The organism is Burkholderia sp. Ac-20344 (genome assembly GCF_017104975.1).
GTDB lineage: Bacteria > Pseudomonadota > Gammaproteobacteria > Burkholderiales > Burkholderiaceae > Burkholderia.
On the sequence record NZ_JAAGPP010000023.1, the window covers coordinates 1 to 54,949 of the forward strand.

Genomic DNA, 54,949 nt, shown 5'->3' on the forward strand with positions numbered 1-54,949 from the left:
TTGACGCCGGGGCTCGGCAGGTCCACCCCGCGCTCGATACCGCGCGTGCGGATCGCGTCGAGTTCCGCCTGCGGCACGCCGGCGTCCGGCACGGGCTGCTCGGCGCCCGCGAGCGTGTCACCGGCGCCGGCCTGGCTGGCCGCCATCGCGTCGAGTTGAGCGGGATCGCCGAACGCGCGGAACACGCGGCCGGTGGCGGTCGTGTCGAGCGACACCACCGAGCCGACGTGCAGGTTCACATGCAGCGGATAGCCACCGTGCTCGATGCGCACGATCGTCGGCCCGAGCGCGCCCGGCACCGACAGCGCGACGCTCAGGCCGACCGTTTCCGCGAGCCGCACCGCGTGCGGCAGTGCCGCGCGATAGGCCGGCTGGCGCTCGATCGACATCAGCCCGAGCCGCAGCGACAACGGGCCCGGCTCGTAGTTGCCGGTGATCGCATCGCGCTTCACGAGCGCGAGCCGCGTCAGGCTGACGAGATAGGTGTGCGCCTGCGCGGTCGACAGGTCGGCCGCCGCGGCCAGCTCGGACAGCCCGAGCGGCTTGCGCCGGCGCGCGAGCGCGTCGAGCAGCCGGCCGCCGACCTCGACACTCTGGATCCCGCGCTGCGCCTTGGGCGGCGCGTCGTCTGCGCTGACTTCGTGGTTCTGCACGCGATGATTCTTCCGTTGACGAAACCCCGCATGGTATCCGACGCCATTTATTGCGCCAGCCCGCAGGTTTACCCGTATTAAACAATAGCAAGCGAATTTGTCATTGACAAATAATCGACGTGGGAAGATGATCCGCTCACTCCCCTCAACACATGGCTCGCAGCCACGGAACGCAACATGGCCAAAGCATTCGCCTCCCAAGCCGATCTGGAAGAGAAGAAAGTCACCTGGACGAAGCTGTCCGAGAACGCGTACGCGTACACCGCCGAAGGCGACCCGAACTCGGGCGTGATCATCGGCGACGACAGCGTGCTGATCGTCGACACGACCGCGACGCCCGCGATGGCCCAGGACCTGATCGCGAAGATTCGCAGCGTGACCGACAAGCCGATCAAGCACGTCGTGCTGTCGCACTACCACGCGGTGCGCGTGCTCGGCGCGTCCGCCTATTTCGACGAAGGCGCGCAGCACGTGATCGCGAGCCGCGGCACGTACGAGATGATCGTCGAGCGCGGCGAGGCCGACATGAAGTCGGAGATCGAGCGTTTCCCGCGCCTGTTCGCCGGTGTCGAGACGGTGCCCGGCCTGACCTGGCCGACGCTCGTGTTCGAGCGCGAGATCACGCTGTTCCTCGGCAAGCTCGAAGTGAAGATCATGCACGTCGGCTCGGGCCACACGAAGGGCGACACGATCGTCTGGATCCCGTCGCAGAAGGTGCTGTTCTCGGGCGACCTCGTCGAGTACGACGCCGCGTGCTATTGCGGCGATGCCCAGCTCGAACAGTGGCCGGCCACGCTCGAGGCGCTGCGCGCGCTCGGCGCCGAGAAGCTCGTGCCGGGCCGCGGCCCCGCGCTGCTGAACCCGGCCGACGTGAACAAGGGCCTCGACTACACGAAGGATTTCGTCACGACGCTGCTCGCGCAGGGCCGCAAGGCCGTCGAGCAGAAGCTCGACCTGAAGGCATCGATGGCGCTCACGCGCGAAGCGATGGACCCGAAGTTCGGCCACGTGTTCATCTACGAGCACTGCTTGCCGTTCGACGTGTCGCGTGCGTTCGACGAAGCGAGCGGCATCACGCATCCGCGCATCTGGACCGCGCAGCGCGACAAGGAAATGTGGGCCGCGCTGCAGGACTGAGCGGCTTGCACAGGCGGGGTGTCCGACAGGGCGCTCCGCCTTTTTTCTGAAGCGGCGACCGGCCGCGGCGTTGCGCCGTCTTTCCGTCTGCCGTATCCGACCTCACAAGAAAGCGGGGCGCACGCACGCCCTGGGAGACGGCTGCGCGCTCGAATCGCGCCGCCTGTTTGGAGAGAGACATGCCCCAATCGCTTCCCGCCGAAGCGACGCTCGCGCACGCGAGCGCTTCGGCTTCCGCATCTGCCGCCATGGACGACGCGCTGCTGTTCCGCAAGATCGCGTGGCGGATCGTGCCGTTCCTGTTCCTCTGCTACGTCATCTCGTTCCTCGACCGCATCAACATCGGCTTCGCGCAGTTGCAGATGAAGCACGACCTCGGCTTCAGCGACGCGATGTACGGCCTCGGCGCCGCGGTGTTCTACGTCGGCTACGTGTTCTGCGAAGTGCCGAGCAACCTGCTGCTTGCGCGTTTCGGCGCGCGCCGCACCTTCACGCGGATCATGCTGCTGTGGGGCGTCGCGTCGACCGGGATGATGTTCGTGTCGCAGCCGTCGCATTTCTACGTGCTGCGCTTCCTGCTCGGCGTGTTCGAAGCGGGCTTCTTTCCCGGCATCGTGCTGTACCTGACCTACTGGTTCCCCGCGAACCGGCGGGCGGCCGCGATCTCGGTGTTCTTCGCGGGCGTCGCGGTGGCCGGCGTGCTCGGCGGCCTGATGTCGGGCTGGATCATGCGCGACATGAGCGGCGTGCTCGGTCTGCACGGCTGGCAGTGGATGTTCGCGATCGAAGGCGCACCCGCGATCCTGCTCGCGTTCGCCGCGTTCACGCTGCTGGTCGACCGGCCGCAGGATGCCGCGTGGCTCACGTCCGATGAAAAGGCGCGGGTCGCCATGCTGTGCGCCGACGGCCGCGGGCACGGCAACGCGCACGACGGGCGCAGCCTCGTGGCCGCACTCGCGAACCCGCGCGTGTACCTGTTCGCGTTCATCTATTTCTCGCTGACCTGCGCGTCGTTGACGCTCAACTTCTGGATGCCGCTGATGATCCGCGACTTCGGCGTGACCGACGTCGTGGCCGTGAGCCTGTACACGGTCGTGCCGAATGCGGTCGGCGCGGTGGGGCTGATCCTGATCGCGCGCCGTTCGGACCGGACCGGCGAGCGCCGCAAGCACTTCGCGTGCTGCACGATCGGCGGCGGGCTCGCGCTCGCGGCGCTGACGCTGCACCTGCACAGCTTCGCGGCGATGCTCGCGTGCCTGTCGATCGCGGCGACGCTGATCTTCGCCGCACTGCCGATCTTCTGGGCCGTGCCGACCCGCTACCTGTCGGGCAACGCGGCCGCGGCCGGGATCGCGCTGATCAGCAGCATCGGGATCACGAGCGGCATCGTCAGCCCGTGGGTGATCGGGATGATCCGCACGAAGACGGGCAGCATGGATCTCGCCGTGTATTTGCTGGCCGCGCTGCTGGTGGCGAGCGGGGTCGCGCTGATGCTCGGCGTGAAAGGCGAAGCCGCGCCGCGCGACTGAGCGGGCAACGGCCGGTCGCTGCGCGCGGGCGGCGGCGACCGGCGCCACGTGTGCGCCCCGTACCCGAATCCATCGAGGAGACGATCGATGTCAGCCCCTCTTCAAGCGGATGCCGCGCGCGCCGTCGCGTCCGGCGTCGCTTCACCGGACGACGACGCGCTGTACCGGCGCATTGGCGCGCGGATCGTGCCGTTCCTGTTCATCTGCTACATCGTGTCGATCCTCGATCGCAGCAACATCGGCTTCGCGCAGTTGCAGATGCGGCAGGACCTCGGCCTCACCGATGCGATGTACAGCCTCGGCGCGGTGCTGTTCTTCGTCGGCTACGTGCTGTTCGAGGTGCCGAGCAACGCGCTGCTGCGCCGCTTCGGTGCGCGCCGCACGTTCGCGCGGATCATGGTCCTGTGGGGCGCGGTGTCGGTCGCGATGATCACCGTCGACAGCGCGAAGCATTTCTACGTGCTGCGCTTCCTGCTCGGGCTGTTCGAGGCCGGGTTCTTCCCGGGCGTGGTGTTCTACCTGACGTATTGGTATCCGGCGCGGCGGCGCGCGTCGGTGCTGTCGATCTTCTACGCGGGCGTCGCGGTGGCCGGGATGGTCGGCGGGTTGCTGTCGGGCTGGCTGATGCGCGGAATGTCGGGGGTGCTCGGGCTGCACGGCTGGCAGTGGATGTTCGCGATCGAGGGCGCGCCCGCGATCCTGCTCGGCGTGATCGCGTGGTTCTGGCTGTGCGATCGTCCCGAGCACGCACGCTGGCTGTCCGACGCCGACCGGCAGCGGCTCGCGGCAGACCTGGCCGCCGACCGCGCCGGTGTCGATACGCCGGCGCCGCATTCGCTGCGGCAGGTGCTGGCCGAACCGCGCACGTACCTGTTCGCGTTCATCTATTTCTCGCTGACCACCGCGCTGCTGATGCTGCTGTTCTGGATGCCGCTGATGATCCGCGAATTCGGCATCCACGACGTCGTGCGGATCAGCCTGTTGTCGGTCGTGCCGAATGCGGTCGGCGCGGCCGGCCTGATCGCGATCGCGCGGCGCTCCGATCGCAAGCGCGAACGGCGGCGGCACTTCGCGGCATGCGCGTTCGGCGGCGCGGTGGCGCTCGCGCTGTTGACGCTGCACCTGCCGAGCATCGTCGCGATGATGGCGCTGCTGTCGATCGCGGCGATGCTGATCTTTGCCGCGCATCCGGTGTTCTGGGCGGTGCCGTCCGCGTATTTCTCCGGCGCGGGCGCGGCGGGCGGGATCGCGCTGATCAGCAGCATCGGCGTGTCGAGCGGCATGATCACGCCGTGGCTCGTCGGGCTGATCCGCACGAGAACCGGCAGCATGGATCCGGCGATGCTGATGATCGCGGCGCTGCTGGCCGCATGCGCGGTCGCGATGCTCCTGGGCGTGCGGGCCCCGCCGCGTGAGGGGGCGGCGTGACGCTGGCGTCTACGGTGCGATTCAGTGGAAGTACAGAAACAGCCCGGGCCGAAATCGCACCGGCTACGCCCGATACACCTCGATCCGGTTGCGGCCGCGCTCCTTCGCGAGATAGAGCGCCTTGTCGGCGCGCGACAGCGGCTGGTACGCGCCGAAGTCCGACGCCCGCATCGTGTCGATGCCGATGCTGACGGTCAGCGTGACCTGCTGATCCTCGTGCATGAGCCGCGCCTGCATCGCGCGTTGCTGCACGCGCTGCGCGAATGCCAGCGCGGTGTCGAGATCCGCTCCCGGCAGCACGATCGCGAATTCTTCGCCGCCGACCCGGCCGACGATGTCGTCCGGCCCGGTTTCCGCGAGCAGCAGCCGCGCGAAATGCCGCAGCGCGCGGTCGCCGACCGGGTGGCCCCAGCGGTCGTTCAGCGCCTTGAAGTGATCGAGATCGAGCATCAGCACCGCGGCGGCCCGGCCGGTCGCGCGCACGTTGCGCAGCGCGGCTTCGCTTTGCCGCATGAACGCATGGCGGTTCGACAGTTGCGTCAGGTGGTCGGTCGTGGCCATCCGGTGCAGTTCGGCCTCGATGTGCTTTCGGTCGGTCGCGTCGGTGATGAAGCCGTGCCACACGGTGCCGCCGTCGGCCGTGCGCTGCGGGCGCGCGTCGCCTTCGCGCCAGCGCAGGCCCTGGCCGGGCAGCAGCACGCGATATTCGAGGCGCCACGGCGTCAGTCGCACCGACGAGTCGTGCAGCGACTGCCGATAGGCGAGCAGATCGGCCGGATGGATCCGCGTCTCGACGGCCTCCGCGTTGCCCGCGATCTGCTGGGGCGTCAGTTCGTAGATGTCGCCGACACCCGCGCTCGCGTAGGAAAAGAAGCGGCGCCCGTCGGCCGTCTGCCGCAGCTGGAACACGAGCCCGGGAACCTGGTCGGTGAGATCCGTGACGAGTGCGGCCGAGTCGCGCAACCGCGTGGCGAGCTCGCGCAGCGCGGTGATGTCCGTGGTCGTTCCGACCATCCGGAGCGCACGGCCGTTGCCGTCGCGGGCAATCACCTTGCCGCGGCTGCAGATCCATTTGTACGAGCCGTCCTTGCAGCGGATGCGGTGCTCGACCGCATAGTTGTCGGTGCGGCGCTCGAAGTGCGCGAGCATCGTGGCTTTCACGTCGTCGACATCGTCGGGATGCAGCCGTTCGTACGCATCCTCGATCCGGGTGCTGAGCTCGTGCGGCGCGTAGCCGAGCAGCGCCTTCCAGGCCGGCGAGTAATGGATCTCGCCGGTTTCCACGTTGCGATCCCACACGCCGGTGCCGCTCTCGGTGAGCGCGAGCGTGGTCAGCGTGCTGTGTTCCTCGACGACGCCGAGGTGTTCGCGCAATGCGGCGGCTTCGATCGCGCGGGCAAGTGCGCTTGCGGCGAGCGTGGCGAGGTCGCGCAGCAGCGCGCATTGGGTGGCGTCGAGCGCCACGCGCGTATCGCCGACGACGCACAGCGTGCCGAGTGTCGCGCCATCGGGCGCGGCCAGTTCGCAGGCTGCGGCGATCCGCAGCGCGTGAGGCGGGCCGTTGTCGCGTCGGCCGTTGGCGTTCCCGCCGCGCAGGACGTATCGACCGTCGGCAGCCGGATCCGGTTCGACGAGCGGCGGCCGGACATCGGCGGGTAGCGGATCGGGCAGTGCACCGTCGGCCGCCAGCACGCACGGCGCATCGGCTTCGGCGCCCGCGATGAACGCGCCGGCGGCGCCGAAATGCGCCCGCGCGACACGGCAGACGGTGTCCAGTTCGGGCAGGGGCGGGAGCGCGGGCTGGCGGTCGGCCGAACCGCGCGCGAAGGCCGGCGCATCGCCGGTCTCGGTGATGAACATACGGAACCGCATGGTCGAATTTCGCAACGGACGATTGCCCTCGTGATCGGACGAATACCGGTCGAACGAGGCTGTTTGGGGGACTGCAAGCGCAGAGCTTACTGTTGCGCGGAATGCGTGGCAAGCGGACTGGAATCGTCTGCCGGCATGCGCCATTTGCGACCGCCTGGAATGAATCCGGCGCGTGTTTCCGCAGACGAATCCCGTGCTCGGCACGTACCCGGAAACCTGCCGCCGAACCTCGGATGAATGCGGGCGCATCACCGCGTTCCACCGCAGGTTCCGGGGTTCGACGTGTATGGTGCTTTCGACCTGCGGGATGCCCGGTGGTCAGCGGGCCGTCACGTAGCGCGGCGCGGGCGTATCGGCCGACAGGTGCGGCGCCATCGTGCGGCGCGCGGCCTCGTACGCGGCCCATTCGTCACCCGCGTGCAGCGACGGGATCGTCACGCGTTCGCCGCGATCGAAGCCGACCAGCGCCGCGTCGACCATGTCGGGCGCCGGCATCACGATTTCCTTCGGCAGATGCTCGAGCGGCAGGCCGCCCGTCTGCCAGAAATCGGTGGCGGTCGCGCCGGGCAGCACGGCCTGTACCTGCACGCCCTTGCCGGCGAGCTCGTGATGCAGCGACTGGCTGAACGCGAGCACGAACGCCTTGCTGCCGCCGTACACGCCGTTCAGCGTTTCCGGCGAGATCGCGACGATCGACGAAATGTTGATCACCGCACCGCGGCCGCGGGCGACGAAGCCGGGTACGGCCGCATAGGTGAGGCGCGTGAGCGCGGTCACGTTCAGGTCGATCATCCGCGTCATCGCGTCGACGTCGCTGTCGAGCAGCGGCGTGTGCGTGCCGACGCCCGCGTTGTTCACGAGCAGCGTGATGCTCGCATCCTGCTTCAGCTTCGCCTCGACCGAGGCGAGTGCGGCACGGTCGTTGAGGTCGGCGTCGATGATCTCGACGCTGCGCTGCGTGTCGTTCGTGATGCGGTCGGCGAGGGCGGCCAGCCGTTCACGGCTGCGCGCGACCAGGATCAGGTCGTAGCCGCGGCGGGCGAGGCGGTCCGCGTAGACGGCGCCGATGCCCGACGAGGCGCCGGTAATGAGGGCGGTACCGCGATGTGCTTGCGTCATGATGTGCTCCGTTGCGATGGGAATGGCCGGATGGCGTGAAGCCATTCTGGTCTCGAATCGCTGCGACACAAATGACGTAGATGAGTATGATTCAGGACATCGGGCCGACCCGCTCGCCCGGGACGGGAGAACGCACATGCATCGCATCGGCTTTCTGATCAGCGACGGCTTCCAGATCATGGCGCTCGCCGCGCAGTCGGTGTTCGAGTACGCGAACATGGGCATGGGCGAGCCGTTCTACGTGATGGAGAACTATTCGGTCGACGGTGGCGACGTGCGCTCGTCGCTCGGGCTGCCGGTCGCCACGCGCGCGTTGCGCGGGCGGATCGCCGTCGATACGTGGATCGTCGCGGGCGTCAACGATCCGCTCGTTTCGCCGGCGCCGGCCGGGGTCGTCGCGTTCCTGCGCCGCACCCATGCGCGCGCGCGCCGGATCGCCGGCATCTGCACGGGCGCGTTCGTGCTGGCCGAAGCCGGGCTGCTCGCGCAGCGCCGCGCGACGACGCACTGGGCGTTCGGCCGCGACATGCAGCGGTGCTATCCCGAGATCCGCGTCGAGGACGACCGGATCTACATCGTCGACGGCCCGATCTGGACGTCGGCCGGGATGACGGCCGGCCTCGACCTCGCGCTCGCGATGGTGGAAAAGGATCTGGGCGCCGATGCCGCACGGTCGGTCGCGCACAAGCTCGTGATGCACCAGCGGCGGGCCGGCGGCCAGTCGCAGCATTCGGAAATGCTGGAGCTCGCGCCGAAATCCGACCGGATCCAGAACGCGCTGAACTACGCACGGCAGAATCTCGGCCGCGCGCTGACCGTCGAGGATCTCGCCGAAGCCGTCCACCTGAGCCCGCGCCAGTTCAGCCGCGTGTTCACGCTCGAAACGGGGCAGTCGCCCGCGAAGGCGATCGGGCGGCTGCGGCTGGAGGCGGCGCGCCTGATGATCGAGCAGAGCCGCCATTCGCTCGACGTGATCGCGAAGGAAAACGGCTTTCGCGACCGTCGGCACATGCGCGAGGCGTTCGTGCGCGGGTTCGGTGTCCCGCCGCAGGCGATGCGGCGTGAGGCGCGCGCGGACGAGCGGGAAACGGCCTGAACCGTCACCGGCCTCAGTCGGTTCTGCCTGTCCTCGCGACGATTGCGGTGACGAGCGGCCCGTTCGATCGTCGCTGCCATCCGGCATTCAACGCGTGACGAACGCGACGGCGTCGTCCGGCGCCGTGCGCGCATGCTTGCGCTGGCGCAGCAGCGCGACGCGGCAGTTCTCGCGCGCGGTCTCGCGGCCGTCGTCGTCGAGCAGCACGAGATCGCCGCGCATCACGTTGAGCGTGATCACGTCCTCACCCGGCGCACCGAGCGTTTCCGGTGTGTGCACCGAGCCGGCCGGCTCGAGCACCGTCGAGCCGGCGTGCGCCACCCAGTCGTATTCGCGGTAGCGCCACGCCCCCTGCAACGTATGGACGAACACCTCGCCGTCGTGACGGTGGCGCGGCAGCGTGCCGCCGGCCGGCATCTTCAGCAGCGCGGTCAGCGTGTCCTCGGCCGCATTGATGTGCAGGTACTTGATCGCCAGCCCCGGCAGGTCGGCGCTCATCGGCAGCCACGGCAGCGCGTCGCCGGGCAGGCACGAGATCGGCGGCAGGTCGGTGGAGAGCGGGGCGGACGGCTGCGTCATGGCGGGAGGCGGAGCGGAAGTGGGGAGCCCGCATTATCGCAGAGCCGGCTCGCGCAGCCGAACGGGGTGCGGCGTTGCGACGAAAACGTGCGCGGCGGGTCAATTCTTACGCGACGAAATAAGCAGTTAAACTGTACAGTTTAACTGTTGATGTGCTATCTTGAATTCTTGACGCCCTCCTCTCCCTAAAGGGAGGGGATTCCCACACCTGGCGATGCACGTCCGCATCGGAGAATGTTCAGCGCGGCGTTGATATCACGATCATGCATGACACCACATCCACTGCAGGCCCATTCTCTTATTCGCAGTCCCGCGATACCTTTCGGCCGCGTCGTGCTGTCTTTCGATCCGCACGCCGAACAGGACTGGGTCGAACCGCTTTCGTCGACTTCCTCGAACGTGGCTCCGTGCGCCATCGCTTTGTAACGGAGTTTGTCCCGGAAAGACGACCAGGATGCGTCGTAGACGCTCTTCGCCATCCTGGTTCTGGCGAGCTTTGCGGCCGACACGTTGCCGACCGCGATGTAATCGAAGCGCCGCACCAGATCGAGCGCGAGCTTGTGCTGGAAGTCGGCGCGGGCATTGGCGATCTTTGCGTGCAGCTTCGCGATATGTCGCTTGTGCTTTCGTGCTCGCTGCGCTTTCGCCAGCTTGTCCGCCGCTCGTCGACCGAACGGGTCATTGGGCAGCTTCTCGCCGGTCGAAAGTGTGGCGAAGTCTTTCAGGCCGAGATCGATACCCACACCGGAACGGACCGGGCGAGCCTGAACATCCGGCATCTCGATCGCGATGTTGAGAAACCAGTTGCCGCGCGCATCCTGCGCAAAGTTGGTCCCGTCCTTGATCTTGCCTTCGGGAAGCGGTCGGCTGTTGAACACGCGAAAGGTGTTGCCGGCGAAACGGAACGCGTCACCCTCGCGCTTCAGGTCACGCCCCTTCAGCGGCACCCAGCCCAGCGATTTCCTGCCGCGATAGCGCAAGTAGGGCCGACGGTGCTGACTGCGCGACTTCGCGTATTGCTCGCACGTTGCGTTGACCGTGCCGGAGTGAATACCGAGTTCCTTGCTGCTGCCGGTCGTCAGCACGTTCAGGTCGAATCCTGTAGGCCACTTCTTGCCCCACTTGAGCGCGTGCTTCTGCGTGTCGTTGCAGAAGTTCCAGACGTAGTTCACCGCGCGGCTCTGCTTGTTAAGCAAGCCGTTGAGCGACTTCACCCGGTAGCGATAGACAAGGATCATGCCGGTGATCCTAACCCGTGGAAGAAGCAGCCTGTCAACAGCACGCCTTTCTTCCCCGTCCTGAAGGACGGGGTTTCTCGGAGCAACTGATGAACCCGCCATCATCTCCCTCCGACACGCTCCCACTGGCCGGTCTCGCCGGCGAACTCCGCATCTCGGTCGGCAAGCTGATGCGGCGAATGCGGGAGCAGATCCACCCGAACGACCTCACGTCGTCGCAGAAATCGGTGCTGTTGCGGCTCGACCGCGACGGCCCCGCGACCGTATCGGCGCTCGCGCGCGCCGAAAGCGTGCGTCCGCAGTCGATGCGCGTGACGGTCGCCGCGCTCGAGACGCTGGGTGCCGTCAGCGGCGAACCCGATCCCTCCGACGGCCGGCAGACGCTGATCGCGCTCACGCCCGGTTTCCGCAAGGTGCTGCAGGCCAACCGCGCGGCCAAGGACGACTGGCTGTTCCGCGCGTTGCACGCGCAACTGTCGGACGCGGAGCGGGCCGAGCTCGCGTCGGCCGTGAAGCTGCTGCAGCGGCTCGCCGAATTCCGGGATCCGGCCCGCCCGTAAACCGCATCGACCCGCTTGCCGAAAGGACAACCCGAACATGAATCTCCCGCATCTCGTGTCGTATTTCTTCGGCGGCGCGTTTCTCGCGAACGTCGTGTCGCATCTCGTCAGCGGGTTGCGCGGCGAGCCGTTCCAGACCCCGTTCGCGAATCCGCCCGGGCGCGGGTTGTCGTCGTCCACCGTGAATGTCTTGTGGGGTGTCGCGAACCTCGTGATTGCCTACGTGCTGGTGTGCCGGGTCGGCGACTTCGACCTCCGCGTCACGGCTGACGCGGCGGCGTTCGGCCTCGGCATCCTCGCGCTCGGCCTGTTCCTCGCGCGACACTTCGGCGAGCTGCACGGCGGCAACGAGCCCGACCGGGAGCGGCCATGAGCGTGCCGGCGGCGGGCGTCTTCCGCTCGCTTCGCAGCTTCAACTATCGTGTGTGGGCGATCGGCTCGCTGGTGTCGAACATCGGCACGTGGATCCAGCGCACCGCGCAGGACTGGCTCGTCCTCACGCAGCTCACGCATCACGACGCGTCGGCCGTCGGCATCGTGATGTCGCTGCAGTTCGGCCCGCAGCTTCTGCTGCTGCCGTGGACGGGTTACGCGGCGGATCGCTTCGACCAGCGCAAGCTGCTGATGGCGACCCAGGCGCTGATGGGCGGGCTCGCGCTCCTGCTGGGGCTGCTGACGGTGACGGGCGTCGCGCAGCTGTGGCACGTGTATCTGTTCGCGTTCCTGTTCGGCTGCGCGTCGGCATTCGATGCGCCGGTGCGGCAGACTTTCGTCGCGACGCTGGTCGACGATCGGGAGCTGGCGAATGCCGTTGCGCTCAATTCGACGTCGTTCAATGCGGCTCGGATGATCGGGCCGGCGGCGGCCGGCTTCATCATCGCGTCGGTCGGCACCGGCTGGGCGTTCCTGCTCAACGGGCTCAGCTTCGTCGCGGTGCTGGCGTCGCTGTCGATGCTGCGTGCCGACGAGCTGCGCGCGCACGCACGGGCCGACCGCAAGCGCGGGAGCCTGCTCGACGGGTTCCGTTACGTCTGGCAGCGCCCGGACCTGAAGGCGATCCTCGTGATGCTGTTCCTGATCGGCACGTTCGGGCTCAATTTCCAGCTGTTCATCTCGACGATGGCGGCCAGCGTGTTTCACGTCGACGCGCGCGGCTTCGGCGTGCTGTCGTCGATGATGGCCGTCGGCACGATTACCGGTGCGCTGCTCGCGGCGCGCCGCGACCGGCCGCGCTTCCGGCATCTGTGGATCGGCGCGGCGCTGTTCGGGCTCGGCTGCACGCTGGCCGCGCTGGCGCCGGGCTACTGGCTGTTCGGCGCCGCGCTCGTGCTGACCGGGATCGCCGCGATCACCTTCATGAACTCGACCAACAGCCTCGTGCAGCTATCGACCGAGCCGGCGATGCGCGGGCGGGTGATGGCGCTGCGTCTCGCGGTGGCGCTCGGCGGCACGCCGATCGGTGCGCCGGTGGCCGGCTGGGTCGCGAACCATCTCGGCCCGCGCTGGGCGCTCGGCGTCGGCGCGCTGTCCGGTTTTGCCGCGGCGCTCGTCGCGATGTATTACCTGCGGCGGATGCGCGCGCAGGCGGGCACGGGCGAGGGGGCCTGAGCGGCTGACAAACTGGCGCACGCTGCTCAGCCGTTTAGCCGTTTAGCCGTTTAGCCGTTTAGCCGTTTAGCCGTTTAGCCGTTTAGCCGTTTAGCCGTTCAGCCGTTCAGCCGTTCAGCCACTCAGCCACTCAGCCACTCAGCCACTCAGCCACTCAGCCACTCAGCCGAGTCGGTCGTTACGCCGCCGGCCGCGCCGCAGCATGCGCGGCCTCAAGACACGACTGAAACAGCAGCGCGGCCCGTGACGGCCGCGGCGAGCGCCGCAGCAGGCTCACGAACCGGCACCGGTAATTGAACCGGTGCGGCGCGATCGGCTGCATCAGCCCCTTGTTTTCAAAACTTTCCGCGTAATGGTCGGGCAGGAAGCCGAGATAGCGGCCGGACAGGATCAGCGTCGCGATCGACTCCTGGTCCGACGCGGTCGCGCTGCGCGTGAGCTTCGCGCGGTGGCTCAGCTCCATGTTCGGCGAATGGAAGCCGAGGCCCGCGAATGCATGGTGGCGGATCGTCGTCCACGTGAGCTTGCCGTGCGGCGCATCGTAGAGCGGATGCTGGCGGCCGCAGTAGAGCAGCATCCGTTCGTCGAACAGTTCCGAATACACGAGGCTGCCCGAGTTGCGGTGCGCGGGAATGATCCCGACCTGATAGCTGCCGTCGATGATCCCGCGCTCGACCTCGTTGATCGACGCGACATGCAGGTTCAGCGCGACGTCGGGGGCTTCGTCGGCGAACTGGCGGATCGCGTCGCCGAGCCGTGCGTTCGCGTTGGTGGCCGTCTTGTCGAATACCGCGATGTGCAGTTCGCCGCCCATCCGGTCGTGAATGCCGTCGATCCTGCTGCGAAAGGCTTCCATCGACGCGAGCAGCCGCAACGTTTCCTCGTACACCGTCTGGCCCTCGGGCGTCAGCGTGAAGCCCGCGCGGCCGCGCCGGCACAGCACGAGGCCGAGGCGCGTTTCCAGATCCTTCACGTGGCGGCTGATCGTCGAAATGCCGATATTCAGTTCCAGCTCGGCCGCCGCCATCCCGCCGCACTGCACGACGCCCTTGAAGACCCGCAGCAGGCGGAGATCCATGTCGCTGAGCTGCCCGAGCAGCGCACGACTCTTCGGTTTCTTTGCTTGCATGGATGCGCAAGTGAACATTGATATTGCGATATTCAAAAGACTAATTGGCCTCCCGACAATGCGCAATATCCACATAAGGAGGAGGGGCGCCACGCGCCGACCGACATGACCGACATCACCACCGCCCAGCAGGACGAAACCAACCTCCGCACCGACGCCGCGTGGCTCGACGCGCACTGGATGCCGTTCACGGCCAACCGCCAGTTCAAGGCCGACCCGCGCATGATCGTGTCGGGCCAGGGCGCGTATTACACGGACGGCGAAGGCCGCAAGATCTTCGACGGCCTGTCGGGCCTCTGGTGCACGGGCCTCGGTCACGGCCGCACGGAAATCGTCGAAGCCGTGAGCCGCCAGGTCGCGCAGCTCGACTACGCGCCGGCGTTCCAGTTCGGCCATCCGAAATCGTTCGAGCTCGCCAACAAGATCAAGGACCTGACGCCGGCCGGTCTCGACTACGTGTTCTTCACGGGGTCGGGCTCGGAAGCGGCCGATACGTCGCTGAAGCTGGCCCGTGCGTACTGGCGTGCGAAGGGCAAGGGCACCAAGACGCGCCTGATCGGCCGCGAGAAGGGCTATCACGGCGTGAACTTCGGCGGTATCTCGGTCGGCGGGATCGGACCGAACCGCAAGCTGTTCGGCCAGGGCCTCGACGCCGACTTCCTGCCGCACACGCAACTCGCCGAGAACAAGTTCTCGCGCGGGATGCCCGAACACGGTGCCGAGCTGGCCGACCGCCTGCTCGAGCTGATCGCGCTGCACGACGCGTCGAACATCGCGGCCGTGATCGTCGAGCCGTTCTCCGGTTCGGCGGGCGTGGTCGTGCCGCCGAAGGGCTATCTGAAGCGCCTGCGCGACATCTGTACCGCGCACGACATCCTGCTGATTTTCGACGAAGTCATCACGGGCTTCGGCCGTGCCGGCGCGATGACGGGCGCCGATGCGTTCGGCGTGGTGCCGGACATCATGAACTTCGCGAAGCAGGTGACGAACGGCGTGCAGCCGCTCGGCGGCGTGATCGCGACGAAGGAAATCTACGACACGTTCATGGCCGCGGGCGGCCCCGAGTACATGCTCGAGTTCCCGCACGGCTACACGTATTCGGCGCATCCGGTCGCGTGCGCGGCCGGCGTCGCGGCGCTCGATTTGCTGGTGAAGGAAGACGCGGTGGCCCGCGTGCGCGATCTCGCGCCGCATTTCGAAGCGGCCGTGCACGGGCTGAAGGGCCAGCGCCACATTGCGGACATCCGCAACTACGGGCTGGCAGCCGGCCTGACGATCGCGGCGCTGCCGGGCGAGCCGGCGCGGCGCCCGTACGAGATCGCGATGCGCTGCTGGGCGAAGGGTTTCTACGTGCGCTACGGCGGCGACACGATCCAGCTGGCGCCCCCGTTCATCTCGGAGAAGCGCGAGATCGACAACCTGGTCAACGCGCTGTCCGATGCACTGAACGAAGTGGACTGAGCCGCGGCTTGCCCCGAGCGATAACCGAATTCACGAAAGAGCCTGAACGAGATGAAACACGACAGCAACGTAACTTCCACCGTCGGCCACCTGATCGACGGCAAGCGCGTCGACGGCGGCAGCCGCGTCCAGCCGGTGTTCGACCCGGCCACCGGCGAATCGCACAAGAGCGTCGCGCTCGCCGACAAGCTGACCGTCGAAGCCGCGATCGCGTCCGCGCAGGCCGCGTTCCCGGCGTGGCGCAACACGCCGCCGCTGAAGCGTGCCCGCGTGATGAGCCGCTTCAAGACGCTGCTCGAGGAGCACGCCGACGAGCTGTGCGCGCTGATCACGGCCGAGCACGGCAAGGTGCTTGCCGATGCGATGGGCGAACTGCAGCGCGGGATCGAGAACGTCGAATACGCGACCTACGTGCCCGAGCTGCTGAAGGGCGAGCACAGCAAGAACGTCGGCCCCGCGATCGATTCGTGGAGCGAGTTCCAGGCGTTGGGCGTCGCCGCCGGCATCACGCCGTTCAACTTCCCGGTGATGGTGCCGCTGTGGATGTGGCCGATGGCCGTCGCGTGCGGCAACACGTTCGTGCTGAAGCCGTCCGAGCGCACGCCGTCGTCTACTTTGCGCATGGCCGAGCTCGCGCTCGAGGCCGGCCTGCCGCCGGGCGTGCTGAACGTCGTGAACGGCGACAAGGAAGCGGTCGACACGATCCTGACCGACCCGCGCGTGAAGGCCGTGAGCTTCGTCGGCTCGACGCCGATCGCCGAATACATCTACTCGACCGGCTGCGCGCACGGCAAGCGCGTGCAGGCGCTCGGCGGCGCGAAGAACTTCGCGGTCGTGATGCCGGACGCCGACATCGGCAACGCGGTGAACGCGCTGATGGGCGCCGCGTACGGCTCGTGCGGCGAGCGCTGCATGGCGATTCCGCTGGTCGTCGCGATCGGCGACGAGACGGGCGACCAGGTCGTCGCGGGCCTGAAGGCCGAGATCGAGAAGATGAAGGTCGGCCCGGGCAACGGCGCGGGCATCGACATGGGCCCGCTCGTCACGAAGCAGCATTTCGAGAAGGTGACGGGTTTCGTCGAAGCGGGTGTGGAAGCGGGCGCGACGCTCGTCGTCGACGGCCGCGGCGTGAAGGTCGACGGCCACGACGGCGGCTATTACCTCGGCCCGTGCCTGTTCGACAACGTGAAGCCCGGCATGCCGATCTACCAGCACGAGATCTTCGGGCCCGTGCTCGGCGTGATCCGGCTGAAGTCGCTCGACGAGGCGATGGCGCTGATCGACGCGCACGAATACGGCAACGGCACGTGCCTGTTCACGCGCGACGGCGAGGCCGCACGCTACTTCGGCGACAACATCCAGATCGGCATGGTCGGCATCAACGTGCCGCTGCCGGTGCCGGTTGCGTACCACTCGTTCGGCGGCTGGAAGCGTTCGCTGTTCGGCGACCTGCACGCGTACGGCCCGGACGCCGTGCGCTTCTATACGAAGCGCAAGACGATCACGCAGCGCTGGCCGTCGGCCGGCGTGCGCGAAGGGACGGTGTTCAGCTTCCCGTCGAACCGCTGACGCGCACCACCCGGCTGCGTGTGACGTTCGTCCGCCTGACGGCGGGCAGCGTAATGCAGCCGGCGTGATCGCCGGAAGGCCCGCCCGGATCGGCGATCCGCGCGGGCTTTTTTACGTCTGCGCAGCCTGCGCGGAAGACGGCGGAATGCCGCTTACGGCGCGACCACGTGCCACATGTCCTTGAAGTTGTCGCCGTTGCGGTCGCCCTGTTTCATGTCCTTCGAGAAGAAGTACAGCGGCTTGCCCTTGTACGCCCATTGCGGGCTGCCGTCGTCGCGCTTGACGATCGTGTAGGGGCCGACCGGAACGTCGGTGGCGCTGGCCTTGTAGGGCGGCCAGAAGGATTCGCACTGGCCCGTGCACGCGCTGGTGCCGGCGTTGGCCTTGTCCTTGTCGAACGTATAGACGGTCATCCCGTTCGCGGCGACGAGCGAACCGTTTTCGACTTTCGTGATCGAGCCTTGAGCCGACGCCGAGGCGGACGCAATGGCGAGCAGGGCGGAGCTGACGAGCAGCGCGGCTTTCATGAGGGCCTCCTGTAATCCGGTGGGCGGCCGCGATCGTGCACGGGCGAGCGTGCGCCAGGATCGCGATGAATGGTGCCGGAACGCGGTGCCGTCGCCGCCGGTGCGAGCGACGCAGGTCGAATGGCGGCGAACGGAGCGCTCCATTCACGATAGGCGGTTTTTGGCGGGGCTGCGAGAACATCGGGGGGCGCATCGGCCACGCGTAGGCTTCACGCAACGGCATGGCGATCGCCGTCGTGCTGTGCGCCGGTATTCGACATCCGTCCCCAATCGCACGCCGCGCACGCCCGTGCGTCAGCGCCGCGCGCGATGGGTCAGCGCGACGCCCGCGATCACGAGCGCACCGCCGGCCAGCATCGACGGCGACAACGGCTCGCCGAGCAGCGCGACCGACAGCAGCACGCCGAACACGGGCACCAGGTTGGTGAATACGGCCGCGCGGGCCGGCCCGAGCTCGCGGATTCCCTGCGAATACCAGACGAACGCGACCACCGTGCCGATCGCGCCGAGATAGAGCATCGACGCGACGGCCTGCCACGTCAGCACGACCAGCCGCAGCGCGGCGATCGCGAAGCGGCCGGTGGCCGCGGCGGTCGTGGACATCGTCGCCGCCAGGATCCGGCCCGCGATGAACGTCCCGCCCCAGACCATCGCGACGAGCGTGAGCTTCACGTAGATGGCCGTATGCGGCCGGGTGGCGACGATGGCGGCGGGAGCGGCGGGAGCATTCATGTGACGGGGGGGTCTCGGTGAACGCCTGCGGCAACGCAGGAGCGACCGCGCGCGGCCGACGATACCGAATCGCGCGACGGCAGGCGGGCAGGCTGGATTCAGGGGAATGGGGGCGGACGCTGTGTCGTCAGCGGAAGACGGGCGCCGACGCGAGCGCGGTCAGCACGACGGGCATCGCCAGCGCCGCGGCGATCGTCTGGAATGCGGTGATGCCGGCCATCAGCGGCGCGTCGCCGCCGAGCTGGCGCGCCATGATGTACGACGCGGACGACGTCGGCAGCGCCTGGAACAGCAGCGCGACCGTCAGCGCCGCATCGCCGAGCCCGAACAGGCGGCCGGCGGCGAGCGTGATGAGCGGCATCGCCATGAACTTGAACGCCGACGCGACACACACCGGCTGCAGCCACGCACGCGCCGCATCGAATTTCAGCGCCGCGCCCACGCACAGCAGGCCGAGCGGCATCGACGCGACGCCGAGCGCGCGCACGGCTGGCGCAACGGCCGCCGGGAACGTGACGCCGCCGGCCTGCATCGCGATCCCGAGCGCGCACGCGACGACGAGCGGATTCGACAGGATCTGGCGCGCGAGGGCTGCCGTGCCGAGCCGCGTGTCGCCGTAGCGCGCGAACACGAGCACGCACATCAGGTTGACGGTCGGGACGATCGCCGCGACGCACACGGCCGCGAGCGCGATGCCTTTTGCGCCGAACAGGCCGGCTGCCAGTGCGGTGCCGACATAGTTGTTGAAGCGCACGGCGCCCTGGAACACCGACGTGAAGCCGGCGCCGTCGACCCGTACGAACGGACGGACCAGCAGGAGAAGCACCGCGGCGAGTGCGGTCGAACCGACCAGTGCTGCCGCGAGCGGCAAAACGGGCAGGGCCTGCAGCCGTGCGTTCGCGAGGCCGTCCGCGAATAGCGCGGGCAGCAGCACGTAGTAGCACAGCCGCTCGGCCTGCGGCCAGAACGCGTCGGCGATGAAGCCCGTGCGCCGCAGGCCGTGGCCGAACGCAACCAGCAGCGCGACCGGCGCCAGCGCGAGCAGGATCGGGCCGATCATCGGCACGCCTTCAAGCGAGCCGTGCCGGCGGTGCGGGCAGCACGGCGCGGCTGGCACGCGAAGCGGCGGAACGAGGCGGGAATCCATCCGGCGGGCAACATGGCGACACGCAATCGAAAGAGTGACGATGCCACCAAGTTAACACGCGCAAGCAACAGGAATAATTGTTAATTATCGGGTGTTCAATGAGAAATTCTCATCGATGAAGCGCTGACTTCGGCAGCCAGCGCACGCGCGAAACGCTCGGCCGGACGCGACTGGTGTTCGAGCAGGACGACCGCGCGCCCCATCTGCGGCTGGCCGAACGGCAAGCGCGTGACGGGCGGCAGGCGCGCGAGCGTCGAATCGGGGAGTGCGACGATGGCCGCGCCGAGCCCTCTCGCGACCATGCGCGCGATCGTTTCCGCGCTGTCCAGCACCATCTCCTCGCGTACGCGCACGCCGATGCGGCGCAGCTCGGCGGCGATCATGCGGCCGGCCCAGGCCTGCGCATCGAAGCGGATGAACGGCAGCGCGTCGAGCAGCGTGACCGCGTCGCGTTCCGCATGATCCGGCGGCGCGAGCAGCCAGAAGCGATCCTCGTACAGCGTGGTCCACGTCAGTTCCGCCGGATGCGGGCGCACGGGGCGCGTCGTGATCGCCGCATCGAGTTCGCCGGTCGCGACGCGGTTCGCCAGTTCGGCCGACATCCCGGCCGACACGTGCACGCGCAGCCCTGGATGCGCCGCGCGCAGCGCGAGCAGCGCGTCGGGCAGCGGGCCGGACAGCGCGGTCTGGATCGCGCCGATCCGCAGGCGCCCGACCAGCTTCTTCTCGTCGCTGAGCGCATCGGGAATCCGGTCGACCATCGCGAGCACCTGCTCAGCCTGCGCCAGCAGGATGTTGCCGGCCTCGGTGAGCACCGGCTGCCGGCGCGAGCGGTCGAACAACTGCACGTTGTATTCGCTTTCCAGCGTCTTGATCTGCAGGCTCACCGCCGATTGCGTGAGGCCGATGGCTTCGCCGGCGCGCGCGAACGTCCGGTATCGGGCGATGGCGACCAGCGTTCTGAAGGCGCGTAATGACATGAGCGGACGGAGGTGGGCAGAGGCAGCCGGGTACGAAGCGTCTCCCGGCCGACGTGATTGATGGCGCGTGGCAGCAAACGGATCGCAGGGCCGCCGCCAGGGTTCGCGACATCATGCCCGCGCGTCCCGAATCGGGCAACCGGGCTGCATGGGGTGCACCGCGTGTCGTCGACCGGGCCGCGACGACACGCGTATGCTTTGAAATGAGGGTTCTATTTTGGGAATGTTTGAAGCCGGACAAGCGTGCTGTCTGACGCGCAGGGGTGCCGTACCGGCATGTCGGGCGATCCCGCACGCCGGCGCCATGCGTCGTACGCGCCGCGTCACACCCGCAGCCGATACATCCGGAACGATTCGTCTTCGATGAAACATTGCGAGAGTTTGCTCGGCGAGAAACCCGTGATGCGCATGGATATGAATGCGTGCCGGCCACTACCTTCGGCGCCACTGGCGCGGCATCGCGCAGCACCTATGCTTGAAGGGCCCAGGCCGGGCGGAGCCCAAGGAGGATGGTCATGCGCATGCTTCTCAACATACGAATCCCTCACGAGCCGTTCAACACGCTGGTGCGCGACGGCAGTGTCGGCGACGTGATCTCGCGGATACTCGAAGCGGTCAAGCCGGAGGCCGTGTATTTCACGGAGCAGAACGGCGGGCGCGGCGCGGTCGTGATCGTCAACATGGATGACCCGTCGCAGATCCCGGCGCTCGCTGAGCCGTGGTTCCTGATGCTGAATGCGGACTGCGAGTTCCGCGTGGTGATGTTGCCGGACGATCTCCGGAACGCCGGGCTCGCGCAACTCGGCGCGAAGTGGAAGTAGCGGGACGCTGCACATGACCATGCGCCTGTTCGAGGGCCGGGCAGGCGGCATGGCGCGGCGTTCGCGCGCGCGGCTATCGCGCAGGCTGCGATGGTTCGACGTTCGCCGCGTTCCTGTCTTTCGGTCGCAAGAGCAACAGCAGGCCGCTCAGTGCCGCCGCGGCGACGAACACGAAAAAGAACCGTTCGTTCCATTGGCGCAGGCTGTCGGACGCCGTGCCTCCATGATTCCCGGCCGTGGCGCCGATTTCCAGCAGGAACGTGAAGACCGCCGGCACCGGCGCGGAACCCAGGTAGGCCAGGAACGCGAACTGCAGCCGGCCGTGGGTCAGGATCGACCAGACGTCTTTCCCCACCAGGCAGGCGACCAGCACCACGGGTGGCACGATCACGAGCGATGCGGCGCTGATCGCGCACAGAAACAGCCAGCCAAGTCCCACGATCGGAATGAGTGACATGAAGCGGGATTCCTGTTTTCGGGCAATCTTGTCGTCGACGGCGCATCCGCATCGGCGGTACCGGATGACCGAGACATGCGGCGCTTCCCGGAGTGTGCCCGATTCCGCGCCGGTTGCCATCCGTCCGGATCGACGCGGTCATCCGGCCGCATCTTCCCCCAGCGCCTGGATGAAGCGCGAAAACAGCTCGGGCTGCGACGAAATCCCGAGCTTCGCGTACAGGTGCCGCCGGTGCACCTTCACCGTTTCGGGTGAGATCGCGAGCCGCTCGGCAATCGCCTTCGACGAATTGCCGCGCAGCACCATTCTCGCGATCGACATCTCGCGATCGGTCAGCACGCCCGCGCCGAAGCGGGCGAGCGCCTGCTCGACCCGTGCGCCGAGGTCCGCGTCGGGCGTCGCGCGTGCTGCGTCGCCCACCAGCCGCCAGTGCTGCCGGATCGCTGCGAGCACCCACGGCATCGCGGCCGTCAGCTTGCCGAGCGGCTCGACGTCGAAACGCGTGGCCGCGCCGAGCGACAGCGACAGCAGCATGTCGGCGTTCGGGCGCACGAGGATCTGGATCTCGTCGTCGCCGACCGCATCGCGGAAGTAGCTCAGGAAATATTCGCTCTGGCGGAACAGGTCGGGTGCGACTTCCTCGAGCCGGTAGCAGCCGTCGGCAAGCCCGTCGTGCGCGGCTTGCAGGAACGGGTCGAGCAGATACACGCCGTTCAGGTAGAGCGGCATGGGCGATGCGGCGTCGGTGCCGCCCGTGTCGTATTCGTCGAGCACGAGCGGCACGCCGTCGGGGCCGATCGCGGTCGCGAGCGCGTTGTCGAACGGCACCATTTCATTGAGCAGCAGCACCAGGAACCGCCAGAAACGCGGCTGGCCGAGATGATCGATTGCGCGGCCAAGCGCCTGGTGCATCGCGATTTCGGAGAAGAGACGATCCATACCACCACCGGAAGGGCGTAACACGAAGGGGGAATAGCGGTCCTGAAATTGGCTTCCTAGACTGCCACGCAATCAATCGGGCCCGAGTATGGGCGTTCAAAAAAGAGCAGCAAAGGATTGGCCCAAGCACGGGAGAACGAAATGGCGATGATGTCGGAATCGACGGGCACGCTGCAAGCGGCGCCTGCAACGGAAGACGCGCCGCGTGCGCTGTCGCAGACGCTCAGCGTGCGCGATGCGGTGATGATCACCGTGTCGGGCGTGACGCCTGCGAGCTCGATCTTCGTGATCGCGCCGTTCGCGATCCAGCAGGCCGGCAGCGGTGCCGTGCTGTCGTTCCTGCTCGGCGGCGTGCTCGCGCTGGCGTTCGCGCTCTGCTACGCGGAGCTCAGCGCCGCGCACCGCAGTGCGGGCGGCGAGTACGTGATGGCCAAGCGCGTGTTCGGCACGCTGCCCGGCTACCTGACTTTCATCACGGTGCTGTCCGTCAGCGTGTTCATCCCGGCCGTGCTCGCGAGCGGCGCCGCGCCGTACCTGAACAACGCGCTCGGCACGCACTTCAGCAACCAGTCGGTCGCGCTGACGATCGTGCTGCTCAGCTACCTGCTCGGCATGCTGAACATCAAGACGAACGCGTGGATCACGGGCGCGTTCCTGGTCGTCGAGATCGGCGTGCTGATGCTGATCGCGGGCCTCGGCTTCGGTTCGCCGCATCGCGGCGCCGACGCGCTGATCGCGCCGGTCGTCGCGAGCGGCAACGCGCTCGTGCCGGCGACGCTCGCCGCGATCGTCCCTGCGATCGGCACGGCGATCTTCTGCTACAACGGCTTCGGCTCGGCCGCCTATCTCGCGGAAGACCTGCGCGGCGGCAACCGCGACGTCGCGAAGGCGGTGATTTATTCTCTGCTCGTGATCCTCGTCGTCGAACTGATTCCGCTCACCGCGATCGTGCTCGGCGCGCCGTCGCTGACGGAGCTGACGAAGAGCACCGACCCGATCGGCTACGTCGTGCGTTCGCTGAGCAATCCGGCCGTGTCGCGCGTGGTCAGCGGCGGGATCTTCCTGTCGGTGTTCAACGCGATCATCGCGATCGTGATCACGATGGGCCGGCTGCTGTACAGCAGCGGCCGGCACGCGCTCTGGTCGCGCACGTGCAACCGCGCATTCTCGACGATCCATCCGCGCCTGGAATCGCCGTGGCTTGCGACGATCGCGCTCGCGGTGCCGTCGGCCGGGCTCGTGTTCGTGTCGAGCCTCGACGAGCTGACCGCGTTCACGGTCGACCTGCTGCTGCTGATCTATCTGGTCGTCGGGCTGGCGGCGCTCGCGAGCCGGTTCGTGCGCCGCGACGTCGAGCATCATTACCGGATGCCGTTGTGGCCCGTGACACCGCTCGTCGCGGTGGCCGGTGCCGCGTATACGCTCTACACGACGCTCGCAACGGCCACGAAACCGACCGACCTGATCATCATCGCGGGGCTGCTGATTGCCGCGCTCGTGATGTATGTGGTCTGGGCACGCCACAGCGAAGCATTCCGCGCGCTTTGAGCGCCGGATCGAAGTCTTGCCGTATCGAAACACGGAAACACCGAACCATTGAGACACTGGAGGAATGGCATCATGCGCACGAGGGATCTCGGCATCCGCATCGGACTCGGCACCCCGGGCCGCTTCAACGCGATCACGGACGTTCCGGGCGTGCGGGTCGGACACTGCACGCTGAACGTCGAGAACGGCGACGCATCGATCCGCACCGGCGTCACCGTCATCGAGCCGCGTGCGGGCGCGGTGCACGATTCGCCGTGCTTCGCGGGCGTGCACGTGCTGAACGGCAACGGCGACGCGACGGGGCTCGAATGGATCCGCGAGGCTGGCCTGCTGACCACGCCGATCGCCTATACGAACACGCACAGCGTCGGCGCGGTGCGCGATGCGCTCGTCGCGAACGAGCGCGAAGCAGCAGCCGGCCGCGTGTACTGGTGCATGCCGGTCGTGATGGAAACCTACGACGGGCTGCTGAACGACATCTGGGGGCAGCACGTGAGCGCCGCGCACGTGCAGCGCGCGCTGGCCGCCGCGCAGTCGGGGCCGGTTGCCGAAGGCGGCGTGGGCGGCGGCACGGGCATGATCTGCCACGAGTTCAAGGGCGGCATCGGCACCGCATCGCGCGTGCTCGCGGCCGATGCGGGCGGCTGGACCGTCGGCGCGCTCGTACAGGCGAACTACGGCGTGCGCGAAATGCTGCGGGTCGCCGGCTACCCGGTCGGCGAAGTGCTGCGGCACGTGCCTTCGCCGTTCCGCGCGCCGGACGCGCAAGGCGAGGCCGGGATGGGCTCGATCGTCGTGACGATCACGACCGACGCGCCGTTGCTGCCGCATCAATGCACGCGGCTTGCGCAGCGCGCGAGCGTCGGGCTGGCGCGCGTCGGCGGCGGCACCGAGGATTCGAGCGGCGACATCTTCCTGGCGTTCGCAACGGGCAACGACGGCCTGCAGGCGGCGAACTACGGCAGCAAGGGCGCGCCGACCACTGGCGTCAAGATGGTCAACAACGACCATATTTCCGCGCTGTTCGTCGCGGCGGCGGAAGCGGTGGAGGAAGCGATCGTGAATGCGCTTGTCGCGGGCGGCGACGTCGAGTCGCGCGGTGCGCGGGTCGAAGGGCTGGGGCAGGCGCGCTTGCTGGATGCGTTGCGCGAGGTGGGCTGGCGGCCGGGGCGCGGCGCCTGAAACGGCATGCGCCGCTTCAATCGAAGCGGCGGGGGATGGAGCGGCGATGCGGCGATCGGCCGGGCCGCCGCTTGCCCGTGCGAGCGATGCGGGCGATGCGGGCCTGGCCGTGACGACGCGGCGTCATGCTCAGCTGCCGAAGTAGATGTTGCAGAAGCTGACGGGGCCGACACACGCGTTCGGGTCGTCCTGCTTCGATTGCGAGCGATCGACGCGGCCTGCGGCCTTCACGGCTTCAGCGTGGTTCGCCTGTTGCTGTGCGACGTCTGCCGGTGCCGGCTGTGCGTGAGCAACAGCAGCGGTGAGCGACAGGGCAACGAGGGCGAGGTGCAGCGGCTTCATTTTGGGTTCTCCTGGGTGAGTGCCAGTCGCGCTGGCAGTGAGGAAACTATAGGCTCGCACTGCTTAAAGATTAATCACCGCGGCTGTAGAGCTTATTTCCATCCGGAACAAGGATCCCGTTGCGTGCGCACCGATCGTCAATGACGGTGCCGGTTGAACGGCGCGTCCTTGTCCAGCAGCGCGCTGCGCATGAAGTGCAGGCAGCCGACGATGCGCTGCATGCGGTGCCGCTCGTTGGGCACCGCGTACCACGCCTGCAGCGTGTGCTGCGCCGCGCGGATCGCGAGATTCACCGATTTCAGCGTGCGTGCGTGATGGCCGGGCGTCGGATCGTCGAAGAAGCGCGGCAGCTCGCGCAGCACCGCGTCGATCGAGCCGGTCCAGCGCAGCGTTTGCGGCGGTTTCGATGCGCAGAACGCGTTCAGTTCGTCGCGCAGGTCGATCACCGCGTGGCCGACCTCGAGCGTCGACAGCATCCAGCGCAGCGCATCGCGATGCTGCCGCGTGCGCTTCACGAGCAGCGTGCGCAGTTGCGCCATCAGGTCGTGCGTACTCGACTGGAAGCGCTGCGCGAGGCCGTCCGGTGCGCCTTCGCACGCCAGCGTGACCTGGCGGCGCAGGTCGTGCGCGATGCGGCCCGTGAGCCACGGCATGTGGGTGGGGAACACGACCGCGAACACGAGCGAGCACGCGAGCATCGCGACGACGATCGCCAGCCCGTTGTTGATCAGCACCTCGGGCGTATACGCGATCACGTTGTCGGGCCCCGCGAGCAGACAGAAGAACACCGCGAAGCCGATCCCGTAGCCGGACAATCCCGGCCGCATCGCGAGAAACGCGCCGACGCCGAGCACCGGCGCGAGCGCGGCGCACAGCAGCGGAAAGCCGTCGATGTTCGGATATACGTAGCACAGGAACAGGTAGCCGACGCCGGTCGCGAATGCCGCGCCGACGCTCATCTGCGCGACGAACTTCGGCGCGCGCGGCGACGTCGAGCTGAGCGCGCACGCGATCGCGGTGGCGGTCACGGCGAGCGGGCCGCTCGGCCACTCGGAGGCAATCCAGAACGCGCTCATCGCGCCGACGGCGACCACCGTGCGCAGGAACGCGAACCCGACGAAGAACGAATTGGTCTTCACCGCGTAATACGTGACCGAGCGCTCGAACGCGTGATCGTCCTGGTCGAGCGACGCATAGGTGTCGACATAGCCGAGATATTCGCCGATGAAGCGGTACAGCAGCTCGATCGCGGTATCGAAGTCGAGCAGGCCGCCCGCTGCGTGCGCCTCGATGATTCGACGCGATGCGCGCGCGGCTTTCGGCAACGCGCTGTGGAAGCGGCGCAGTTCGAGCAGTGCGCCGGTGGCCGGCGAGATGCCGCGCTGCCGTTCGTCGCGCAGTGCGGCGAAGCGTTGCGCGAGCGCGTCGACGTGCGGCGCCAGCGCATCGAGCACCGCGTCCGAGCCATTGGCGCGCAGCCGCTTGACGAGCTGGTGCAGCGCATGCAGCCGCGTGCACGCGTTCATGAACTCGCTGTTCAGCCGCGCGAGGCGGCGGCTGCGCGCGCGAATGTGCGGATCCTCGAACGATGCGAATGCGCGGTTGGCCTCGAAGCCGACGATGTCGTCGACGAAATCGGCGAAGCGCCGCTCGAAATCGCCGCGTGCGACGTCGCCCGCGAGCGCGCCGGCCGTGAACGCCGCGAACGTCGCATGGCGCGTACCCAGCGAGCGCATCAGCGCCTTCGCGGAGCTGAGCGGCAGGATCAGCGCGCTGACCGCGCCCGAGCATGCGATGCCGAGCGCGACTTCCGCGGCGCGGGTAAGCGCGGACTGGAACAGCGTCTGCGGGGTCATCACGGCCGGCAGGCCGATCAGCGCGGCCGTGTAGCCGGCGAGCACGAAGCCGTACCAGCGGAAGTGGCGGTTACGCACCGCGAGCGCGATGCAGGTGCCGATCCACAGCGTGATGCCGGCCATGTACAGCTCGGGCTGCTGCGCGAACAGCCCACCGAGCGCGAGCGCGGCGACGAGGCCGGCCGCCGTGCCGAGCACGCGGTAGAAACTCTTCGCGAACACCATCCCCGACAGCGGCTGCATCAGCACGAACACGGTCGTCATTGCCGTGCGCGGCTGCGACATCTCCAGGCGCATCGCGATGCCCATCGCGAGGAGCGCCGCGAACACGGTTTTCGCGAGGTGCAGCCAGATCAGCCCGTCGCTCGCGGCCCAGTCGCGCGCCGCGTCGCCGAGTGGATCGAGCCATGTCCTCCATCGTGCCGGTTCGATGGAAGGTCGCTCGATCGCAGGTTGTGGCTTCATGAGTAGGGCCTGTTCACGCTAATAACGGGGGCCGGGCAGGTTGCCGAGGCGCGTCCGAACGGGTCCGTTCGACTGGTGAGGCGCCGATTGTAGGAGGGCGGCGCCCGTGCATTAACGCAGCTGCGGGGAAACGATAGTTGCAGCCGGGGTAACAATCTGTCGCATCCCGTGGAGGAAAATAGCGGCTCCGCTACAGGTCGCTCACAGGAATGGATACGCTACAAAACATGCGGGTGTTTTCGCGCGTCGTCGAGACGGGCAGTTTCACCGCCGCCGCGCAGTCGCTGAATTCGACGACGGGCGCGATGTCGCGCGCGGTGTCGGAGCTCGAGGCGCGCCTGCGCACCCGTCTGATGAATCGTTCGACGCGCCGTCTTGCGCTCACGTCGGCCGGCGAAAGCTATCTGCGGCGCTGCCGCCAGATCCTCGCCGACGTCGACCGCGCGGAGGAAGAGGCGAGCTGCGCGCACGAACGGCCGGCCGGCGTGCTGCGCATGCACAGCTTCGCGAGCGTCGGTCATCACTATGTATTGCCCGCGCTGACGCGCTATCACGCGCAATACCCGGACGTATCGATCGAACTGTCGCTGTCGCAGCGCATGCCCGACCTGTTCGACGGCACGAGCGACATGGCCGTCGTGACCGCGTCGTCGCTGCCCGATTCGGAACTCGTGTCGCACCTGCTCGGCTCGACCTTCAGCATCCTGTGCGCGTCGCCCGACTATGTAAAACGCCACGGCGCGCCGGCCCGTCCGCAGGATCTCGCCGCGCACGCGTGCCTGACGCTGTGCACGCCGGCGTTCCCGACGCACGAATGGGTACTCGAAGGGCCCGAGGGCGTCGAGCAGATCCACGTCGCGGGGCCGGTGCAGACCAACACGGCCGAGTCGCTCGCCCTCGCGATCCGCGACGGCATCGGGATCGGCATGCTGCCGCTGTACTCGGCGATCGACGCACTGCGCGACGGCACGCTGGTCCGCGTGCTGCCCGCGCATATCCTGCAGAAGATGAACGTGTATGCGCTGTATCCGTCGCGCCGCTTCGTCGATGCGAAGGTACGGACCTGGGTCGAGATGCTGCGTGCCCAGGTGCCGGGGATGATCGCGCGCGACGTCGAGATGCTGAACGCGATCGATCGCGAACCGCAGGCGGCCTGAGCGGCGGCCGCGCATCGGCGCATTGCCGCGCGGCCGGCTTTTTCTCTTCAAGCAAACCAGGCCAGCCAGGCGAACGCAACCTGCGCCGTGCCCGCGGACCATCGTTCACGCGGGCGGGCGCTTCGTCATGCCGTTACAGCGCGGGCTTGGCAGCCGCGCCCGATTCCGTTGCGGGCTCGCCGGCCGGGCCATATGCGGCGTGTGCGGCCTTCTGTTCCGCGAGACGCTTTTCGTGGAGTCGTTCCTGCGCCGCCATGATGTCGTCCGGATAGTTGTTGACTTCGCCGCGCGCCGGGTTGTAGCCGACTGACTCGAGATCGATCAGTTCCTGCAGCACTTGCGCGCGCGTGACGGGCGACTTTGCCGACTGGGCGAACGACAGGGCCGGTGCAGCGAGCAGGACGGCAGCGGCGGCGGTAACGACGAGCGATTTCACGAGGTTCTCCTGGGTACGGGGTGGGTGGCCGGTTCGACGCGTGATGCGTGACCTTGACCGTTGCTGGCAGTCTACGCAGCGCCCGCGCCTGTAAAAACCCCGATTCCAGGCAGGCTGCCTTCCAGATGGAACAACATTGGTGCAAGCCGCACGCGGCCCCCGAACCCGCGTGAGAAAGCAGGTTCGTGGCCGTCGGGCGGCGATGCATTGCGCCCGTCAGAAGCGCGTGCGCATGCCGATCGTGCCGACGATCTGGTTCGCCGTGCTCGATGCGCCGCCCGAGCCGACGATGAACGCCTGGTAGCCGCGGCCCGATGCGTGCTGGTACATCGCTTCTGCATAAACATCCGTGCGGCGCGACAGCTTGTAGACGGCCTGCAGGTCGACCTGGTGCCACTTCGGATCGGTGCCGTGCTTGCTATTCGGGTTCGACACGCTGGCGTCCGTGTACACGTAGGCCGCGCCGAGGCTGACGGCCGGCGTCACCGCATAGCGCACGTTCACGTCGTAGTTGTTGAACGCGATCTGGCCGGTCGAGCCGAACGAGCCCGTGTTGTCGTATTGCGAGCGCGTATAGACGAAGCCGACGGTGGCCGGGCCGAACCCGTAGCTGAGGCCGCCGCCGTACGAACGCATGCGGTCCGAGCCGATCGACCAGCCGCCCTGGTTCAGGCTCTTCGCTTCGGCTGCGTCGGTCGCGCCGGGGCTCGCGCTCGTCGAGCCCTTCGTGCCGTTCATCTGCAGGTACGCGCCGGCCAGCTTCAACGGGCCGTTCGCGTAGCTCGCCGCGACGCTGTACGCGCGGTTCGCGCCGAAGTTGGTCGCGTTCGAGAACGCAACCATCGCGCCGACCTTGAGGCCCGCATAGCTCTCGCTCGTGTACTTGACCGCGTTGTTGATGCGCAGCGAGTGATTCAGGTTGTCGTTGTCGAACGGATGCGCGAAGCTCGTGTCGCCGAAGTCGCCGGCCGTGGCCGACAGCGGTGCGACGAAGTCGACCATCGTGTCGTACTGGCGGCCGAGCGTCAGCGTGCCATAGCCGTTCTGGCTCAGGCCGACGTACGCGTGGCGGCCGAACAGCTTGCCGTCCTGCCCGAGCCCGCCGTTGTTCACGTTGAAGCCGTTCTCGAGCACGAACAGGGCCTTCAGGCCGCCGCCGAGATCCTCGGTGCCGCGAAACCCGACGCGGCTGCCGTTGATGGTGCTGCTGTTCAGGCGCCACAGCGATCCACCGTTGGCGTTGTTGGTGTAGACGATGCCGGCGTCGATCAGGCCGTACAGCGTGACCGAGCTCTGTGCGTGAGCGAGCGGGGCGAACAGCGCGGCGGTGCATGCGCCGGCGATGAGGGTTTTCTTCAAGTCAAGGCTCCTGCGTGTGGGACTGGGAACGAAAGTTCGGCGCAAGTATAGGAACGCGTCGCGCGCGCAAGGCCGCCGGGCGCCGCGAGCGCACCTTTCCGGATCCCGCAAGAGACCTTCATAAAACTGACACGACGCGCCGCGCGCGCCGGACGCCGGTCGTTTTTGCACGATCGCGCGCGGGTGGCATTCGCTCGTCACGGGCCCGCTGTCGCGTCGTTGCAACATGCGCGGAGCGCGGCACGGCGGTTGATCGGCACGCCTGGCGCGCGGAGAATGGGGCGGTCATGCCCACGCTCACGACCGGCTTCACGCGCGCTCGAAGGCGGAGCGCGTGCGCGCATCGACGCGTTTCATCCATACTCGTCAACTGGATCGCACGGCCGCCCGCGCAAAGCGCGCGGCGGTTTTCATGGATGCCACGGAGAGACTCCACATGAATCTGTTCAACGTACGCCTGCGCGGCCGCGACGGCCTGTTCACGATCGGCATCGACGGCGGCACGATCGCGCGGGTCGACGCGCAGTCGGCTCCGGTCGCGCCCACGGGCGCCGGTGATGTCGACGCGGGCGGCCGCCTGGCGATTCCGCCGCTCGTCGAGCCGCATATCCACCTCGACGCGGTGCTGACGGCCGGCGAACCCGCGTGGAACATGAGCGGCACGCTGTTCGAGGGCATCGAGCGCTGGGCCGAACGCAAGGCGACGATCACGCACGAGGACACGAAGACGCGCGCGCATGCGGCGATCGGCATGCTGCGCGATCACGGGATCCAGCACGTGCGCACGCACGTCGACGTCACCGATCCGACGCTCGCCGCGCTGAAGGCGATGCTGGAAGTGAAGGACGAGGCGCGCGGGCTGATCGACCTGCAGATCGTCGCGTTTCCGCAGGAGGGCATCGAGTCGTTCGACGGCGGCCGCGCGCTGATGGAGCAGGCGATCGAACTGGGCGCGGACGTCGTCGGCGGGATTCCGCATTTCGAGAACACGCGCGAGCAGGGCGTCAGCTCGATCCGCTTCCTGATGGATCTCGCGGAGCGCACCGGCTGCCTCGTCGACGTGCATTGCGACGAGACCGACGATCCGCATTCGCGCTTCCTGGAAGTGCTCGCGGAAGAGACGCGCGTGCGCGGAATGGGCGCGCGCGTGACGGCGAGCCACACGACCGCGATGGGTTCGTACGACAACGCGTACTGCTCGAAGCTGTTCCGCTTGCTGAAGCGCGCGGGCCTGAACTTCATCTCGTGCCCGACCGAGAGCATCCACCTGCAGGGGCGTTTCGACACGTTTCCGAAGCGGCGCGGCGTCACGCGCGTCGCGGAACTCGATCGCGCGGGCATCAACGTGTGCTTCGGGCAGGATTCGATCAAGGATCCGTGGTATCCGCTCGGCAACGGCAACATCCTGCGCGTGCTCGATGCGGGCCTCCATATCTGCCACATGATGGGTTACCAGGATCTGCAGCGCTGCCTCGACTTCGTGACCGACCACAGCGCGACGACGATGCATCTCGGCGACGGCTACGGCATCGCGGTCGGGCGTCCGGCGAATCTCGTCGTGCTCGATGCGGACACCGATTACGAAGCCGTGCGCCGGCAGGCAAAGGCCACGCTGTCGATCCGCCACGGGAAGGTGATCCTGCGGCGCGAACCGGAGCGCATCACGTATCCGGATTGACGCGGCCGGCGGGCGCTCGCGGCCCGCTGGCCTTCATGTATTCATGAAATACATGAGTCGATTCGAAAAATACGTTTGTCTCATGATGTCCGCCGGCCTACGATGCGGACCTGACGACGGCGCGCGTGTTGCGCGCCGTCTTTTCGATCCGATTCGACGACCCCATGCGCCTCGATCTCCCGTCCGCTCCCGCATCCCCTTCGCCGGCCGCCAGCCCGTTCGCGCGCGTGGCCGTCGTCACGATCCTGACCGGCGTCGGCGCCGGCCTCGGCGGCATGCTGCTCGCGCTGCTGCTGCACGCGATCCAGCACGTCGCATACGGCTACAGCGTCGCGCACGTGATCGGCACCGAGAGCTTCCTCACCGGCGTGACCGGCGCCGATCCGCTGCGCCGGCTCGCGGTGCTGATCGCCTGCGGGATCGTCGCGGGCGGCGGCTGGTGGGCGCTGTACCGGTATGGCCGGCCGCTCGTCAGCATCCGCCGCGCGGTGCGCGCGGCCGATCCGCGGATGCCGTTCGTCAGTACGACGGTTCACGCGCTGCTGCAGATCGTCACCGTCGCGCTCGGCTCGCCGCTCGGCCGCGAAGTCGCGCCGCGCGAGATCGGTTCGCTGTTTGCCGGGCGGCTGGCGCACGCAGCGGGGCTCACGCCCGACGATTGCCGGCTGATGGTCGCGTGTGGCGCCGGCGCGGGCCTGGCGGCCGTCTATAACGTGCCGCTCGGCGGCGCGATCTTCGTGCTCGAAGTGCTGCTCGGCACGTTCGAACTGCGTGCGCTGGTCATCGCGGTCGCGACGTCGGCGATCGCGGCGGCCGTTGCGTGGATCGGCCTCGGCAACGAACACCAGTACACGGTGCCGCCGTTCGTGCTGAGCACGCCGCTGGTGGCGTGGTCGATCGTCTGCGGGCCGCTGTTCGGCTTCGCCGCGTACGGCTTCGTGCGGCTCACGACGCGTGCCCGGGCGACCGCGCCGAAAGATTGGCGGCTGCCCGTGCTCGCGCTGGTCAACTTTGCGGTGATCGGCGTGCTCGCGATGCGGTTTCCGCAATTGCTCGGCAACGGCAAGGGCCCGGCGTCGCTGGGTTTCGACGGCACGCTGACGATCGGCCTCGCCGCGGCGCTGCTCGCGCTGAAAGTGCTGATCGAGGCCGGCAGCCTGCGGGCGGGCGCGGAAGGCGGCCTGCTGACGCCGGGCCTCGCGAACGGCGCGCTCCTTGGCGTTGTGCTCGGCGGGCTGTGGAGCCTCGTGTGGCCGGGCGCGTCGATCGGCGGGTGTGCGCTCATCGGCGCCACCGCGTTTCTCGCCGCGTCGATGCAGATGCCGATCACGGCGGTCGTCCTGCTGCTCGAATTCACGCGCGCGGATCACGACAGCCTCGTGCCGATGCTGCTGGCCGTGGCCGGCTCGCTCGTTGCGTACCGGTTCGCGCAGCGGCTGGCGGAGCAGCGGGCGAATGCGGTTGCGACCGTGAGCACATCTGCGACGGCCGCTCGTTAACGTACACGCATCCGACCTTTTCACCGGCGGTGCCGTCTGCATCGCCGGTCGCCGTTTTCCTCCCCGTTTCCACTTCGCGCCTGCACGCGATCGGAACCGCGCGCGCCAAAGCGCGTCCGCCGGTTCTGTGCAAGAATCCGCGCGTTTCCGCGCCTCAACCAACAACGACACGCGCGGATGTCCCTATCAGGAAACGAGGAGCTCAAGTTGATTCAGCGTATTTCCCGCTTTTTCACGCAGGTGGTCCACCGCGTGTTGCCCGACCCGTTGATTTTCGCGATCCTGCTGACGATCGTCACGTTCGCGCTCGCGTTTGGCCTCACGCCGAATACGCCCGTGCAGCTCACGACGATGTGGGGTTCGGGTTTCTGGAACCTGCTCGCGTTCTCGATGCAGATGGTGATGATTCTCGTCACCGGCCATGCGCTCGCAAGCTCGCCGCCCGTGAAGCGCATGCTCGTCGCGCTCGCGAGCACCGCGCGCACGCCGGGGCAGGGCGTGATGCTCGTCACGTTCGTCGGCGCGCTCGCGTGCGCGATCAACTGGGGCTTCGGCCTCGTGCTCGGCGCGATGCTTGCACGCGAAGTGGCGCGTCGTGTCGCCGGCAGCGATTACCGGCTGCTCGTCGCATCCGCGTACATGGGCTTCCTGAGCTGGCACGGTGGATTGTCGGGTTCGGTTCCGCTCGTCGCGGCCACGAAGGGCAATCCGATGGAGAAGACCATCGGGCTGATTCCCGTGTCGCACACGATCTTCACCGGCTACAACGCGTTCATCACGATCGGGCTGATCGTGATGCTGCCGTTCCTCGCGCGGATGATGATGCCGAAGCCGGGCGACGTCGTCAGCGTCGATCCGGCGCTGCTGGCTGAACCGCCGAGCGTCGAGCGCCAGCTCGGGCCCGATGCGACATTCGCGGAGCGGATGGAGGAGAGCCGCGCGCTGTCGGTTCTCGTCGCGGCGCTGTGTGCGGCGTTCCTCGTGCTGAAGTTCGTGCAGAAGGGCTTCGCGCTCGACATCGACACCGTGAACCTCGCATTCCTCGCCGCCGGCATCCTGCTGCACCGTACGCCGATGGCCTATGCGCGCGCGGTGGCCGGTGCGGCGCGCGGCGCGTCGGGGATCATGATTCAGTTCCCGTTCTACGCGGGCATCCAGGCGCTGATGGATCACTCGGGGCTCGCGGGCGTGATCACGAAGTGGTTCGTCGATATCGCGAACGTGCATACGTTCCCGCTGCTCGCGTTCCTGAGCTCGGCCGTGATCAATTTCGCGGTGCCGTCCGGCGGCGGCCACTGGGTCGTGCAGGGCCCGTTCGTGATGCCGGCAGCGCAAGCGCTCGGCGCCGATCTCGGCAAGGCCGCGATGGCGATTGCATACGGCGAGGCGTGGACCAACATGGCGCAGCCGTTCTGGGCGCTGCCCGCGCTGGCGATCGCCGGGCTCGGCGTGCGCGACATCATGGGGTATTGCGTGACGACGCTGCTGTTCTCGGGCGTCGTGTTCGTCGCGGGGATGTATCTGTTCTGACGGCGCGAGGTGCGATGCGGGCGGGGTGGCGAAGCCCGCATCGCACCAGCCTGGATCCAGCCGGCCTTCGGATTGCCGTCGCGCTACGGCGCGTCGGGCCGCTCGTGCCCGTGACGCAATGCGAGGCTCGCGAACGCCGCGACGACGAGTGCGGCTGCCAGCAGCGTCAACCCGTTTTTCGCATTGCCGGTCGCCTGTTCGATCGCGCCGACGACGGTCGGCCCGACGAAACCGCCGAGCAACCCGCACGTATTCACGAGTCCGAGCCCCCCGGCCAGGGCACGACCGGCGAGCCGCGACGCGGGAAACGTGAAGACGATCGACTGAACGACGAAGAACATGGACGCGGCCACGCACACGCAGAGCAGCCCCGTAACCGGCGACGCATGCGCGGCGCCGACCATCCCGATCGCCATCACGACCAGCCCCGCACACAGCATCCGGCGGGCGTGATGCGACTCGCGCGCGAAGCGCGGAAGCATCCCGGCCCCGAGCGCTGCGGCGAGCCACGGAAGCGCAGTCAGCAACCCGACCGCGAACGGGGAGAAGCGTCCTGACGCACCGATGATGCCCGGCAGGAAGACGATCACCGTGTAGATGGTCAACTGGTGGCAGAAGTACACGAAGATCGCGAGCCAGATCTGCGGATCGCGCAATGCCGCGCCGAACGCGTGACCGCCCCGTGCGGCGACGCCCGCGTCCTGTTCCGCAGCCAGCGTACGCTCGAGTGCACGGCCGGCTTCCGGAGAGAGCCACGGCGCGGCGCTCGGTCGATCCGGCAACCGTGTCCACACGACGAACGCGAGCAGGATTGCCGGAATGCCTTCGACGACGAACAGCCATTGCCAGCCGTGGAAACCCAGCGTGCCGTCGAGCTCGATCAGTGCGCCGGCCAGCGGCCCGCCCACGATGTTGGCGATGCAGACGCCGAGCAGGAAGTAGCCGGTTGCGCGCGCACGCTCCTCGCGGCCGAACCAGTACGTCAGGTACAGCATCACGCCGGGAAACAGGCCGGCTTCGGCCGCCCCGAGCAGCAGGCGCATCACGTAGAACGACGTCTCGCCGCTGACGAACGCCATCGCGACCGACAGCGCGCCCCACGTGATCATGATCCGCGTGATCCAGAAGCGCGCACCGACGCGATGCATGATCAGGTTGCTCGGGATCTCGAAGAGCGCATAGGTCAGGAAGAACAGCCCGGCACCGAGCCCGTACGCGGCCGATGAAATGCCGAGGTCGACGCCCATCGAATGTTTGGCGAACGCGATGTTGGTGCGGTCGAGAAAGCTGATCACGTACGCGGCGATCAGCAGGGGCATCAGTTTGCGGAACAGCAGCCGGTTGAGCGACGCGCTTGCGTCGCCGGTGGCGGAAGGCAGGGCATGAGCGTGATGAGTGGACATGCGGACGACTCCGGTAAGGGCGAACGCGGCGCACACGGCAAGCACGGCGCGCCGCGTTCGGCAGATGCCGCTGCAGGGCATGCAGCGGATGGGCAGACGACGGAGCCGCGCCGGCAGCGCTCGAACGGAGCGGGGCGATGAAGGGCGTCCTGGCGCCGGCCGGCTCGGGCCGGGCCGGCGCCTTGTCACTGCGCTTGCGGGTTCTGGTGTTGGGGGCGACCCGGCGATCAGAAATTCACCGCGTCGCCGCCCTTGAGTGCGAGCATCGCGCGCGCCTCGGCCGGCGTCGCGATCTCCAGCGACAGGCCTTCGAGCACCTGGCGCATTTTCAGTACCTGCGCGGCGCTCGATTCGGCGAGCTTGCCCGGCACGATCCATAGCGAATCCTCGAGCCCGACGCGCACGTTCGCGCCTTGCGCAGCGCCGATCGTCGCAAGCGGAATCTGGTTGCGGCCGGCGCCGAGGATCGACCACACATAATCGCTGCCGAACAGGCGGTCGGCCGTGCGGTGCATGTGCATCAGGTCCTCCGGGTGCGCGCCGATCCCGCCGAGCAGGCCGAACACGCTTTGCACGAAGAACGGCGGCTTCGCGAGCCCGCGGTCGACGAAATGCGCGAGGTTGTACAGATGCGAGATGTCGTAGCACTCGAATTCGAAACGTGTGCCGTTCGCGCCGCAGCGCGTGAGGATCGTCTCGATGTCGGCAAAGGTGTTCTTGAACACGAGGTCGCGGCTCTTCTCGAGATGTTCGCGTTCCCACGGATGCTTCAGTTCGCGAAAGCGCTCGAGCATCGGGTACAGCCCGAAGTTCATCGAGCCCATGTTGAGCGACGCGACCTCGGGCTGGAAATGCAGCGCGGGCTGGAGCCGTTCGTCGACCGTCATGTGCGGGCTGCCGCCCGACGTGAGGTTGATCACCGCATCCGTTTGCGCCTTGATGCGCGGCAGGAATTCGGCGAACACGGCAGGATCCTGCGTCGGCTTGCCGTCGGACGGGTTGCGTGCATGCAGGTGCAGGATGGCCGCGCCGGCCTGCGCGGCCGCGACGGCGGCCGTTTCGATCTCGTGCGGCGTCACGGGCAGGTACGGCGACATCGACGGCGTATGGATCGCGCCGGTCGGCGCACAGGTGATGATGACTTTGCGAGCGTTTGCCACGGATGGATTCCTTTCGGTGAACGATGCAGGAGGTGTCAGAGCACTTCGACGTTGCCGCAGACGGAGATTGCCTGCCCGGTGATCCCGTGCCCGCCCGGCGAGCACAGGAACAGCGCAGTTGCGGCGATCTCGGCCGGGTCGGTCATGCGCCGCAGCGAGATCTTCTCCAGATAGCGCTTCTCCATCTCGTCGTAACCGATGCCGAGCTGCTGCGCCCGCGCGTCGATCACGCGGCGCATCCGCGGGCCGCGCACGATGCCGGGCTGGATCGCGTTCACGCGGATGCCGAGCGGCCCGAGTTCGATCGCGAGGCTCTTCACGAGGCCGACCACGGCCCATTTCGTTGCCGCATACGGTGTGCGGAACGCGTAACCGAGCCGGCCTGCAACCGACGACATCGCAATGATCGCGCCGCCGTGTTTCGAGCCGCGCAGCAGCGGCACCGCGCGGCGCGCGAACTGGAATTGCGCGTTGAGATTGATCGCGACGGTTTGCTCCCACTGCACGGGGTCGATTTCGTCGATGCCGCCCGTCGGGCCGGCGATGCCCGCGTTGTTGACCAGCACGTCGAGGCCGCCGAGCCTGGCCGATACGTCGGCGAACACGTGTTCGACGGCGGCCGGGTCGGATACGTCGGCCAGCGTCGCGCTGATCGAGGCGGCCTTGGCACGCGGCGGCCGGTCCGCGAGCGCCGCGATCGCGGCTTGCGATGCATCGCAGACATGCACGCGTGCGCCGCATTCGGCGAATGCGTCGGCGATTTCGAGGCCGATGCCCGATGCACCTCCTGTCACGAGGACGCGCAGGCCGTCATAGGGTTTCAGCAGGTCGGAAGCTGTCATGCCGGGTTGTCTCCATCGTTGATGTTGTGGGATCGCGGCCGCTTGCGATCGGGCGCCCGCGGCAAGCGGTCGCTACGGCTTGGCGTTCACGGTCCGCGGTGTCTGTTCGGCCCGCAGCGTCTCCGCGAGATCGTGCGCGGCGCCGCCGATATCGAGTGCGATGCCGGCCCGCACGCCGGCGCCGTCGCGGCGTTCGAGCGCATCGACGATTGCGCGGTGCGCATCCATCGAGCGCCGCATGTGCGGGATGTCGAGCGCGACCATGTTGAGGAACGGCCCGACGCGCATCCACAGGTTCTCGACGATCGCGAGCGTGCTTTCGCTTGCGCCATGCGCGTAGATCGCGCTGTGGAACGCGAAATTGCTTTGCAGGTAAGCGCGCGAGCGGCCGGCTTCGACGTGCGCCTGCATCGTCTCGCAGGTCTTGCGCACGGCCGCGATATGCGCGTCGCTCATGCGTCCGCACGCGCGTTCGGCGATGCAGCCTTCGAGTGCGATACGCACGTCGCGCAACTCGTCGAGCATGTCGAGCGTCATCGGCGGCACGACGAGCGCGCGATTCGGGCCGTCGACCAGCGCGCGCTCGGCACGCAGCCGCGTGAGTGCGGCGCGTACGGGCATCGTCGACGAGCCGACGGCCTCCGCGACGCTGCGCAGGCTCAACGCCTGGCCGGGCGCGAAACGGCCGCTCATCAGCGCTTCGCGCAGTTGCTGGTAGACCTTGTCGGCCATCGTTTCCTGTTCAACGGTTTTCAGTGCGGGCGGGACGATACGAGGCGCCAAGACGGGTTCTCCGGGGTTTGATCTGTGATGTGTGATCACACTTGTGATGTGCGAAGTGTTGACGATGGAAGGCATCGAGTCAAGTGGAACGGGATCGGGGAAAACGCGGGGAAGTAGAAAGGAATCGGCGTCCGGGAAATTCAAGTATTACGAAAAACTTTCAATTCGTGCGCTCTGACGCCTTGATTCGATTTCGAAGGTATCCGGGACATGAGCAGTCGCGAGCCTTCGATGCATTTCCTCGAGTCGAATTCATCTCAACAATAAGGAGCCGAAATGAAACGACCATCGTTTGCCGTTGCATGGGCGGCATCTCAGCGAATCTACGATCCTGCAAATTCCGGTGCGCGCGTCGCGAAAGTGATAGGTGGATACGTCGAGAAGAACGTCAACAATCCGGATCCGACACAGCGTTGGAGCAATACTTGCGCGGTGAGGATGAGTTATATCCTCGGCGAAGCAGGGATGGTGATGCCGCGAATCCCCGGGCAAACGGTATCGGGCGGAGACGATCGGCAATACTTTTTTCGTGTCAGGGATTTGATTCGTTTTCTCGAACAACGGTGGGGGAAAGCCGAGCGCGTCGAATATCCACCATCAAACGGCGGGTCGCTCGCAGGGCGACAGGGTGTCATCCTGTTCGAGGTGTCGGGATGGAGCGACGCACAGGGCCACGCCACACTATTCAACGGGCGCACGTGTTACGACCATTGCTACTTCAACGAGCCGGGTGCGCGGTATCGTACCGATCGCGCAAATTTTTGGAGTCTGTCATGAGGGAAGCCTGGGTCGCTGCCGCGTTGGCCTGCTTCGTGTTTCAACCGGCGATAGCCGTGGTGAAGGACGCCGCACAAGCGTCGCCGGAGGCCGGTTCACGGACTTACATCCAGAATTTCAAGGACATGGTGCTCGCCAACTGCCTGGCTACCGCTTACAAGCGCGAGCCCGGCGTGAGCAAGGACATCGGCAGCAGCACCAGCGCGTTGCGCGACTGGACCTACTACGACATGGAGCGTGCGCCGGACGTCATTCACGCGCTGGTCTCGAAGTATCTGGCCCGCGATTATCGGAATCCGGTTGTTGAATCGGAGGTCAGGGATGTGAAGTTCGACTTCCTGAAATGCATCGATCTGTATCACGGCAAGGAACTGGACGCCGCAGCGAAGAAGCTTGTATTGCGCCCGAACAGTACCTATCGAACCGGGCATTCGCCGAAGCCGCAATAGCGACCGAACGCCGTTGCGCAATGCAACGGCGCGCCGTGCGTCATTTCTCCGACGCTATTCGAGCGTCCGGATCGAATTGCTGATGCCGCGCGCGCAGTCGATCACGGCCGGCGCGAGCTTGCGGCGCGCGTCGTCGAACGTCCAGCGGCTCGTCGGCGCAACCACGTGCACGGCCGCGACGGGGTGCCCCTGGCTGCCGAGCACCGGCGCCGCGATCGACATATCGCCGATGAACAGTTCTTCCTGGTTGGTTGCGTAGCCCTCTTGCCGTGCGCTGTCGAGCAGCGCGACGAGATCGTCGAGCGCCGTGACCGTGCGCGGCGTATGCGGCGTGCGCGCCATGCCGTCGAGCCGCGCGCGTGCGTCGCCGGGCGGCAACGCGCTCAGGAACGCGCGGCCGCTGCCGGTGCAGTACATCGGGATGCGGCTGCCGATCGGCATGTGGATCGGCACGAACTTCGTCGACACGAAACGCGCGACGTACACCATTTCGTCCTCGTCCGGCTCGGTGAGGTTGGTGGTTTCGCCGGTCAGGTTGGTGAGCTCGGACAGGAACGGATTCGCGACGTCGATCAACGTGTCGGCCGCGAGATAGTTGAAGCCGATCCGCATCACGTGCGGCGTGAGCTGGTAACGCCGCGTGACCGGATGCTTGCGGATGTAGCCGAGCTTCTCGAGCGTATAGACCATCCGCTGCGCCGAGCTTTTCGTCATCCCCGCCGCGTCGGCCACTTCCGCCAGCGTCATCGTGCGCCGTTTCGCGCTGAACGCGCGCAGCACGTTCAGCCCTTTTTCCAGCGACTGGTTGAACAGCAGATCGTTTGCTTGGTCGGGCGACGTTTCCATGGCGAGGAGCGGAATCGATTCGATATTGCATCATAGCGTATCGAATATCGATACGCAAAAATCTATTTGCGATATTTTTGATTCGTTTTAAGATCAAGCCATCGTCGCAGTGTCGATCAGCGACCGGCCGGCGCCCCGGATTATTCGAGAAGGAGTCACCATGGTTCCGTTCATCAAGCGGTTCGGCGCACTGGCCGCCGGTTTCGCCACCTGTATCGCACTCTCCACGGCTTCGGCGAGCGCCGTGGCGGCCGAGCCGACGCTGAAGGTCGGCGCGACGGCCACCGGCGTGCCGTTCACGTTTCTCGACGTCAAGAGCAATTCGATCCAGGGGATGATGGTCGATGCGATCACGGCAGCCGGGAAGTCGGCCGGGTTTCGCGTCGACGTGCAGCAGACCGTGTTCTCGGCGCTGATTCCGTCGCTCACCACGCAGAAGATCGACATCATCTCGGCCGCGATGCTGAAGACGCCGGCGCGCCAGCAGGTCGTCGATTTCTCCGACACCGTCTACTCATTCGGCGAAGGCCTGATCGTGAAGGCCGACGACCCGGGCCGCTATACGTCGATGGACGATTTCAAGGACCAGGTGGTCGGCGCGCAGGTCGGCACGGCGTTCGTCGACGCGCTCAACAAGAAGGGCATCTTCAAGGAAGTCCGGACCTACGATTCGATCGCCGACATCATGCGCGATGTCGCGCTCGGGCGCATCAAGGCCGGCTTCGCCGACCAGCCGATCGTCGCGTACCAGATCGAGCACGGCGTCAACCGCCAGGTGCGGCTCGTGCCCGAATACCAGAGCGTCGTGAAGGGGCAGGTGTGCTTCATCGTGCGCAAGGGCGACACCGCGACGCTCGAGCAGCTCAACGGTGCAATCCGCAAGATGAAGGGCGACGGCACGCTGCAGCAGATCCTGCAGAAGTGGCACATGAGCTGAGCGTCGGCATTCGATTCCCGGCCGGTATCGCCCGCACGTCGCGGGCATCCCCAGCGGCGGGCTGTCCGGCCGTCGCATAGGAGACCTCATGTTTTTTCAGAATGCGATCGATTTCCTGCCGATCCTGTTGAAGGGCGCGGTGGTCACGATCGAGATCACCGCATGCGCGTTCGTGCTCAGCTCGGTGCTCGGGCTGGTCCTCGCGTTGATGAAGGTATCGCGCAATCGTGCCGTGTCGACGGCCGGCGGTACGATCGTCAACGTGATCCGCGGGCTGCCGATCATCGTGCAGCTGTTCTACATGTACTTCGTGTTGCCCGACCTCGGCGTGCAACTGTCGGCGTTCCAGGCCGGCGTGCTCGGACTTGGCATCGCCTACTCGGCGTATCAGGCCGAGAACTTCCGTGCCGGCATCGAGGCGATCGACCGCGGCCAGATCGAGGCCGCGCACGCGATCGGCATGCGCGGCCCGATGATCATGCGGCGCGTGGTGCTGCCGCAGGCGTTCCGCATCGCGCTGCCGCCGTACGGCAACACGCTCGTGATGCTGCTGAAGGATTCATCGGTGGCGTCGACGATCACGGTCGCCGAAATCACGCGCGCCGGCCAGCTGATCGCGTCGTCGACGTTCCAGAACATGAGCGTCTATACGCTCGTCGCGTTGCTGTATCTCGCGCTCGGCCTGCCGCTGATGTTCGGCGTGAACCGGCTCGGCAAGCGGCTCGCACTGAGGAGAGGCGCATGATCCGGATCGATTCGATACACAAGCGATTCGAGCAGCACGCAGTGCTGAAGGGCGTGAGCCTCGACGTGCAGCAGGGCGAGGTCGTGTGCCTGATCGGGCCGTCCGGCTCGGGCAAATCGACCGTCCTGCGCTGCATCAACGGCTTCGAGACCTACGATGAAGGCGCGATCACGATCGACGGGATGAAGGTCGACGCGCATTCGAAGCGGATCCACGCGCTGCGGATGCGGGTCGGCATGGTGTTCCAGCGCTTCAACCTGTTCTCGCACCGCACGGCGCTCGAGAACGTGATGGAAGGGCCGGTGCACGTGCGGCGCATGCCGGCCGCGCAAGCGCGCGAGCAGGCCCGCGCGCTGCTCGACAAGGTCGGGCTCGCGCACCGGATGAATGCCTATCCGTCGGAGCTGTCGGGCGGGCAGCAGCAGCGCGTCGCGATCGCACGCGCACTGGCGATGGAGCCGCAGGCGATTCTGTTCGACGAGCCGACGTCGGCACTCGATCCGGAGCTCGTCGGCGAAGTGCTCGGCGTGATGCGCGGGCTCGCGCGGGACGGGATGACGATGGTGGTCGTCACGCACGAAATGGCGTTTGCGCGCGAGGTGGCCGATCGCGTGTGCTTCCTGCACGACGGAATCATCTGCGAAAGCGGGCCGGCGCGCGACGTGCTCACGCAGCCGAAACATCCCCGCACGCAGGAATTCCTGCGTCGTCTGCTCGCATCGGACGGCACCGACAACCCGGATCGAACATGAGCGCAAGGAACGCGGTACCCGGATGGCCCGAATCCCAGTGGCCGGATTCGCTGTGGGCGGCGACCGCCGGGCCGGCGCCCGATACGCCCGCGCTCGACGCATCCGTGTCGTGCGACGTGGCGGTCGTCGGAGCAGGATTTACCGGCCTGTCGACCGCGCTCCATCTGGCCGAACGTGGCGTGAACGTGCGCGTGATCGACGGCGCGCAGCCGGGCTGGGGCGCATCGGGCCGCAACGGCGGGCAGGTGATCCCCGGGCTGAAATACGACCCCGACGAACTGGTGCGCCGGTTCGGCGACACGGCCGGCGAGCAGCTTGCCGGCATCGTCGGCGGCGCGGCCGACACGGTGTTCGACCTGATCGCGCGGCACGCGATCGACTGCGACGCGCGTCGCGACGGCTGGATCCAGCCTGCGCCGACCGACGCCATGCTCGATACGGTCGCACGCCGTGCGCAGCAGTGGGCCGCGCGTGGCGCGCCGGTCGACGTGCTGGGCCGCGACGACGTCGCGCGTCGGCTCGGCACGCGCGCGTATGCGGGCGGCTGGATCGATCGCCGCGCGGGCAGCGTGCAGCCGCTCAGTTATACCCGGGGCCTCGTGCGCGCCGCGCAGGCAAGCGGGGCGGTCGTGCACGGGCTGACGCGCGCCGTCGGGCTGACGCGTGCAGACGGTCGTTGGCGAATCGCGACGCCCGGCGGCGCGACGCTGTCGGCGGAGCGCGTCGTGATCGCGACCAACGGCTACACGGATGGGCTGTGGCCTGGCTTGCGCCAGTCGGTGATCGCCGCGAACAGTTTCATCGTCGCGACGCAACCGCTTCCGCCGGATCTCGGTCGCGACATCCTCGCCGGCGGCGAGGTCGCATCGGATGCCCGCCGTCTGCTGCTGTACTTTCGCCGCGACGCGGCCGGTCGCCTGCTGATGGGCGGCCGCGGCCCGTTCGCGGAACCGCGTGCGACAAGTGACTGGCGCCATCTCGAGCGCGCGACAACGTTGCTGTATCCGCAACTGAAGGGCGTCCGGTTCGAATATCGCTGGGCGGGGCGCGTCGCGATCACCGCGGATTTCCTGCCGCACGTGCACGAACCCGCGCCGGGGGTGACGATCGCGCTCGGCTACAACGGGCGCGGCATCGCGATGGCGACGACGCTCGGCAAGCACCTGGCCGCGCACCTGTCCGGCGATGCGCAATTGCCGTTGCCGTTCCGGGTTACGCCGATCCGCCCGATTCCGTTTCACGGGCTGCAGCGCTTCTATATCGCGGCCGGGGTTGCCTGGTATCGGCTGCTCGACAGCCTGTCCTGACGCGGGCACGAAGGCAGGTCGCCATCCGCCGTCCGATCGGGCAGAATCGACACGCCCGGATGCTACCGACGGAGGCCGCATGACCGATCCGAACGACCCACCCAGCCGCCAGGCTTACGCGAGCTTCGCGCAACGCTATGCGGATATCGCACCGACGAAGGCGCACAACGCGCTCTACGAACGTCCCGCAACGCTGGCGCTGCTCGGCGACGTCGACGGCCTGGCGGTGCTCGATGCCGGCTGCGGGCCCGGCATCGGCAGCGCACACCTCGCACGCCGCGGTGCGACGGTGCATGCGTTCGACGTCACGCCGGAGATGGTCGCGCTTGCGAAAGCGCGCTGCGCGGGCCTCTCGGTCGACATCGTGGAGGGCGATCTGGAGGGGCCGCTCGCCTGGTTGCGCGACGAAGCATTCGACAAGATCGTGTGTTCGCTCGCGTTCGACTACGTGCGCGATCTTGCGCCGACGCTGCGCGAATTCCGGCGTGTCGCGCGGCCGGGCGCCACGCTCGTGTTTTCGATGGCGCATCCGATGCGCGACTGGATGGACGAACGCACGCGTGGCGAGGGCACGTATTTCGATACGTCCCGCTTCGGCTTTCACTGGTCGGGTTTCGGCGAACCGAAACCCTATGTCGAAGCGTGGCGGCGGCCGCTGGCCGACATCCTGAACGCAGTGGCCGACGGCGGCTGGCGGCTCGACCGGTTCGTCGAGCCGAAGCCGCTGCCCGAGATGAAGGCCGCGTCGGAGCGGCTCCACGCGGAGCTGTCGCTGGCCCCGGCCTTCCTCTGCATCCGCGCGCGCCGCTGACCCGGCACGGCGCTCAACCGGTGCTCAGTGCTGCACCGGCTCGTCGTTCAGCGTGCCGAGGAACGCTTCGATATCCTTGATATCCTGCGCCGTCATCGCGGGCTTGTCGCCCGGCTTGCGGTCGAACGGCGCATCGGTCACGTCGACGTTCGCGCGATATTTCGGCGGGATGTCGTCGTACTCGTCGACCTTGCCGTCCGCGCCTCGCGAATAGAACTTCTGCGGCGAGATGCTGCGCTCGTTGTAGAACGCCATCACCTGGTCGAGCGTATGGAACACGCCGTTGTGGAAGAACACGTGGCGCGTCGCCGAGTTGCGCAGCGTCGGCGTCAGGAACATCGCGCAATACTGCGTCTGGTCCTTCAGGTCGTCGCGGAACGGTCCGCACACGCCGAGATCGTAGAACGCCGGGTTGCGGTTCTGCGCCAGTTCCTTGTTGCGCGGCGCACCGAGCGCCTCGTACTGGTAGTCGGTAAACATCGGCGGCAGCCCGTCCTTGCCGGGCTTCGACAGGTGGCAGCCGGCGCAATTCGCCTTGTCCGGATCGTTGAACAGGCGCAGCCCGCGCAGCTCGGCCTGCGTCAGCCGCGCACGGCCTTCGAGCCAGCGGTCGTACTTGCTGTCGTACGGGTGGAACGACGGATCCTCGACCTGGTAGCGCGCGATCGCGAACATCGCCTCCGACACCGCGAGCTGCGGGCTGTCGAACACGCGCGCGCCGAACAGTTGCTCGAGCTGCGCGCGGTGCGGCGACTGCGCGAGCTTGCGCGCGACGTCGTCGATGTTCGCGTTCGCCATCTCGACCGGATTGAGCAGCGGGCCGAACGCCTGCTGCTGCAGCGTATCGGCGCGGCCGTCCCAGAACATCCCGCCCTGCGGTACGAGCTGCGGCGCGGCCGACGTGCCGGCCACCTTCTGCGCCTTGACGACGCCGGCCGCCGACGCGGCCTGCTGCGCGACGGTCGGCGCGGCGTCGTTTTCACCGGCATCGGGGCCGATGCTGAAGTTCGGCTGGCGGTACAGGTACATCAGCGACGGCGGCGGGCGATAGCCCTGCTGCGTCATCGCGAGGCCGCCCGGCTGCACGTCGAGCGCGTTCGGCGGGCCGTACGCATGATCGGGGCTGTGGCACGACGCGCACGACTGCTTGCCCGACGCCGACAGCGACGGATCGGCGAACAGCGCACGGCCGAGCTGCGCGACCGCCGACAGCGGCTGCGCGGCGGGCCGCTGCAGCACGACCGGATCCGGGTTCGCGCCGGTCCAGTCGGCGACGACGGTGCCGATCGCAGCCGGCACCTGCGCGGGGAACGCGATCGCGAACGCGCCGTAGCCGAGCACGGCGGCGCCGATCGCGAACGCCGCGCGGCGCAGGAGGCGGGAAGGCGTGCGCGGCGCGCGGGTGCCGGGGGTGTCGGGAGACGGGAACGCAGGGCGAGCTGTCATGCTGTCGGTCGGAAATCGGGCGCCGCACGCAGCGGCGCGTTAAACGGAAACGGCCGGCGCGTGAGGCGCCGGCCATGCGGTCATGCAGTCGCGGTCAGATCGCCGGTGCCGCGCTCAATGCGGTGCCGAGCGTCGGGTCGAGATACAGCGGCGTCGTGTTCGGCTTCGACGTGAAGTCGAACAGCGCACGCAGGTCGCCTGCCGTCGCATCGAACGAACCGCCGCCGATGCGCTGGCCGCCGAGCCAGTTGTCCTCGATGAAGCGCACGACGGACGACTGGTCGAGCATCGTGTGGTCGACGTAGTTCTGCTTCGCGTACGGCGAGATCACGATCAGCGGGATGCGCACGCCCGGGCCGCAACGGCCGTTCACGGTCGTGCCGTTCACGCCGGTGGTGCCGCCGGTGCCGCACTTGCCGCTGCCGTTCAGCTGGTCGACCGGGTCCGACGACGCGCGGGTCGGCGCCGTGTACACGTGGTCGTACCAGCCGTCCGAGTCGTCATAGGTGACGATCACGGCCGTGTTCTGCCAGTCCGGCTGCTGCTGCAGGAAGTTGACGACCTTCGTCACGAACGCCTGCTCGTCGAGCGGATCCGAATAGCCCGCGTGTGCATCCTGCGCGGCCGGGGCCTTCAGGTAGCTGACCGACGGGAAGTTGCCGGCCTTCACGGCGGCGAAGAAGTCGTCCGTGTCGTACTGGTGGTTCGCGGGCTCGGCGGTCTTGCCGTCGGTCTGGAGGCTCGAACCGATCGCCGCGACCGAGCTCGGGCGCGTGTGCTGCGGGTTCGCGGTCGACGCGTAGTACTGGAACCAGTTGTGGTGCGGGATGTAGTCGGCCGTCGCGGCGTTCACGGCGGTGGCGACCGTGCTGCGCGCGCAGCCCGTCGTACCGTTGCCGTTCGTCGTCGACAGGTTGAAGCCGCCCATGAAGCCGCCCCACGTGATCTTCGCGCCGTTCAGCAGGTCGCCGATGTTCTTGCCGGTCATCATTGCCTGGTCGGTCGTGCTCGAGCACACGTCGAAGCCCGGGTCGACGTCGTTGATCATCGTGAAGCCGCCCTGGCCGTCGTTGATGTAGTACGAGCTGGCGGCGAGCGTCGACGGCTGCTTCGACGTCTTGACGATCTGCATCCCGTTGGTCTGGCCCGACACGACGTTCAGCGCGCCCGGCGTCGACGGGCCGTAGACCGTCGTGAACGTGTTGTCGCTCATCGCGAAGCGCTGCGCATAGTTCCACAGTGCCGTCACGGTGTTGCCGTCGAAGTAGCCCATCACCTGGCCCTTCGTGCCGAACGCACCGGCGCCGCCGGACGAGCCTTTGCCCGTGTATTTCGGGAACAGGTCGGCGAGGCCGTTGTCCTCGGCCTGCTGCTCGGCCGTGTACGCGTGGTTCTGGTCGGCGGTCGCGGCCTGCGTGCGGTCGAGGCGGAACGGGTTCGCCGCGTCGGTGCCGTTGGCCGTGTTCGTGAAGTTCGGGTTCGCGGTGAGCAGCGTGCCCGTCAGGCCGTTGGGCGCCGGCGTGCCGGCCTTGGCGGTGAACGCCGGTTCGCCCGACGGATTCGTCGCGTTCGGGTAGGTGCCGAAGTAGTGGTCGAACGAGATGTTTTCGCCGTAGATCACGACGACGTGCTTGATCGGCGTGGCGGTCTGCAGCGCATCCTGCGACGACACGGCAGGCGTCGACGCGGGATCGTCGCTGCCGCCGCAGGCGAACAGCGCCAGCGCTGCGGCTGCGCAGGCGGTGACGAGCAAGGCTTGACGGAACATCGGGAAACTCCAGGTAAGGTCTTCGATGGTGGGAGCGGCCCCGTCGCCGTGTCGGTTCGGCGCGGAACTCGCGAGAGAGCACGCGCATTGAAACAGCCCCGTATGAAGATATGGGGACGGAGTGATTTCGCGAGGGTTGCGCTGCGGTATCGATTTCATTACGGCGGCATGCGGCGCGAAAGAGAACGGAAAGGGGCGAACCACATGCCAGCTTTGCGTCACACGGCGCTGCGCGTGGCGCCACTGCCGCGGATGCCGCGCGGGGCGGACGAAAGGGCGCTGCCGAGCGGTTCGAGCAAGGTGCCGCGCAGTGCCGGTTTTTTGACAATCGGATGACGGATTCATACGATGAACGCCCTGCGGCGACGATTTCGCGTAGCCGACCGTCAGCGAGCATTCATCGTGCCGATCCCCGTTCTGTTTGCGGTTCTGTGTGCGGCGTTCCTGCATGCGTCATGGAACGCGCTCGTCCGCAGCAGCGGCGACCGGCTGCGGTCGGCCACGGTGCTGCAGATCGCGATCGGGCTGTTCGCGGTGCTGTTCCTGCCGGCCGCGGCGCCGATCACGCCCGCGAGCTGGCTCTGTGTCGTCGCATCGGCCGTGCTCCACGTCGTCTATACGCTGCTGCTGGTGCGCGCGTACGAGCACGGCGACCTGACCGTCGCGTACCCGGTCGCGCGCGGCACCGCGCCGCTGCTCGTCACGCTCGGCGCGGCGGCGTTCGCGGGCGAGCACCTGAACGTCGGCGCGCAATGCGGGCTCATGCTGATCTGTGCGGGCATCATGGCGATCGGCCTGGAGCGCGGACGCGGCGCGAAGCACCGGACGATGCAGGTACTGCCGACCGCGTTCGCGACCGGCGTATCGATCGCGGCCTACAGCGTGGTCGACGGGATCGGCGTGCGGGAAAGCGGCAACACGGTCGGCTATACCGCGTGGATGTTCGTGCTGACGGGCGCGATGATGGCCGCGTATTACCGGCTGCGGGCGGGGCCGTTGCGGCTGACGCAGGATGTCGGCGAGACGGCGAAGGCTGCATGCGGCGGTGTGTTCGCGGCGCTCGCGTACGGCATCGTGATCTGGGCGATGGATCGCGCGCCGATGGGGCCGGTGTCGGCGCTGCGGGAAACGAGCGTGGTGTTCGCGGCGCTGATCGCACGCGTGTATCTCGGCGAGCGGCTGACGCCGCGCCGGGCGGCCGGTTGCGTGGTGATCGCGGCGGGCGCGTTGCTGATCAGTGCGTTCGAAGCGGTGCGGTGAACGGGCCGGCCGGGCGCGCGGCCCGCGGCTTCAGCCTTTACCCCTCCACCGGCATCGCACTCGTGCACTTGATCTCGTCGAGGCACACGCTCGAATGCACGCCGCTTACCCCCGGAATCCGCATCAGCGTATCGAGCAGGAACCGCGACAAGCCCTTCAGGTCGTGCGCGACGACCTTCAACACGTAGTCGATGTCGCCCGTCACCGAAAAGCACTCCTGGATCTGCGCGAGATCGGACACCAGTTTCTGGAACTTCGACAGGTCGCGGATATGCCCGCGCTCCATCGTCACGTGCACGAAAGCGGTGACGCCGAAACCGAGCGTGTCGGGGCACAGCCGGGTTTCATAGCGGCGGATCGCGCCGATCTCCTCCAGCCGCCGGTGGCGGCGCAGCGTTTGCGCGGGCGACAGGCCGACGGCCTTCGCCAGGTCGAGGTTCGACGCGCGGCCGTTCTCCTGCAGGATCGCGAGCAAGTGGCGATCGAGGCGATCCAGAACCGGTTCATGCATTTTTGTTTCCTCATTCGTCTCCTGGATGCAATCTTATCTCATAATGTAGGGTTTGCATGAACGGGTTACGAAACCCGATTTCGCCGTCGCGACGCTAAACTGACGCCGGATTTTCGTGTGCGAACGCAGCACTGCGGGCGCGGCGACGGTCGGCGGCCGGTCTGGCGGGCACGCCGACGCGAATCGGGCGCCGCCACGCGAAGATTGCAGTCCCCAACCCGGCGGCTCCACGAACGGCCCCGGCACAGCAAAACAGCGCCCGGCACACCGAGGCGCGCCGCACCGCTTCAGGCGGAGGCGGACAGAGTGGAGAAGACATGGTTTCTGGAAACGAGAGCGACGGCCTGAAGCGCGGGCTGAAGAACCGGCACATCCAGCTGATTGCGCTCGGCGGCGCGCTCGGTACGGGGCTGTTCCTCGGCATCGCGCAGACGATCAAGATGGCGGGCCCGTCCGTGCTGCTCGGCTATGCGGTGGCCGGCGTCGTCGCGTTCTTCATCATGCGCCAGCTCGGCGAGATGGTCGTCGACGAGCCCGTCGCCGGCTCGTTCAGCTACTTCGCCAACAAGTACGTCGGCCACTTCACCGGCTTCCTGTCGGGCTGGAACTACTGGGTGCTGTACATCCTCGTCAGCATGGCCGAGCTGTCGGCCGTCGGGATCTACGTGCAGTACTGGTGGCCCGGCGTGCCCACCTGGGTGTCGGCGCTGGTGTTCTTCGTCGCGATCAACCTGCTCAACCTGGCAAGCGTGAAGTCGTACGGCGAGACGGAATTCTGGTTCTCGATCATCAAGGTCGCCGCGATCGTCGGGATGATCGGCTTCGGCGGCTGGCTGCTCGCGAGCGGCCATGCGGGGCCGGAGGCGAGCGTCCGGAACCTGTGGCAGCACGGCGGCTTCTTCCCGAACGGCGTGTCGGGGCTCGTGATGTCGATGGCCGCCATCATGTTCTCGTTCGGCGGGCTGGAGCTGATCGGCATCACCGCGGCCGAGGCCGACGATCCGAAGCGCAGCATTCCGCGCGCGACCAACCAGGTGATCTACCGCATCCTGATTTTCTACATCGGCGCGCTTGCGGTGCTGCTGTCGCTGTATCCGTGGGAAAAGGTCGTCACCGGCGGCAGCCCGTTCGTGCTGATCTTCCATGCGCTGAGCAGCAACATGGTGGCCAACGTGCTGAACGTGGTCGTGCTGACGGCCGCGCTGTCGGTCTACAACAGCGGCGTGTACAGCAACAGCCGGATGCTGTTCGGCCTCGCGCAGCAGGGCAACGCGCCGAAGGTGCTGTGCTCGGTGAACAAGCGCGGCATTCCGCTTGCGGCGCTCGGCGCGTCGGCGCTCGCCACCGGCGTGTGCGTGCTGGTCAACTACTTCATGCCGGGCAAGGCGTTCGAGGTGCTGATGGGCCTCGTCGTGTCGGCGCTGATCATCAACTGGGCGATGATCACCCTGATCCACCTGAAGTTCCGCCAGGCGAAGCGCGCGGCCGGAGAGGAGACTTCCTTCCGCAGTCTGGGCTATCCTTTCACGAATTACCTGTGCCTGGCATTCATGGCCGGCATTCTCGTCGTGATGTACCTGACGCCGGATCTCCGCCTGTCGGTGTACCTGATCCCGGTTTGGCTCGCGGTGCTCGCGGTCGGGTATCGCTTCCGTCAGAAGAATGCAGGCTTTGCGGTGCAAGACGGCGCCTCCGCACGCTGACGCAGGCCACGACCGATCATTCTTCCAAACGAGAGCGATAAAGCCATGTTCGAACACATCGACGCGTACCCGGGCGACCCGATCCTGACGCTGAACGAGAACTTCCAGAAAGATCCGCGCGACCAGAAGGTCAACCTGAGCATCGGCATCTACTTCGACGCCGAAGGCCGGATTCCGGTGATGGGCGCCGTTCGCGAAGCCGAAACCGCGCTGCAGCGCGACAGCGGGCCGAAGCCGTATCTGCCGATGGTCGGCCTGGCCGCGTATCGCGATGCCGTGCAGGCGCTCGTGTTCGGCGCCGATCACCCGGCCCGCGCGGCCGGCCGCATCGCGACGCTGCAGACGCTCGGCGGTTCCGGCGCACTGAAGGTGGGCGCCGATTTCCTGAAGCGCTACTTCCCGGATTCGCAGGTATGGCTCAGCGATCCGAGCTGGGAAAACCACCGCTTCATCTTCGAGCGCGCCGGCTTCACGGTGAACACGTACCCGTACTACGACGAGGCGACGGGCGGCCTGAAGTTCGACGCGATGCTCGCGGCGATCGACGCGCTGCCGGCGCGCAGCATCGTGCTGCTGCACGCGTGCTGCCATAACCCGACCGGTGTCGACCTCGACGAAGGCCAGTGGGAGAAGCTGATCGACGTGATCGAGGCGCGCGGGCTGCTGCCGTTCGTCGACATGGCGTACCAGGGCTTCGGCGCAGGCCTCGACGCCGACGCGTTCGCGGTGCGCGAGCTGGCGCGCCGCGGCGTGCCGGCACTGGTCGCGAACTCGTTCTCGAAGAATTTCTCGCTGTACGGCGAGCGCGTGGGCGGCCTGAGCGTCGTCTGCGAGGATGCCGCCGCGGTCGACCGCGTGCTCGGCCAGCTGGCCGGCGCCGTGCGCTCGAACTACAGCAACCCGCAAACCTACGGCGCGAAGGTCGTGGCGGCCGTGCTCGGCACACCCGCGCTGCGCAAGCAGTGGGAAGAGGAACTGGCGGCGATGTGCCGCCGCATCGCGCGGATGCGCCAGTCGATCCATGACGGCCTGCGCGACCACGTCAGCGGCGAGGCGCTGACACGCTACGTGAAGCAGCGCGGGATGTTCACGTACACGGGCCTGACCGTATCGCAGGTCGACGCGCTGCGCGAAGTGCACGGCGTGTACATCCTGCGTTCGGGCCGGATGTGCGTGGCGGGCCTGAACGACTCGAACGTCGCCATCGTCGCGGATGCCATCGGCAAGGTGCTGAAGAGCGGCGTCTGATCGCGGCGCGCTTCGGCGCGCCACGCGGCTGGCCGAACCGGCTGCTTCCCGCAAGGGGGGGCAGCCGGTTTTTCGTTGCACGGACGCAAAGTGCACCACCCGGCTGACGCGGGGGCAGGCGCGGCGGTACGATCACGGAATCGAACGCGACAAAAGGAGCGACATGGGCATCCGGATCATCCAGCTCGGCACGCCGCGCGCGGCCGGCGAGGGCCTGCGGATCGGAACGGTGCGGCGGCCGCCGCGCGGCGTGCCGAAGGCGGAATTCGCGTCGCGCAACTACTATGATGTATGGTTGCCGACGTTGTCGCCGAGCCCGGAGCTCGTCGCGCAGGCGCAGGCAGCAGAAACCGATGCCGAATGGAACGCGTTCAAGCGTCACTTCCGGGCGGAGATGGCGCATGGCGATGCGCCGAAGGTGCTGGACCTGCTGGCGGCGCTGTCGGCGACCACCGCGTTCTCGATCGGCTGCTATTGCGACGACGAACGCCATTGCCACCGCAGCGTGCTGCGCGAACTGCTCGCGGAGCGCGGCGCGGCGATCGAGCCCGACGCGGGCTGAAAGCGG

Annotated in this window: 51 protein-coding genes; 27 read left to right on the top strand and 24 right to left on the bottom strand. The window is 67.5% G+C overall.

The window, feature by feature from the left end; genetic code table 11:
- Positions 1–653 (bottom strand): helix-turn-helix domain-containing protein (locus G3N64_RS10325; RefSeq protein WP_205783711.1); only part of this gene is annotated, 653 nt, incomplete at its 3' end.
- A 177-nt stretch (positions 654–830) separates the two neighbouring features.
- Between G3N64_RS10325 and G3N64_RS10330 the strand changes: the two genes are divergently transcribed.
- The 3 genes from G3N64_RS10330 to G3N64_RS10340 all read left to right on the top strand — a co-directional run bounded on the left by G3N64_RS10330 (position 831) and on the right by G3N64_RS10340 (position 4,747).
- On the top strand, positions 831–1,790 hold the full coding sequence (locus G3N64_RS10330) for an MBL fold metallo-hydrolase (RefSeq protein ID WP_089427583.1): 960 nt from the start codon (positions 831–833) through the stop codon (positions 1,788–1,790).
- Positions 1,791–1,969: 179 nt separating this feature from the next.
- Positions 1,970–3,319 carry an MFS transporter gene (locus G3N64_RS10335; protein ID WP_205783712.1) on the top strand — a complete coding sequence of 450 codons (1,350 nt, stop codon included), beginning with the start codon at positions 1,970–1,972 and terminating at the stop codon, positions 3,317–3,319.
- An 87-nt stretch (positions 3,320–3,406) separates the two neighbouring features.
- On the top strand, positions 3,407–4,747 hold the full coding sequence (locus tag G3N64_RS10340; RefSeq protein WP_205783713.1) for an MFS transporter: 1,341 nt from the start codon (positions 3,407–3,409) through the stop codon (positions 4,745–4,747).
- Between the two features lie 63 nt (positions 4,748–4,810).
- Here the strand turns inward: G3N64_RS10340 and G3N64_RS10345 are convergent, their stop codons facing one another.
- A complete protein-coding gene (locus tag G3N64_RS10345; RefSeq protein WP_241020878.1) occupies positions 4,811–6,619 on the bottom strand; it encodes a diguanylate cyclase in 1,809 nt (602 codons plus the stop codon).
- A 318-nt stretch (positions 6,620–6,937) separates the two neighbouring features.
- Positions 6,938–7,738: an SDR family oxidoreductase gene (locus G3N64_RS10350; RefSeq protein WP_205783714.1), complete on the bottom strand. Its 801-nt coding sequence runs from the start codon at positions 7,736–7,738 to the stop codon at positions 6,938–6,940.
- 136 nt (positions 7,739–7,874) lie between these two features.
- On the opposite strand from G3N64_RS10350, the gene G3N64_RS10355 reads away from it, so the two are divergent.
- Positions 7,875–8,834, top strand: a complete 960-nt coding sequence (locus G3N64_RS10355; RefSeq protein WP_205783715.1) for a GlxA family transcriptional regulator — start codon at positions 7,875–7,877, stop codon at positions 8,832–8,834.
- An 87-nt stretch (positions 8,835–8,921) separates the two neighbouring features.
- Here G3N64_RS10355 and G3N64_RS10360 read toward each other — a convergent pair whose 3' ends face one another.
- Positions 8,922–9,413 (bottom strand): 2,4'-dihydroxyacetophenone dioxygenase family protein, encoded by a 492-nt coding sequence (locus G3N64_RS10360; protein WP_205783716.1) that lies wholly within the window; start codon positions 9,411–9,413, stop codon positions 8,922–8,924.
- Positions 9,414–9,598: 185 nt separating this feature from the next.
- Complete coding sequence (locus tag G3N64_RS10365; protein ID WP_205783717.1) at positions 9,599–10,651, bottom strand: RNA-guided endonuclease TnpB family protein; 1,053 nt, start codon at positions 10,649–10,651, stop codon at positions 9,599–9,601.
- An 89-nt stretch (positions 10,652–10,740) separates the two neighbouring features.
- On the opposite strand from G3N64_RS10365, the gene G3N64_RS10370 reads away from it, so the two are divergent.
- Genes G3N64_RS10370 through G3N64_RS10380 form a run of 3 tightly spaced genes read left to right on the top strand, consistent with a single transcriptional unit; the run spans position 10,741 to position 12,819 of the window.
- The gene (locus G3N64_RS10370; protein ID WP_205783718.1) at positions 10,741–11,211 is read left to right on the top strand and encodes a MarR family transcriptional regulator; all 471 of its coding nucleotides are present in this window, start codon (positions 10,741–10,743) and stop codon (positions 11,209–11,211) included.
- A 37-nt stretch (positions 11,212–11,248) separates the two neighbouring features.
- Positions 11,249–11,584, top strand: coding sequence for a hypothetical protein (locus G3N64_RS10375; RefSeq protein WP_205783719.1), 336 nt, complete (start codon positions 11,249–11,251; stop codon positions 11,582–11,584).
- A complete protein-coding gene (locus tag G3N64_RS10380; protein ID WP_205783720.1) occupies positions 11,581–12,819 on the top strand; it encodes an MFS transporter in 1,239 nt (412 codons plus the stop codon). The genes G3N64_RS10375 and G3N64_RS10380 overlap by 4 nt, the downstream gene beginning before the upstream one ends.
- A 178-nt stretch (positions 12,820–12,997) precedes the next feature.
- Here the strand turns inward: G3N64_RS10380 and G3N64_RS10385 are convergent, their stop codons facing one another.
- Positions 12,998–13,948 (bottom strand): LysR family transcriptional regulator, encoded by a 951-nt coding sequence (locus tag G3N64_RS10385; protein ID WP_205783721.1) that lies wholly within the window; start codon positions 13,946–13,948, stop codon positions 12,998–13,000.
- A 105-nt stretch (positions 13,949–14,053) separates the two neighbouring features.
- Here G3N64_RS10385 and G3N64_RS10390 point away from each other — a divergent pair, with 105 nt between their 5' ends.
- Both G3N64_RS10390 and G3N64_RS10395 read left to right on the top strand, forming a co-directional pair.
- The gene (locus G3N64_RS10390; protein WP_205783722.1) at positions 14,054–15,409 is read left to right on the top strand and encodes an aspartate aminotransferase family protein; all 1,356 of its coding nucleotides are present in this window, start codon (positions 14,054–14,056) and stop codon (positions 15,407–15,409) included.
- Positions 15,410–15,460: 51 nt separating this feature from the next.
- Positions 15,461–16,978: a CoA-acylating methylmalonate-semialdehyde dehydrogenase gene (locus tag G3N64_RS10395; RefSeq protein WP_205783723.1), complete on the top strand. Its 1,518-nt coding sequence runs from the start codon at positions 15,461–15,463 to the stop codon at positions 16,976–16,978.
- Positions 16,979–17,130: 152 nt separating this feature from the next.
- Here G3N64_RS10395 and G3N64_RS10400 read toward each other — a convergent pair whose 3' ends face one another.
- The 4 genes from G3N64_RS10400 to G3N64_RS10415 form a co-directional block, all read right to left on the bottom strand.
- Positions 17,131–17,505: a hypothetical protein gene (locus G3N64_RS10400; protein WP_021159211.1), complete on the bottom strand. Its 375-nt coding sequence runs from the start codon at positions 17,503–17,505 to the stop codon at positions 17,131–17,133.
- Between the two features lie 294 nt (positions 17,506–17,799).
- Complete coding sequence (locus G3N64_RS10405; protein ID WP_205783724.1) at positions 17,800–18,237, bottom strand: DMT family transporter; 438 nt, start codon at positions 18,235–18,237, stop codon at positions 17,800–17,802.
- Positions 18,238–18,364: 127 nt separating this feature from the next.
- Positions 18,365–19,297, bottom strand: a complete 933-nt coding sequence (locus G3N64_RS10410; RefSeq protein ID WP_205783725.1) for an AEC family transporter — start codon at positions 19,295–19,297, stop codon at positions 18,365–18,367.
- A gap of 182 nt (positions 19,298–19,479) precedes the next feature.
- Entirely contained in the window at positions 19,480–20,364 is an 885-nt protein-coding gene (locus G3N64_RS10415; protein ID WP_205783726.1) for a LysR family transcriptional regulator, read from the bottom strand.
- Positions 20,365–20,879: 515 nt separating this feature from the next.
- Between G3N64_RS10415 and G3N64_RS10420 the strand changes: the two genes are divergently transcribed.
- Entirely contained in the window at positions 20,880–21,185 is a 306-nt protein-coding gene (locus tag G3N64_RS10420) for a panthothenate synthetase (RefSeq protein ID WP_205783727.1), read from the top strand.
- A 73-nt stretch (positions 21,186–21,258) separates the two neighbouring features.
- On the opposite strand, the gene G3N64_RS10425 is transcribed toward G3N64_RS10420, so the two are convergent.
- Positions 21,259–21,642 carry a hypothetical protein gene (locus tag G3N64_RS10425; protein WP_205783728.1) on the bottom strand — a complete coding sequence of 128 codons (384 nt, stop codon included), beginning with the start codon at positions 21,640–21,642 and terminating at the stop codon, positions 21,259–21,261.
- Between the two features lie 138 nt (positions 21,643–21,780).
- Positions 21,781–22,581 (bottom strand): helix-turn-helix transcriptional regulator, encoded by an 801-nt coding sequence (locus tag G3N64_RS10430; RefSeq protein ID WP_205783729.1) that lies wholly within the window; start codon positions 22,579–22,581, stop codon positions 21,781–21,783.
- A gap of 141 nt (positions 22,582–22,722) precedes the next feature.
- Between G3N64_RS10430 and G3N64_RS10435 the strand changes: the two genes are divergently transcribed.
- Together G3N64_RS10435 and G3N64_RS10440 are read left to right on the top strand one after the other, a co-directional pair.
- Complete coding sequence (locus G3N64_RS10435) at positions 22,723–24,129, top strand: APC family permease (protein WP_205783730.1); 1,407 nt, start codon at positions 22,723–22,725, stop codon at positions 24,127–24,129.
- A gap of 72 nt (positions 24,130–24,201) precedes the next feature.
- Positions 24,202–25,311, top strand: a complete 1,110-nt coding sequence (locus tag G3N64_RS10440) for a P1 family peptidase (RefSeq protein WP_205783731.1) — start codon at positions 24,202–24,204, stop codon at positions 25,309–25,311.
- 129 nt (positions 25,312–25,440) lie between these two features.
- Here G3N64_RS10440 and G3N64_RS10445 read toward each other — a convergent pair whose 3' ends face one another.
- Both G3N64_RS10445 and G3N64_RS10450 read right to left on the bottom strand, forming a co-directional pair.
- Positions 25,441–25,653, bottom strand: coding sequence for a hypothetical protein (locus tag G3N64_RS10445; protein ID WP_205783732.1), 213 nt, complete (start codon positions 25,651–25,653; stop codon positions 25,441–25,443).
- A gap of 137 nt (positions 25,654–25,790) precedes the next feature.
- Positions 25,791–27,974 carry an FUSC family protein gene (locus tag G3N64_RS10450; protein WP_205783733.1) on the bottom strand — a complete coding sequence of 728 codons (2,184 nt, stop codon included), beginning with the start codon at positions 27,972–27,974 and terminating at the stop codon, positions 25,791–25,793.
- 209 nt (positions 27,975–28,183) lie between these two features.
- Here G3N64_RS10450 and G3N64_RS10455 point away from each other — a divergent pair, with 209 nt between their 5' ends.
- Positions 28,184–29,131 (top strand): LysR family transcriptional regulator, encoded by a 948-nt coding sequence (locus G3N64_RS10455; RefSeq protein ID WP_205783734.1) that lies wholly within the window; start codon positions 28,184–28,186, stop codon positions 29,129–29,131.
- Positions 29,132–29,264: 133 nt separating this feature from the next.
- Here the strand turns inward: G3N64_RS10455 and G3N64_RS10460 are convergent, their stop codons facing one another.
- Positions 29,265–29,567 (bottom strand): DUF4148 domain-containing protein, encoded by a 303-nt coding sequence (locus tag G3N64_RS10460; protein WP_205783735.1) that lies wholly within the window; start codon positions 29,565–29,567, stop codon positions 29,265–29,267.
- Positions 29,568–29,783: 216 nt separating this feature from the next.
- Positions 29,784–30,926 (bottom strand): porin, encoded by a 1,143-nt coding sequence (locus tag G3N64_RS10465; RefSeq protein WP_205783736.1) that lies wholly within the window; start codon positions 30,924–30,926, stop codon positions 29,784–29,786.
- 436 nt (positions 30,927–31,362) lie between these two features.
- Here G3N64_RS10465 and codA point away from each other — a divergent pair, with 436 nt between their 5' ends.
- The 3 genes from codA to G3N64_RS10480 all read left to right on the top strand — a co-directional run bounded on the left by codA (position 31,363) and on the right by G3N64_RS10480 (position 35,633).
- Positions 31,363–32,604, top strand: a complete 1,242-nt coding sequence (gene codA / locus G3N64_RS10470; protein ID WP_205783737.1) for a cytosine deaminase — start codon at positions 31,363–31,365, stop codon at positions 32,602–32,604.
- Positions 32,605–32,768: 164 nt separating this feature from the next.
- Positions 32,769–34,103, top strand: coding sequence for a chloride channel protein (locus G3N64_RS10475; protein ID WP_205783738.1), 1,335 nt, complete (start codon positions 32,769–32,771; stop codon positions 34,101–34,103).
- A gap of 207 nt (positions 34,104–34,310) precedes the next feature.
- Positions 34,311–35,633 carry a TIGR00366 family protein gene (locus tag G3N64_RS10480; protein WP_205783811.1) on the top strand — a complete coding sequence of 441 codons (1,323 nt, stop codon included), beginning with the start codon at positions 34,311–34,313 and terminating at the stop codon, positions 35,631–35,633.
- 83 nt (positions 35,634–35,716) lie between these two features.
- Here the strand turns inward: G3N64_RS10480 and G3N64_RS10485 are convergent, their stop codons facing one another.
- From G3N64_RS10485 to G3N64_RS10500, 4 genes are all read right to left on the bottom strand, one after another.
- On the bottom strand, positions 35,717–37,036 hold the full coding sequence (locus tag G3N64_RS10485) for an MFS transporter (protein WP_205783739.1): 1,320 nt from the start codon (positions 37,034–37,036) through the stop codon (positions 35,717–35,719).
- Positions 37,037–37,263: 227 nt separating this feature from the next.
- Positions 37,264–38,196: a 3-keto-5-aminohexanoate cleavage protein gene (locus tag G3N64_RS10490; protein WP_205783740.1), complete on the bottom strand. Its 933-nt coding sequence runs from the start codon at positions 38,194–38,196 to the stop codon at positions 37,264–37,266.
- Positions 38,197–38,231: 35 nt separating this feature from the next.
- Positions 38,232–39,038 carry an SDR family oxidoreductase gene (locus G3N64_RS10495; RefSeq protein WP_205783741.1) on the bottom strand — a complete coding sequence of 269 codons (807 nt, stop codon included), beginning with the start codon at positions 39,036–39,038 and terminating at the stop codon, positions 38,232–38,234.
- Positions 39,039–39,110: 72 nt separating this feature from the next.
- Positions 39,111–39,821, bottom strand: coding sequence for a GntR family transcriptional regulator (locus G3N64_RS10500; protein ID WP_205783742.1), 711 nt, complete (start codon positions 39,819–39,821; stop codon positions 39,111–39,113).
- Positions 39,822–40,097: 276 nt separating this feature from the next.
- Between G3N64_RS10500 and G3N64_RS10505 the strand changes: the two genes are divergently transcribed.
- Together G3N64_RS10505 and G3N64_RS10510 are read left to right on the top strand one after the other, a co-directional pair.
- Positions 40,098–40,598: a type VI secretion system amidase effector protein Tae4 gene (locus tag G3N64_RS10505; protein ID WP_205783743.1), complete on the top strand. Its 501-nt coding sequence runs from the start codon at positions 40,098–40,100 to the stop codon at positions 40,596–40,598.
- On the top strand, positions 40,595–41,047 hold the full coding sequence (locus G3N64_RS10510) for a type VI secretion system amidase immunity protein Tai4 (protein ID WP_205783744.1): 453 nt from the start codon (positions 40,595–40,597) through the stop codon (positions 41,045–41,047). The genes G3N64_RS10505 and G3N64_RS10510 overlap by 4 nt, the downstream gene beginning before the upstream one ends.
- A 54-nt stretch (positions 41,048–41,101) precedes the next feature.
- Here G3N64_RS10510 and G3N64_RS10515 read toward each other — a convergent pair whose 3' ends face one another.
- Positions 41,102–41,893 (bottom strand): IclR family transcriptional regulator, encoded by a 792-nt coding sequence (locus G3N64_RS10515; protein ID WP_205783745.1) that lies wholly within the window; start codon positions 41,891–41,893, stop codon positions 41,102–41,104.
- A 160-nt stretch (positions 41,894–42,053) separates the two neighbouring features.
- On the opposite strand from G3N64_RS10515, the gene G3N64_RS10520 reads away from it, so the two are divergent.
- The 5 genes from G3N64_RS10520 (at position 42,054) to G3N64_RS10540 (ending at position 46,445) form a co-directional block, all read left to right on the top strand.
- Positions 42,054–42,830: an ABC transporter substrate-binding protein gene (locus G3N64_RS10520; protein WP_205783746.1), complete on the top strand. Its 777-nt coding sequence runs from the start codon at positions 42,054–42,056 to the stop codon at positions 42,828–42,830.
- Between the two features lie 88 nt (positions 42,831–42,918).
- Complete coding sequence (locus tag G3N64_RS10525; protein WP_205783747.1) at positions 42,919–43,575, top strand: amino acid ABC transporter permease; 657 nt, start codon at positions 42,919–42,921, stop codon at positions 43,573–43,575.
- Entirely contained in the window at positions 43,572–44,327 is a 756-nt protein-coding gene (locus G3N64_RS10530) for an amino acid ABC transporter ATP-binding protein (protein ID WP_205783748.1), read from the top strand. The genes G3N64_RS10525 and G3N64_RS10530 overlap by 4 nt, the downstream gene beginning before the upstream one ends.
- On the top strand, positions 44,324–45,634 hold the full coding sequence (locus tag G3N64_RS10535) for an FAD-binding oxidoreductase (RefSeq protein WP_205783749.1): 1,311 nt from the start codon (positions 44,324–44,326) through the stop codon (positions 45,632–45,634). Before G3N64_RS10530 ends, G3N64_RS10535 begins: the two co-directional genes overlap by 4 nt.
- A gap of 79 nt (positions 45,635–45,713) precedes the next feature.
- Complete coding sequence (locus G3N64_RS10540) at positions 45,714–46,445, top strand: class I SAM-dependent methyltransferase (RefSeq protein ID WP_205783750.1); 732 nt, start codon at positions 45,714–45,716, stop codon at positions 46,443–46,445.
- A gap of 24 nt (positions 46,446–46,469) precedes the next feature.
- On the opposite strand, the gene G3N64_RS10545 is transcribed toward G3N64_RS10540, so the two are convergent.
- Both G3N64_RS10545 and G3N64_RS10550 read right to left on the bottom strand, forming a co-directional pair.
- Positions 46,470–47,891 (bottom strand): cytochrome c peroxidase, encoded by a 1,422-nt coding sequence (locus G3N64_RS10545; RefSeq protein WP_205783751.1) that lies wholly within the window; start codon positions 47,889–47,891, stop codon positions 46,470–46,472.
- A gap of 94 nt (positions 47,892–47,985) precedes the next feature.
- Positions 47,986–49,659, bottom strand: a complete 1,674-nt coding sequence (locus G3N64_RS10550) for an alkaline phosphatase family protein (RefSeq protein ID WP_205783752.1) — start codon at positions 49,657–49,659, stop codon at positions 47,986–47,988.
- A 348-nt stretch (positions 49,660–50,007) separates the two neighbouring features.
- On the opposite strand from G3N64_RS10550, the gene G3N64_RS10555 reads away from it, so the two are divergent.
- Complete coding sequence (locus tag G3N64_RS10555; RefSeq protein ID WP_205783753.1) at positions 50,008–50,919, top strand: EamA family transporter; 912 nt, start codon at positions 50,008–50,010, stop codon at positions 50,917–50,919.
- A 37-nt stretch (positions 50,920–50,956) separates the two neighbouring features.
- Here G3N64_RS10555 and G3N64_RS10560 read toward each other — a convergent pair whose 3' ends face one another.
- Positions 50,957–51,430, bottom strand: a complete 474-nt coding sequence (locus G3N64_RS10560; protein ID WP_205783754.1) for an Lrp/AsnC family transcriptional regulator — start codon at positions 51,428–51,430, stop codon at positions 50,957–50,959.
- Between the two features lie 317 nt (positions 51,431–51,747).
- On the opposite strand from G3N64_RS10560, the gene G3N64_RS10565 reads away from it, so the two are divergent.
- The 3 genes from G3N64_RS10565 to G3N64_RS10575 all read left to right on the top strand — a co-directional run bounded on the left by G3N64_RS10565 (position 51,748) and on the right by G3N64_RS10575 (position 54,943).
- Positions 51,748–53,133, top strand: coding sequence for an amino acid permease (locus G3N64_RS10565; RefSeq protein ID WP_205783755.1), 1,386 nt, complete (start codon positions 51,748–51,750; stop codon positions 53,131–53,133).
- Between the two features lie 45 nt (positions 53,134–53,178).
- Positions 53,179–54,381, top strand: a complete 1,203-nt coding sequence (locus G3N64_RS10570) for an amino acid aminotransferase (RefSeq protein WP_205783756.1) — start codon at positions 53,179–53,181, stop codon at positions 54,379–54,381.
- Positions 54,382–54,544: 163 nt separating this feature from the next.
- A complete protein-coding gene (locus tag G3N64_RS10575; RefSeq protein ID WP_205783757.1) occupies positions 54,545–54,943 on the top strand; it encodes a DUF488 family protein in 399 nt (132 codons plus the stop codon).
- Positions 54,944–54,949 lie beyond the last annotated feature (6 nt).

What these genes read in the sequence shown, in the direction of transcription:
- G3N64_RS10330 (WP_089427583.1), top strand. Translation starts at nt 831, where the DNA reads ATGGCCAAAGCATTCGCCTCCCAAGCCGATCTGGAAGAGAAGAAAGTC.
- G3N64_RS10335 (WP_205783712.1), top strand. Translation starts at nt 1,970, where the DNA reads ATGCCCCAATCGCTTCCCGCCGAAGCGACGCTCGCGCACGCGAGCGCT.
- G3N64_RS10340 (WP_205783713.1), top strand. Translation starts at nt 3,407, where the DNA reads ATGTCAGCCCCTCTTCAAGCGGATGCCGCGCGCGCCGTCGCGTCCGGC.
- G3N64_RS10345 (WP_241020878.1), bottom strand. Translation starts at nt 6,619, where the DNA reads ATGCGGTTCCGTATGTTCATCACCGAGACCGGCGATGCGCCGGCCTTC.
- G3N64_RS10350 (WP_205783714.1), bottom strand. Translation starts at nt 7,738, where the DNA reads ATGACGCAAGCACATCGCGGTACCGCCCTCATTACCGGCGCCTCGTCG.
- G3N64_RS10355 (WP_205783715.1), top strand. Translation starts at nt 7,875, where the DNA reads ATGCATCGCATCGGCTTTCTGATCAGCGACGGCTTCCAGATCATGGCG.
- G3N64_RS10360 (WP_205783716.1), bottom strand. Translation starts at nt 9,413, where the DNA reads ATGACGCAGCCGTCCGCCCCGCTCTCCACCGACCTGCCGCCGATCTCG.
- G3N64_RS10365 (WP_205783717.1), bottom strand. Translation starts at nt 10,651, where the DNA reads ATGATCCTTGTCTATCGCTACCGGGTGAAGTCGCTCAACGGCTTGCTT.
- G3N64_RS10370 (WP_205783718.1), top strand. Translation starts at nt 10,741, where the DNA reads ATGAACCCGCCATCATCTCCCTCCGACACGCTCCCACTGGCCGGTCTC.
- G3N64_RS10375 (WP_205783719.1), top strand. Translation starts at nt 11,249, where the DNA reads ATGAATCTCCCGCATCTCGTGTCGTATTTCTTCGGCGGCGCGTTTCTC.
- G3N64_RS10380 (WP_205783720.1), top strand. Translation starts at nt 11,581, where the DNA reads ATGAGCGTGCCGGCGGCGGGCGTCTTCCGCTCGCTTCGCAGCTTCAAC.
- G3N64_RS10385 (WP_205783721.1), bottom strand. Translation starts at nt 13,948, where the DNA reads ATGCAAGCAAAGAAACCGAAGAGTCGTGCGCTGCTCGGGCAGCTCAGC.
- G3N64_RS10390 (WP_205783722.1), top strand. Translation starts at nt 14,054, where the DNA reads ATGACCGACATCACCACCGCCCAGCAGGACGAAACCAACCTCCGCACC.
- G3N64_RS10395 (WP_205783723.1), top strand. Translation starts at nt 15,461, where the DNA reads ATGAAACACGACAGCAACGTAACTTCCACCGTCGGCCACCTGATCGAC.
- G3N64_RS10400 (WP_021159211.1), bottom strand. Translation starts at nt 17,505, where the DNA reads ATGAAAGCCGCGCTGCTCGTCAGCTCCGCCCTGCTCGCCATTGCGTCC.
- G3N64_RS10405 (WP_205783724.1), bottom strand. Translation starts at nt 18,237, where the DNA reads ATGAATGCTCCCGCCGCTCCCGCCGCCATCGTCGCCACCCGGCCGCAT.
- G3N64_RS10410 (WP_205783725.1), bottom strand. Translation starts at nt 19,297, where the DNA reads ATGATCGGCCCGATCCTGCTCGCGCTGGCGCCGGTCGCGCTGCTGGTT.
- G3N64_RS10415 (WP_205783726.1), bottom strand. Translation starts at nt 20,364, where the DNA reads ATGTCATTACGCGCCTTCAGAACGCTGGTCGCCATCGCCCGATACCGG.
- G3N64_RS10420 (WP_205783727.1), top strand. Translation starts at nt 20,880, where the DNA reads ATGCGCATGCTTCTCAACATACGAATCCCTCACGAGCCGTTCAACACG.
- G3N64_RS10425 (WP_205783728.1), bottom strand. Translation starts at nt 21,642, where the DNA reads ATGTCACTCATTCCGATCGTGGGACTTGGCTGGCTGTTTCTGTGCGCG.
- G3N64_RS10430 (WP_205783729.1), bottom strand. Translation starts at nt 22,581, where the DNA reads ATGGATCGTCTCTTCTCCGAAATCGCGATGCACCAGGCGCTTGGCCGC.
- G3N64_RS10435 (WP_205783730.1), top strand. Translation starts at nt 22,723, where the DNA reads ATGGCGATGATGTCGGAATCGACGGGCACGCTGCAAGCGGCGCCTGCA.
- G3N64_RS10440 (WP_205783731.1), top strand. Translation starts at nt 24,202, where the DNA reads ATGCGCACGAGGGATCTCGGCATCCGCATCGGACTCGGCACCCCGGGC.
- G3N64_RS10445 (WP_205783732.1), bottom strand. Translation starts at nt 25,653, where the DNA reads ATGAAGCCGCTGCACCTCGCCCTCGTTGCCCTGTCGCTCACCGCTGCT.
- G3N64_RS10450 (WP_205783733.1), bottom strand. Translation starts at nt 27,974, where the DNA reads ATGAAGCCACAACCTGCGATCGAGCGACCTTCCATCGAACCGGCACGA.
- G3N64_RS10455 (WP_205783734.1), top strand. Translation starts at nt 28,184, where the DNA reads ATGGATACGCTACAAAACATGCGGGTGTTTTCGCGCGTCGTCGAGACG.
- codA (WP_205783737.1), top strand. Translation starts at nt 31,363, where the DNA reads ATGAATCTGTTCAACGTACGCCTGCGCGGCCGCGACGGCCTGTTCACG.
- G3N64_RS10475 (WP_205783738.1), top strand. Translation starts at nt 32,769, where the DNA reads ATGCGCCTCGATCTCCCGTCCGCTCCCGCATCCCCTTCGCCGGCCGCC.
- G3N64_RS10485 (WP_205783739.1), bottom strand. Translation starts at nt 37,036, where the DNA reads ATGTCCACTCATCACGCTCATGCCCTGCCTTCCGCCACCGGCGACGCA.
- G3N64_RS10495 (WP_205783741.1), bottom strand. Translation starts at nt 39,038, where the DNA reads ATGACAGCTTCCGACCTGCTGAAACCCTATGACGGCCTGCGCGTCCTC.
- G3N64_RS10505 (WP_205783743.1), top strand. Translation starts at nt 40,098, where the DNA reads ATGAAACGACCATCGTTTGCCGTTGCATGGGCGGCATCTCAGCGAATC.
- G3N64_RS10510 (WP_205783744.1), top strand. Translation starts at nt 40,595, where the DNA reads ATGAGGGAAGCCTGGGTCGCTGCCGCGTTGGCCTGCTTCGTGTTTCAA.
- G3N64_RS10515 (WP_205783745.1), bottom strand. Translation starts at nt 41,893, where the DNA reads ATGGAAACGTCGCCCGACCAAGCAAACGATCTGCTGTTCAACCAGTCG.
- G3N64_RS10520 (WP_205783746.1), top strand. Translation starts at nt 42,054, where the DNA reads ATGGTTCCGTTCATCAAGCGGTTCGGCGCACTGGCCGCCGGTTTCGCC.
- G3N64_RS10525 (WP_205783747.1), top strand. Translation starts at nt 42,919, where the DNA reads ATGTTTTTTCAGAATGCGATCGATTTCCTGCCGATCCTGTTGAAGGGC.
- G3N64_RS10530 (WP_205783748.1), top strand. Translation starts at nt 43,572, where the DNA reads ATGATCCGGATCGATTCGATACACAAGCGATTCGAGCAGCACGCAGTG.
- G3N64_RS10535 (WP_205783749.1), top strand. Translation starts at nt 44,324, where the DNA reads ATGAGCGCAAGGAACGCGGTACCCGGATGGCCCGAATCCCAGTGGCCG.
- G3N64_RS10540 (WP_205783750.1), top strand. Translation starts at nt 45,714, where the DNA reads ATGACCGATCCGAACGACCCACCCAGCCGCCAGGCTTACGCGAGCTTC.
- G3N64_RS10545 (WP_205783751.1), bottom strand. Translation starts at nt 47,891, where the DNA reads ATGACAGCTCGCCCTGCGTTCCCGTCTCCCGACACCCCCGGCACCCGC.
- G3N64_RS10550 (WP_205783752.1), bottom strand. Translation starts at nt 49,659, where the DNA reads ATGTTCCGTCAAGCCTTGCTCGTCACCGCCTGCGCAGCCGCAGCGCTG.
- G3N64_RS10555 (WP_205783753.1), top strand. Translation starts at nt 50,008, where the DNA reads ATGAACGCCCTGCGGCGACGATTTCGCGTAGCCGACCGTCAGCGAGCA.
- G3N64_RS10560 (WP_205783754.1), bottom strand. Translation starts at nt 51,430, where the DNA reads ATGCATGAACCGGTTCTGGATCGCCTCGATCGCCACTTGCTCGCGATC.
- G3N64_RS10565 (WP_205783755.1), top strand. Translation starts at nt 51,748, where the DNA reads ATGGTTTCTGGAAACGAGAGCGACGGCCTGAAGCGCGGGCTGAAGAAC.
- G3N64_RS10570 (WP_205783756.1), top strand. Translation starts at nt 53,179, where the DNA reads ATGTTCGAACACATCGACGCGTACCCGGGCGACCCGATCCTGACGCTG.
- G3N64_RS10575 (WP_205783757.1), top strand. Translation starts at nt 54,545, where the DNA reads ATGGGCATCCGGATCATCCAGCTCGGCACGCCGCGCGCGGCCGGCGAG.